This is a genomic window from Flavobacteriales bacterium (assembly GCA_016712535.1).
GTDB lineage: Bacteria > Bacteroidota > Bacteroidia > Flavobacteriales_F > PHOS-HE28 > PHOS-HE28.
Genome location: JADJQW010000003.1, coordinates 1 through 57,099, shown reverse-complemented (window position 1 = coordinate 57,099; position 57,099 = coordinate 1). Strand labels below are relative to the sequence as shown.

Annotated in this window: 56 protein-coding genes and 1 tRNA gene (1 of these 57 only partly in view); 25 read left to right on the top strand and 32 right to left on the bottom strand. The window is 61.8% G+C overall.

Annotated elements, in window-relative coordinates; genetic code table 11:
* The 6 genes from IPK70_10420 to IPK70_10395 all read left to right on the top strand — a co-directional run.
* On the top strand, positions 1-21 hold the final stretch of the coding sequence (locus tag IPK70_10420) for a sulfite exporter TauE/SafE family protein (GenBank protein MBK8227574.1). 780 nt of this gene lie to the left of the window's left edge; only the last 21 of its 801 coding nucleotides appear in the window; its start codon lies beyond the left edge, outside the window; its stop codon occupies positions 19-21.
* 45 nt (positions 22-66) lie between these two features.
* Entirely contained in the window at positions 67-1,479 is a 1,413-nt protein-coding gene (locus tag IPK70_10415) for an MBL fold metallo-hydrolase (protein MBK8227573.1), read from the top strand.
* A 218-nt stretch (positions 1,480-1,697) separates the two neighbouring features.
* The gene (locus tag IPK70_10410) at positions 1,698-2,261 is read left to right on the top strand and encodes a YeeE/YedE family protein (GenBank protein MBK8227572.1); all 564 of its coding nucleotides are present in this window, start codon (positions 1,698-1,700) and stop codon (positions 2,259-2,261) included.
* A gap of 4 nt (positions 2,262-2,265) precedes the next feature.
* A complete protein-coding gene (locus IPK70_10405; protein ID MBK8227571.1) occupies positions 2,266-2,772 on the top strand; it encodes a YeeE/YedE family protein in 507 nt (168 codons plus the stop codon).
* 12 nt (positions 2,773-2,784) lie between these two features.
* A complete protein-coding gene (locus IPK70_10400) occupies positions 2,785-3,894 on the top strand; it encodes a c-type cytochrome (GenBank protein MBK8227570.1) in 1,110 nt (369 codons plus the stop codon).
* Entirely contained in the window at positions 3,891-5,678 is a 1,788-nt protein-coding gene (locus IPK70_10395; GenBank protein MBK8227569.1) for a 5'-nucleotidase C-terminal domain-containing protein, read from the top strand. The genes IPK70_10400 and IPK70_10395 overlap by 4 nt, the downstream gene beginning before the upstream one ends.
* Positions 5,679-5,804: 126 nt before the next feature.
* On the opposite strand, the gene IPK70_10390 is transcribed toward IPK70_10395, so the two are convergent.
* From IPK70_10390 to IPK70_10335, 12 genes are all read right to left on the bottom strand, one after another.
* Positions 5,805-8,789 carry an N-6 DNA methylase gene (locus tag IPK70_10390; GenBank protein MBK8227568.1) on the bottom strand — a complete coding sequence of 995 codons (2,985 nt, stop codon included), beginning with the start codon at positions 8,787-8,789 and terminating at the stop codon, positions 5,805-5,807.
* 277 nt (positions 8,790-9,066) lie between these two features.
* Positions 9,067-9,390, bottom strand: a complete 324-nt coding sequence (locus tag IPK70_10385) for a hypothetical protein (GenBank protein ID MBK8227567.1) — start codon at positions 9,388-9,390, stop codon at positions 9,067-9,069.
* A gap of 28 nt (positions 9,391-9,418) precedes the next feature.
* Positions 9,419-11,566: a carbohydrate binding family 9 domain-containing protein gene (locus IPK70_10380; protein ID MBK8227566.1), complete on the bottom strand. Its 2,148-nt coding sequence runs from the start codon at positions 11,564-11,566 to the stop codon at positions 9,419-9,421.
* A 37-nt stretch (positions 11,567-11,603) separates the two neighbouring features.
* The gene (locus IPK70_10375) at positions 11,604-12,944 is read right to left on the bottom strand and encodes a DUF3526 domain-containing protein (protein ID MBK8227565.1); all 1,341 of its coding nucleotides are present in this window, start codon (positions 12,942-12,944) and stop codon (positions 11,604-11,606) included.
* On the bottom strand, positions 12,941-14,362 hold the full coding sequence (locus IPK70_10370) for a DUF3526 domain-containing protein (GenBank protein MBK8227564.1): 1,422 nt from the start codon (positions 14,360-14,362) through the stop codon (positions 12,941-12,943). The genes IPK70_10375 and IPK70_10370 overlap by 4 nt, the downstream gene beginning before the upstream one ends.
* Before the next feature lie 3 nt (positions 14,363-14,365).
* On the bottom strand, positions 14,366-15,067 hold the full coding sequence (locus IPK70_10365; protein ID MBK8227563.1) for an ATP-binding cassette domain-containing protein: 702 nt from the start codon (positions 15,065-15,067) through the stop codon (positions 14,366-14,368).
* Positions 15,068-15,090: 23 nt separating this feature from the next.
* On the bottom strand, positions 15,091-15,669 hold the full coding sequence (locus IPK70_10360; GenBank protein MBK8227562.1) for a type 1 periplasmic binding fold superfamily protein: 579 nt from the start codon (positions 15,667-15,669) through the stop codon (positions 15,091-15,093).
* Positions 15,666-16,079 (bottom strand): MerC domain-containing protein, encoded by a 414-nt coding sequence (locus IPK70_10355; GenBank protein ID MBK8227561.1) that lies wholly within the window; start codon positions 16,077-16,079, stop codon positions 15,666-15,668. Before IPK70_10355 ends, IPK70_10360 begins: the two co-directional genes overlap by 4 nt.
* Positions 16,080-16,104: 25 nt before the next feature.
* Positions 16,105-16,881 (bottom strand): hypothetical protein, encoded by a 777-nt coding sequence (locus tag IPK70_10350; GenBank protein ID MBK8227560.1) that lies wholly within the window; start codon positions 16,879-16,881, stop codon positions 16,105-16,107.
* 84 nt (positions 16,882-16,965) lie between these two features.
* Positions 16,966-17,172 (bottom strand): hypothetical protein, encoded by a 207-nt coding sequence (locus tag IPK70_10345; protein MBK8227559.1) that lies wholly within the window; start codon positions 17,170-17,172, stop codon positions 16,966-16,968.
* Complete coding sequence (locus tag IPK70_10340) at positions 17,169-17,822, bottom strand: DUF1826 domain-containing protein (GenBank protein ID MBK8227558.1); 654 nt, start codon at positions 17,820-17,822, stop codon at positions 17,169-17,171. Before IPK70_10340 ends, IPK70_10345 begins: the two co-directional genes overlap by 4 nt.
* Positions 17,823-17,833: 11 nt before the next feature.
* On the bottom strand, positions 17,834-19,063 hold the full coding sequence (locus tag IPK70_10335; GenBank protein MBK8227557.1) for a GTP-binding protein: 1,230 nt from the start codon (positions 19,061-19,063) through the stop codon (positions 17,834-17,836).
* Between the two features lie 197 nt (positions 19,064-19,260).
* Here IPK70_10335 and IPK70_10330 point away from each other — a divergent pair, with 197 nt between their 5' ends.
* The 8 genes from IPK70_10330 (at position 19,261) to IPK70_10295 (ending at position 23,782) form a co-directional block, all read left to right on the top strand.
* Positions 19,261-19,671 (top strand): transcriptional repressor, encoded by a 411-nt coding sequence (locus tag IPK70_10330; protein ID MBK8227556.1) that lies wholly within the window; start codon positions 19,261-19,263, stop codon positions 19,669-19,671.
* Complete coding sequence (locus IPK70_10325) at positions 19,653-20,339, top strand: hypothetical protein (protein MBK8227555.1); 687 nt, start codon at positions 19,653-19,655, stop codon at positions 20,337-20,339. The genes IPK70_10330 and IPK70_10325 overlap by 19 nt, the downstream gene beginning before the upstream one ends.
* Before the next feature lie 309 nt (positions 20,340-20,648).
* Positions 20,649-21,065, top strand: coding sequence for a DsrE family protein (locus IPK70_10320; protein MBK8227554.1), 417 nt, complete (start codon positions 20,649-20,651; stop codon positions 21,063-21,065).
* A gap of 16 nt (positions 21,066-21,081) precedes the next feature.
* On the top strand, positions 21,082-22,476 hold the full coding sequence (locus IPK70_10315) for a hypothetical protein (protein MBK8227553.1): 1,395 nt from the start codon (positions 21,082-21,084) through the stop codon (positions 22,474-22,476).
* A 75-nt stretch (positions 22,477-22,551) separates the two neighbouring features.
* A complete protein-coding gene (locus IPK70_10310; GenBank protein ID MBK8227552.1) occupies positions 22,552-22,854 on the top strand; it encodes a rhodanese-like domain-containing protein in 303 nt (100 codons plus the stop codon).
* On the top strand, positions 22,851-23,075 hold the full coding sequence (locus tag IPK70_10305) for a hypothetical protein (protein ID MBK8227551.1): 225 nt from the start codon (positions 22,851-22,853) through the stop codon (positions 23,073-23,075). The genes IPK70_10310 and IPK70_10305 overlap by 4 nt, the downstream gene beginning before the upstream one ends.
* Positions 23,072-23,386 (top strand): thioredoxin, encoded by a 315-nt coding sequence (gene trxA / locus IPK70_10300; protein ID MBK8227550.1) that lies wholly within the window; start codon positions 23,072-23,074, stop codon positions 23,384-23,386. The genes IPK70_10305 and trxA overlap by 4 nt, the downstream gene beginning before the upstream one ends.
* Positions 23,387-23,401: 15 nt before the next feature.
* Complete coding sequence (locus IPK70_10295; protein MBK8227549.1) at positions 23,402-23,782, top strand: rhodanese-like domain-containing protein; 381 nt, start codon at positions 23,402-23,404, stop codon at positions 23,780-23,782.
* A gap of 65 nt (positions 23,783-23,847) precedes the next feature.
* On the opposite strand, the gene IPK70_10290 is transcribed toward IPK70_10295, so the two are convergent.
* The 4 genes from IPK70_10290 to IPK70_10275 all read right to left on the bottom strand — a co-directional run bounded on the left by IPK70_10290 (position 23,848) and on the right by IPK70_10275 (position 27,630).
* A complete protein-coding gene (locus IPK70_10290; GenBank protein ID MBK8227548.1) occupies positions 23,848-24,405 on the bottom strand; it encodes an acetolactate decarboxylase in 558 nt (185 codons plus the stop codon).
* A complete protein-coding gene (fumC, locus tag IPK70_10285) occupies positions 24,389-25,918 on the bottom strand; it encodes a class II fumarate hydratase (GenBank protein MBK8227547.1) in 1,530 nt (509 codons plus the stop codon). Before fumC ends, IPK70_10290 begins: the two co-directional genes overlap by 17 nt.
* A 53-nt stretch (positions 25,919-25,971) precedes the next feature.
* Entirely contained in the window at positions 25,972-27,069 is a 1,098-nt protein-coding gene (prfB, locus tag IPK70_10280) for a peptide chain release factor 2 (protein MBK8227546.1), read from the bottom strand.
* Between the two features lie 111 nt (positions 27,070-27,180).
* Complete coding sequence (locus IPK70_10275) at positions 27,181-27,630, bottom strand: regulatory protein RecX (protein MBK8227545.1); 450 nt, start codon at positions 27,628-27,630, stop codon at positions 27,181-27,183.
* A gap of 80 nt (positions 27,631-27,710) precedes the next feature.
* Between IPK70_10275 and IPK70_10270 the strand changes: the two genes are divergently transcribed.
* Positions 27,711-28,001, top strand: a complete 291-nt coding sequence (locus IPK70_10270; protein ID MBK8227544.1) for a nucleotidyltransferase family protein — start codon at positions 27,711-27,713, stop codon at positions 27,999-28,001.
* Between the two features lie 28 nt (positions 28,002-28,029).
* Entirely contained in the window at positions 28,030-28,329 is a 300-nt protein-coding gene (locus IPK70_10265; protein ID MBK8227543.1) for a DUF86 domain-containing protein, read from the top strand.
* Between the two features lie 484 nt (positions 28,330-28,813).
* Here IPK70_10265 and IPK70_10260 read toward each other — a convergent pair whose 3' ends face one another.
* The 4 genes from IPK70_10260 to IPK70_10245 form a co-directional block, all read right to left on the bottom strand.
* Positions 28,814-29,194 carry a hypothetical protein gene (locus IPK70_10260; GenBank protein ID MBK8227542.1) on the bottom strand — a complete coding sequence of 127 codons (381 nt, stop codon included), beginning with the start codon at positions 29,192-29,194 and terminating at the stop codon, positions 28,814-28,816.
* Between the two features lie 108 nt (positions 29,195-29,302).
* Positions 29,303-30,853: an Rne/Rng family ribonuclease gene (locus tag IPK70_10255; GenBank protein MBK8227541.1), complete on the bottom strand. Its 1,551-nt coding sequence runs from the start codon at positions 30,851-30,853 to the stop codon at positions 29,303-29,305.
* Between the two features lie 206 nt (positions 30,854-31,059).
* A complete protein-coding gene (locus tag IPK70_10250; protein ID MBK8227540.1) occupies positions 31,060-31,488 on the bottom strand; it encodes a tetratricopeptide repeat protein in 429 nt (142 codons plus the stop codon).
* Positions 31,489-31,553: 65 nt separating this feature from the next.
* Positions 31,554-31,937, bottom strand: coding sequence for an HU family DNA-binding protein (locus IPK70_10245; GenBank protein ID MBK8227539.1), 384 nt, complete (start codon positions 31,935-31,937; stop codon positions 31,554-31,556).
* Between IPK70_10245 and mutY the strand changes: the two genes are divergently transcribed.
* The 4 genes from mutY to IPK70_10225 all read left to right on the top strand — a co-directional run bounded on the left by mutY (position 31,922) and on the right by IPK70_10225 (position 35,363).
* Entirely contained in the window at positions 31,922-32,965 is a 1,044-nt protein-coding gene (mutY, locus tag IPK70_10240; protein MBK8227538.1) for an A/G-specific adenine glycosylase, read from the top strand. The two genes, IPK70_10245 and mutY, sit on opposite strands and share 16 nt — an antisense overlap.
* Positions 32,966-33,001: 36 nt before the next feature.
* Positions 33,002-33,442 (top strand): single-stranded DNA-binding protein, encoded by a 441-nt coding sequence (locus tag IPK70_10235; GenBank protein MBK8227537.1) that lies wholly within the window; start codon positions 33,002-33,004, stop codon positions 33,440-33,442.
* 111 nt (positions 33,443-33,553) lie between these two features.
* Positions 33,554-34,804, top strand: a complete 1,251-nt coding sequence (gene gldE / locus IPK70_10230) for a gliding motility-associated protein GldE (GenBank protein MBK8227536.1) — start codon at positions 33,554-33,556, stop codon at positions 34,802-34,804.
* On the top strand, positions 34,788-35,363 hold the full coding sequence (locus IPK70_10225) for a hypothetical protein (protein ID MBK8227535.1): 576 nt from the start codon (positions 34,788-34,790) through the stop codon (positions 35,361-35,363). The genes gldE and IPK70_10225 overlap by 17 nt, the downstream gene beginning before the upstream one ends.
* Here IPK70_10225 and IPK70_10220 read toward each other — a convergent pair.
* Complete coding sequence (locus tag IPK70_10220) at positions 35,338-36,381, bottom strand: COX15/CtaA family protein (protein MBK8227534.1); 1,044 nt, start codon at positions 36,379-36,381, stop codon at positions 35,338-35,340. The two genes, IPK70_10225 and IPK70_10220, sit on opposite strands and share 26 nt — an antisense overlap.
* Positions 36,382-36,480: 99 nt before the next feature.
* Positions 36,481-36,996, bottom strand: a complete 516-nt coding sequence (locus IPK70_10215) for a heavy-metal-associated domain-containing protein (GenBank protein ID MBK8227533.1) — start codon at positions 36,994-36,996, stop codon at positions 36,481-36,483.
* Positions 36,997-37,088: 92 nt separating this feature from the next.
* Between IPK70_10215 and IPK70_10210 the strand changes: the two genes are divergently transcribed.
* The 5 genes from IPK70_10210 (at position 37,089) to IPK70_10190 (ending at position 43,566) form a co-directional block, all read left to right on the top strand.
* Positions 37,089-37,988, top strand: coding sequence for a DMT family transporter (locus tag IPK70_10210; protein MBK8227532.1), 900 nt, complete (start codon positions 37,089-37,091; stop codon positions 37,986-37,988).
* Between the two features lie 82 nt (positions 37,989-38,070).
* Positions 38,071-38,829, top strand: coding sequence for a glycosyltransferase family 2 protein (locus tag IPK70_10205; GenBank protein MBK8227531.1), 759 nt, complete (start codon positions 38,071-38,073; stop codon positions 38,827-38,829).
* Between the two features lie 25 nt (positions 38,830-38,854).
* Complete coding sequence (locus IPK70_10200; GenBank protein MBK8227530.1) at positions 38,855-40,498, top strand: glycosyltransferase family 39 protein; 1,644 nt, start codon at positions 38,855-38,857, stop codon at positions 40,496-40,498.
* Between the two features lie 47 nt (positions 40,499-40,545).
* Positions 40,546-42,342 carry a T9SS type A sorting domain-containing protein gene (locus tag IPK70_10195; protein MBK8227529.1) on the top strand — a complete coding sequence of 599 codons (1,797 nt, stop codon included), beginning with the start codon at positions 40,546-40,548 and terminating at the stop codon, positions 42,340-42,342.
* 66 nt (positions 42,343-42,408) lie between these two features.
* A complete protein-coding gene (locus IPK70_10190) occupies positions 42,409-43,566 on the top strand; it encodes an aminotransferase class I/II-fold pyridoxal phosphate-dependent enzyme (GenBank protein MBK8227528.1) in 1,158 nt (385 codons plus the stop codon).
* 26 nt (positions 43,567-43,592) lie between these two features.
* On the opposite strand, the gene IPK70_10185 is transcribed toward IPK70_10190, so the two are convergent.
* The 10 genes from IPK70_10185 to gldN (IPK70_10140) form a co-directional block, all read right to left on the bottom strand.
* Positions 43,593-46,043 (bottom strand): TonB-dependent receptor, encoded by a 2,451-nt coding sequence (locus tag IPK70_10185; protein MBK8227527.1) that lies wholly within the window; start codon positions 46,041-46,043, stop codon positions 43,593-43,595.
* 45 nt (positions 46,044-46,088) lie between these two features.
* Entirely contained in the window at positions 46,089-48,263 is a 2,175-nt protein-coding gene (locus IPK70_10180; protein MBK8227526.1) for a hypothetical protein, read from the bottom strand.
* Positions 48,264-48,300: 37 nt separating this feature from the next.
* The gene (gene der, locus IPK70_10175; protein MBK8227525.1) at positions 48,301-49,605 is read right to left on the bottom strand and encodes a ribosome biogenesis GTPase Der; all 1,305 of its coding nucleotides are present in this window, start codon (positions 49,603-49,605) and stop codon (positions 48,301-48,303) included.
* 105 nt (positions 49,606-49,710) lie between these two features.
* The gene (gene era, locus IPK70_10170) at positions 49,711-50,586 is read right to left on the bottom strand and encodes a GTPase Era (GenBank protein ID MBK8227524.1); all 876 of its coding nucleotides are present in this window, start codon (positions 50,584-50,586) and stop codon (positions 49,711-49,713) included.
* A gap of 81 nt (positions 50,587-50,667) precedes the next feature.
* Positions 50,668-50,740: transfer RNA gene (locus IPK70_10165), tRNA-Met, on the bottom strand.
* Between the two features lie 42 nt (positions 50,741-50,782).
* Positions 50,783-52,399, bottom strand: a complete 1,617-nt coding sequence (gene gldM / locus IPK70_10160) for a gliding motility protein GldM (protein MBK8227523.1) — start codon at positions 52,397-52,399, stop codon at positions 50,783-50,785.
* A 72-nt stretch (positions 52,400-52,471) separates the two neighbouring features.
* Positions 52,472-54,427: an ABC-F family ATP-binding cassette domain-containing protein gene (locus IPK70_10155; protein ID MBK8227522.1), complete on the bottom strand. Its 1,956-nt coding sequence runs from the start codon at positions 54,425-54,427 to the stop codon at positions 52,472-52,474.
* Positions 54,428-54,479: 52 nt separating this feature from the next.
* Complete coding sequence (gldN, locus tag IPK70_10150; protein ID MBK8227521.1) at positions 54,480-55,322, bottom strand: gliding motility protein GldN; 843 nt, start codon at positions 55,320-55,322, stop codon at positions 54,480-54,482.
* A 44-nt stretch (positions 55,323-55,366) separates the two neighbouring features.
* A complete protein-coding gene (gldN, locus tag IPK70_10145) occupies positions 55,367-56,143 on the bottom strand; it encodes a gliding motility protein GldN (protein ID MBK8227520.1) in 777 nt (258 codons plus the stop codon).
* 88 nt (positions 56,144-56,231) lie between these two features.
* The gene (gene gldN / locus IPK70_10140) at positions 56,232-57,065 is read right to left on the bottom strand and encodes a gliding motility protein GldN (protein MBK8227519.1); all 834 of its coding nucleotides are present in this window, start codon (positions 57,063-57,065) and stop codon (positions 56,232-56,234) included.
* Between the last annotated feature and the right edge of the window lie 34 nt (positions 57,066-57,099).

Genomic DNA, 57,099 nt, shown 5'->3' with positions numbered 1-57,099 from the left:
GAACTCTCTCAACTCAGCTAACCCGTAAGGGCAGCGAATTCGCTGCCCCAACAACTCCCCGAGACCATGAAAATCGAACAGATCTATACCGGCTGCCTGGCACAGGGCGCATACTACATCGAGAGCAACGGCGAGGCGGTGATCATTGACCCGCTGCGTGAAACGCAACCCTATCTCGAGCGCGCGAAGCAGAGCGGCTCCAAGATCAAGTACGTGCTGGAAACGCACTTTCACGCCGACTTCGTGAGCGGCCATCTCGACCTCAGCAAGAAGACCGGCGCGCCCATCGTGTACGGGCCCAATGCGAATCCGCAGTTCGAGGCGCACATCGCTTCCGACGGAGAGGTGCTGAACGTGGGCAAGGTGACCATCACCGTGCTGCACACGCCTGGCCATACCATGGAGAGCACCACCTACCTCCTGAAGGATGAGAACGGCAAGCCGCACGCGATCTTCAGCGGCGATACGCTCTTCATCGGCGATGTGGGCCGTCCGGACCTGGCGCAGAAGATGGGATCACTGACGCAGGAGGACCTCGCCGGTTTCCTCTACGACAGCCTGCACAACAAGATCATGCCCCTGCCCGATGACGTGATCGTGTACCCCGCGCATGGTGCCGGCAGCGCTTGCGGCAAGAACATGAGCAAAGAGACCTTCGACACGCTGGGCAATCAGAAACGGGACAACTACGCGCTGAAGGCGGCCACGAAGGAGCAGTTCATCAAGGAAGTGACCGATGGCCTGCTTCCTCCGCCTGCCTACTTCCCGCAGAACGTGGCCTTGAACAAAGGCGTGATCGAGAGCGTGGACAGCGTGAAGGAACGCGGCATGCGCGCCCTCACCCCCGACCAATTCGAGCTGGTTGCCGAGACCGAAGGCGCGCTGGTGCTCGACACACGAAACGCTGAGGACTTCAAGGACGGCTTCATCCCGCGCAGCATCAACATCGGCATCAAGGGTGATTTCGCGCCATGGGTGGGCAGCATGATCCCTGATGTTAAGCACCCGCTCCTGCTCGTGACCGATGAAGGCATGGAGGAGGAAGCGGTGACCCGCCTCGCCCGCGTGGGCTACGACAATGTGCTCGGCTTCCTGAATGGCGGCATGAGCGCGTGGAAGGCGGGCGGCAAGGAGGCGGACACCATCGAGCGCATCGATGCAGAGGAATTCGCCAAGCGCTTGAATGCCGGCAAACTGCGCGTGGTGGACGTGCGCAAGGATGGCGAGTATGAGGCTGAGCACGTTGATGGCGCATGGCATGCCTCGCTGCAGTACATCAACCAGAACCTCGCGGCGTTCAGCAAGGAGGAGACGAACTACGTGCATTGCGCCGGTGGCTATCGGAGCATGATCGCAGTGAGCCTGCTGAAAGCGCGCGGCTATCACAACCTCGTGGAAGTGCGCGGCGGATTCAATGCGATAAAAAGGACCGGCGTGAAGGTGACGGATTACGTGTGCCCGAGCACGCTGATCAAGTAATCAGATAATGAGATGATCAGAGGATCAGATGATGTTCGCCAACCAAGGAGGCATTCCAATATCTGATCATCTCATTATCTGATCAACAACACCTCCCCGAACAATGCAAACCCCGGATCAGAAATTGAGAGGATCAGAAGTTCAGATGATGTATAACCGCCAAGGAGGCATTCCATTTCCTGATCATCTCATCATCTGATCATCTGATCACCACCACCATGCTCGAAGCGATCAAACAACCCTGGCCCTGGTACATCGCCGGCGCCCTCATCGGCCTCACGGTGCCCTACCTGCTGCTCGTGGGCAACAAGACCTTCGGGATCAGCAGTTCGCTGCGCCATTTGTGCGCGGCCTGTTTGCCCGCGAACATCTCCTTCTTCAAGTACGATTGGAAGAAGGAAGCATGGAACCTCTTCTTCGTGGGCGGCATCGCGGTGGGAGCTTTCATCGCCGCGCGCTTCCTGAGCGACCCGAACCCGATCGTGCTGGCCGAGCCGACCGCCGAATACCTCACGAGCAAGGGCATCACGGACACGGGCCATCTGCTGCCTGCCGAGATCTTCAGCTGGGAGCAGCTCTTCACCGTGCGCGGCCTGATCTTCTTCGTGATCGGCGGTTTCCTCGTGGGCTTCGGCACGCGCTACGCTGGCGGCTGCACCAGTGGCCACGCCATCATGGGCCTCAGCAGCCTGCAGTGGCCCAGCTTGGTGGCCACCATCATGTTCATGGTCGGCGGCATCATCATGACCTGGTTCATCCTTCCCTTCCTCCTCACACTCTGAAGACATGAAGAACGACTTCCAACAGGCACCAGCCGCTGACCTGCAGAAGCGTGAGCTCGACGCGATCTGCGTGAATGAGAGCGAGCTGGTGCACCCGTGGTGGCACAACTTCAAGTACAGCGCCTGGGGCATCCTCTTCGGCATCGTCTTCGTCAAGGCCGAGATCATCAGCTGGTTCCGCATCCAGGAGATGTTCCGCTTCGAGAGCTTCCACATGTACGGCGTGATAGGCACGGCGGTGGTGGTCGGGCTCATCAGCGTGCAGCTCATCAAGCGCACGAAGGCAAGGACCATCCACGGCGAGGAGATCCACATCCCGAAGAAGGAGTTCAACAAGGGCCAGGTGATCGGTGGCCTGCTCTTCGGCCTCGGCTGGGCCATCACCGGCGCTTGCCCTGGTCCGCTGTTCGCTCAAATGGGGGCGGGCTTCAGCGTGGTGATCGTGACCTTCGTGAGCGCGGTCGCGGGCACCTGGGTGTACGGCCTTCTTCGCGAGAAACTGCCTCACTGATCACGCACGGCCATGCTCGTGCCTGCGATCGTCCTTCTCGCCACCATCCTTGTCCTGGTGGTGCTCTACGTGCTCGATGATGCGCTGGCCACCTTGCAGGAGCGCATCGGGCATCCGCGCAAAGGAGGCCTGAGCTGGAGCAAGCGCATCACCTGGATCCTGCTCGCGCTCGTGGTCGCTCAGTTCTTCCTTCCTCCCGACCTCCTCGACACGAAAGCACCAGCCCCTGAGCCGCTGCCGCAAGCTGCCTCTTATGATCCGGATGGCCTGTGGAGCGGTGCTGACACCACGAGATTGGCCTTCCTCGATGACGAACGCGAAGTCCTGGTCCGCTACGGCCGCGAGCTGATCGCGAACACCGCGCACTACATCGGCCCGAACGGAACGGTGATGCAGAACACGAACGCGCTGAATTGCCAGAACTGCCACCTCGATGCCGGCACCAAACCCTGGGGCAACAACTACGGCGCTGTCTGGAGCACCTATCCGAAGATCCGTGCGCGCAGCGGGAAGCTCGAGACCGTGGTGAAGCGCGTGAACGATTGCGTGGAACGCAGCCTGAACGGCACCCCGCTGGACAGCACCGGCCGTGAGATGCGCGCCATCGTGGCCTATTTGGAATGGTTGGGCACCGGGATCCCGCGTGACCAGAAGCCCAAGGGATCGGGCATCGTGGAACTGGCCTTCCTCGATCGCGCGGCAGACCACAAGCGCGGTGAGCAGGTCTTCGATCTCAAATGCGCTTCGTGCCACGGCAAGGACGGGCAAGGCATGCTGAAGGCCGATGGCGTCACGCGACTCTATCCGCCGCTGTGGGGGCCATTGAGCTACAACAATGGCGCAGGGCTCTATCGCCTAAGCCGCTTCGCCGGATACGTGAAAGCCAACATGCCGCAGGGCGTGACCCACAAGGCTCCGCAGCTCACTGATGAAGAAGCCTGGGACGTGGCCGCCTATGTGAACTCCCAGCCGCGTCCGGATCGGGATCTCACCGGTGACTGGCCTGACATCAGCAAGAAACCCGTCGATCATCCATTCGGGCCTTTCGCCGACGGCTTCACGGAGCAACAGCACAAATACGGTCCCTTCGGGCCTATCGTCGCCTACTACAAGAACCCATGAGCGAGATCATCCACCCGCCCGGCTGCACCTGCAGCGACCATGATGAGGCCGCGTACAGCGTGAGCCGGAGGCAAGCACTGAAATCGCTTGGTGCCTTGGGCGCGGGGCTGACGCTGGGCCCCACGGTGGCCATGGGCGCGCTTGGCGATGCGCAAAGCCGCGATGAGCTCGTTCGCAGCAACGCCCTTCAGAGCGGAAAAGCCGAGAAGTTCACCATCCTCTTCACGAGCGACATACACGCGCAACTGCACACGCACGACGAGTTCTTCATGGAGAACGGCAAGCCCGTGTACAAGAAACGCGGCGGCTACGGTGTGCTGAAGACGATGATCGATAAGCTGCGCGCGGAGGATCCGGCCAACACCCTCGTGATCGATGGTGGTGATTGTTTCCAAGGAGGCGGTGTTGCGGCCATGAGCGAGGGCCGCGCGATCGTGCCGTTGATGAACCGCATCGGCTACGACCTGATCCTGCCCGGCAACTGGGAAGTGGTGTACGGCAAGGAAATGATGCTGAAGGACCTCGGCGGCTACCGCGCGGCGAAGATCTGCGCGAACATGTGGCACGAGAAACTGGCGGACTACTGCGGTGACACGAAGGACCCCAACGCCGACCTCGTGGGCGAGATGATCTTCCAGCCCTACTGGACGCGCATGATCGCCGGGGTGAAGATCGGCTTCATCGGCTACAACGATCCGCTCACGCCCAAACGGCAGTCACCGGCGTACAGCTGTGGCATCAAGTTCACGAAGCCGGAGGTGAACGTGGCGAAGTACATCCGCATCCTGCGCGATTACGAGCAGTGCGCCATGGTCTTCCTGGTCACGCACATGGGCCTCGCGCAGCAAGTGGACCTGGCGAACAAGCCCGAGGTGGAAGGCGCGGACCTGATCCTCGGTGCCGATACGCACGAACGCGTGCGCAAACCCATCGCGGCGAAGTACAGCAAGGTGGTGGAGCCCGGCTCCTTCGGATCGTTCCTCGCTCGCTTGGATGTGGTCGTTGAGGACGGCAAGGTGAAGGACAGCCACTACGAGCTGCTGGATGTGGACCCGGAGAAGTACCCGGCGGACCAGGGCATGCTCCAACTCGTGGACGAGGTGAGCGCGCCGTACAAGGAGCAGCTGGGCAAGGTCGTCGGCAGCACGAAGAACACGCTGGTGCGCTACTACGTGATCGAGAACCCGATGGACAACCTGATCACCGACGCGCTGATGTGGAAGCTGAAGCCGGACATCGCGATCAGCAACGGCTTCCGCTTCTGTCCGCCGATCGTGGCCGATGGCAAGACCCCGACACCCATCACCAACGACCACCTGTGGAGCATGATCCCGGTGGACAGCGACGCCAAGTACGGCGAGGCGACCGGTCAGCAGGTGTGGGACTGGCTGGAGAAGGAACTGCATAACGTGTTCGCGAAGGATCCGGCGAAGCGCTTCGGCGGCTGGGTGGTGCGTTTCCAAGGCATGACGGCCAACTTCACCATGCACAACGACATGGGCAAACGCGTGAACTGGATCAAGGTGGGCAAGAAGCCGATCGACCTGTCGCGCAGCTACCTCATCGCCGCCTGCGAACGCGAAGGCGATCCCGATGACACGCTATGCCGCATGGAGAAGGTGAAGAACCCGCGCCGCGCGAACATCACCATGCACACCATCCTGCGTGAGTACTTCGGCAAGTTCTCCCCGGTGGCACCGAAGGTGGAAGGGCGGATCACCGCTACGGACGCGCCGCAGGACCTGTTGAGCCAGCTGGAGGGGTATGACTACGAGTTCAGGTAGGACGGCGCCGCCGTGCTTGGACTTTGGACTGAGCGAAGTCGAAGGCCTCCAAGTCCTCGCCGTTGCTTCGTCGTTCCACCTCGCAACGGCTCCGGGCTTTTCGGTACGATCCCCACCGCAAAACGATCACTTGGCTTGTGCCGATTCGATGAGTGCGATCTCTGTGGCATCCAATCCATACAGTTCGAAGATCGCCTCATTGATACGCTGCTCCAGGTGCGCAGCCTTGTCTTCTGCCATCTTATCCTTCAAGTGTCCGTGCTTGGCGAACTGGTCTTTTTTAAAAGTAACCAGCGACTTCGTCAATACGGAGACCCGCGCTTTGGACTCTTCCTCCGATTTGGTTTTCGCGACCTTGATGGGTATGGATAGGATCGCCTCCTTCTTGATCTTCGGGAAAGTCCTCTTCTGGTCGGAATGGACTTTACCCCAGAAGTAGCGATTCAAACGGCTGTTCATCACACCTAACACGAAGTACAGGTCTGGGGCGTTCGATGCCCGCCCATAGACGTTGTAGAGGGAGTTCATCGCGAACAGCCCGCCAGGAACAACTGTGGCGATAGGGTAGTGACCCACTTGGCGAATACAGATCCTGTCTTGTTGATGGATCGTTTCGTTTCCACCGCTCTTCACGCCCTCAGAGGTGAAAAGGACAAAGAGGGATTGTGACCGAAGACCGAAGGATTCGATATCGGCACCATCTACCACGGGCTGGTAGCTCTTGCTGAGTTTCTTATCGGCGACATGCTTCTTTCTGTCCCATGCCTGAATACCGAAGTAAGCACCGTGCGTATCACCCAGAGGGCGTGACTGTCCCTGTATCTTTTGAATGAGCCTCTTGTCGGAGGCGCTTACGTCCAAGATGAAGTCGGCTCTCGGGTTTGCTGCGAACGAAGCCTGTTCCACTAAGCCGATCGGGCGTGGCTCGAAAGCTTCGTCAGCCTTGATCACCTTCAACTTGCCCTTGGCTCTTGCGTCCGCCTTCGTTGTAATAAAGACGCAGGTGTCAACGCTGGCCTGGCTGAAGACGTTATAGTTGAGGAGCAGTATCTCGTCCAATTTCGTCCTATCGAGCAGCAATCTACGCAATGGTTCAGCGTGGATATTCTTCAAGAAGGTGTTCGGTGTGATGAATCCCAGCTTTCCATTTGGCGCGAGGAGATTGATCGCCCGTTCAACGAAAAGTTGATAGGTGTCGATCTTGTACCGAGCCGTGTTGTATTTGTTGGAGGCGTAGCTGAAGAATTCTTTCGTCTCCAGGTTCTGAAGTAGAACGTAGGGTGGGTTGCCGATAACAGCGTCGAATCCTCCTGCTGGCCGTGCGTACGGAGCGTACGGAGCCTGCGGTTCTTCCACCCCGCTGATCCCTTGCTTACGCAATAACGCAGCCGCTCTTTCTTGTTGCTCTTCAAAGTCCTGCTTCACCCGTCTTGCCTGAGCGAGCAGTTCTTGATCCATGTCGGGCTTCCTGATCTTGAAGACTTGTGGGAAGGACCGTTGCCAGTTGAACGGCCGGATCTTTCGGTCGCCGCCAAGGTCCAACTCAGCATCGTAGTAGTCGGTGTCGATCAGACTATTACCCCACAACACGTTCTCATCCAACGTCGGCAAGATGCGCTCGTGGGCGAAGTCCAAGCTGTGCTGGATGCTTGCTGTGGTCTCACCTTCCATGCACTTCAGTAGCAGGCTCAGTTTGGTGACCTCCACGGCATTGGGGTCCAGGTCCACACCATACAGGTTGTTGAGCAGGACCTCCTTCTTCACCGCGCTGGTCAACTCACCATCCGGGCGCAGCACTTCATCTCTCTTCTTTCCTTTCATCGGTGCATGCTCCCGGTAGTAGTTCTTGTGCCAGTCGAGGAGGTACTGATAGGCGCCCAAGAGAAAGCTCCCACTGCCGCAAGCCGGGTCCAGCACCTTCAATTCCTTCACTTCCTTGGGTGTTTTCCCTTTGATGAGTTCGCCGACGGTCCGCTGCACGATGTAGTCCACGATGTACTGCGGCGTGTAGTACACGCCACCGGCTTTCCGCACTTCCGGTTTTTGCTCGATGCTGGCGATATGGCCTTTGCCGATGACGATGCGCTTGCCGAGGAACTGCTCGTAGGCACTACCCAGGATCTCCACGCTCAGTACGCTGAATTCGTAAGGGCTTTTCGGGTAGTACAGATCCTCGATGATGGTGCGGATGATCTTGTTCTCGATCACCACGTTCGCGCTCACCTTGTCCTTGCGGAAGTCGAACAACCCGCTGTTGTACTTGGTGTCTGCGCGTCGGAAGAGCTTGAAGAGATTCGGATACAGGTCGCCGCCTTCCTTGGTGCAGGCCATCAACTCGCCGTAGGGTTCAACGCCGCGGTCCTCGGCAATGCGCAGGAAGATGATGCGGTCGATGGTCTGTTGCACAACGTGGTTCAACGACTCTTCGTCGAGGTCCCGGTTCTTCAAGCTGATGTTGGTGGCCAGGTAAGTACGCCAGCTATCCAAGCTCTCCAGGAATGCAGCATCAACGGAGGCCGTACCGCGCTTTCCACGATCGCTTTTGATGAACTGGTCAAAGCTTCCTTTGCGGACCTGCTCCTTGCTGAAGGTGTTCCACAGGAATTCGAACTCCTTGTCGTAGTCCTCGAAAGTGATGTACTTGATACGGGCTACAGCGGCCTTGTCCTCCTGCTTCGGTTGCTTGCTGCAATCGTAAACGCTGAACTCCTCAAAGTCAGTGAGGATGCTAATGGGAAGTTTGGCGCTCCAGGCATAACGACGAACCTGGTAGGCCGGCTCCACTTCGCTCTTCACCTTCACGAACGGCTTCTTGGCCTCCACGAAGAACAGCCGCTTCCCGCCTTCTAGTCTGAAGCTGTAGTCCGGTGCTTTCAACGCCTTCCCCACCTTCACGCGATCCTCATGGATCACCTCTCTATATGCCTCGGCATTGCCCGCGCTATTGTCCACATCCCAGCCCAGGGCTTTGAAGAAGGGGTCAATGAAATCGCGACGGACCTGGGTCTCGTTGTAATCGGAGCGCTTGTAACTCTGGTATTGCTCGCGGAATCGAGCGACCAGTTCGGCTACCGCAGTGCGTGCGGCCTCTTTGGTGGGTGAAGGTGGCATGACGGAAATTCCAGCAGCAATTCTTCGGCAACTTACCAACCCCAAGCCAACCGAACTGGGATCCGTGTTAGTGGGATATGAACTTCAGCCGCGTGATCGGCTTTTCGCGTTAGGGACAGCAGCGGGTAGCCCACAGCCGACCGAGGCACGAGGGCGGCGAGGACTGCGAGCGAATGGCCCGACGGCGAGTCTTCGAGCCGGAACGCCCAAACCACCTACACGCTCTCCTTCACTCCCACCGCCCCCTCAATCGCCTCCTTCGCCGCAGGTACGTTCTTCACATCCTGCACGCTGGCCCGCAGCGTCCCCGCCTTCTCATACACCTTGAACCGACGTGGTTGCGCCGACCGCCCGCAGCACGGCGTTGAAGCCATCGCCCTCGAAGAACGGATGCTTCAGGTCCGCGATTGGTGCCGATGAGCGTGCCCTTCTTCAGCACCATCTTCTCGAGGCCCATGCGTTGCCCCAGCCAGCGTAAGCGGATCGCTTCCAACAGTTCGTTCACCAGCGGCGGGATGGGGCCGAAACGATCGGTGACTTCCATCGTGAACTTCTGCCGCTCGGCTTCGTCCTTGATCTCGTCGAGGCGGTGGTAGAGCACTATGGGTTGCGAAACACCGGTTCCTTCCTCACAACTGCTTCAACCACGTCACCTTCCCGATCAGGCGCTGCTCGTTCCTGTTCTCACTAGCGATGAAGCCACCCTGGCCGAAGACGAGGTAGAGGAACGAGAGCGGGCGGTACTCCCACGCCAGGCGGGCATTCAGTACTTCGCTTTCGGTAACAGTGTTGTACTGGTAGCTGCCCGTGATCTGCAAGCGCGCGAACGGCGCGATGCGCACATTGCCGTTGAGCAGGTGCGCGCTGAAGGTCGTATCCGTTATGCCAATGCGCTCGAACCCATCCACGCTCCAGCCGGCGCCCAAGCGCACATGCGGGATCGGGGCATATCGCACGTTGGCCGAGAAGGTCCAGTAACCGCCATCGTAGAACCGACCGGTCTTCGCATTGCCGTCACCGCTGATCTTGCGCGAGCCATCGGTGCTGAGGTAGATCCACGTGCGGCCGAAGGAATAGTCGCCTGGGGCGATGGGCACGCCGAGCGGCGCGAACCCCTCCGGGATCCGCTGCCATTCCTGCTCGCGTCCGACGCCGATGTAGGTGCCGTTCTGGAACTTGATGCCCGTAAGGCTGATGTCGATATCGGCTTGCTGGAACTCCAGGTCGTCGGCATCATGGTAGATGTTCAGGTACATGAAGGGCACATAGCTCCTGATCTTCTTGGGCAGCCACTTGGGCCGCAGGTCCAGGTCGAAGGCGGGACTGCTGAGCAGGTAGTTGTTGCCCATGACGAAGCCTGATCCCGGGGTGTACCGCGCATCCACGTATTGCTGAACCCATCCGGCATAGCCCCAGTTCGCGTTATGGCCCAGCCAGAGGTGTGCCGCGCCACCAGTGCCTGCGGCATCATCGCTTGTTGCGCTGCCCATCGCCGCGATGGTCCAATCGCCGGTGGGACGCAGGAACACATCGGCAGTGGCGCTGTAGTTGCGGCTGTGCAACGGGGCTTCCGCTGCGGGGATCGCCGACCCGCGTTGGGCATCCTTCATGGTGACGAGCGCACCGAAGCGTGACTTGGCGGTGGGGTTGTAGGCGTAGCGCAACACGCCATAGTGCGCCGGACCGGTGAGTTCTCCCCCGCGTTCACGCACGGCGATGGCACCCAGGTTGTGCTTGGCGGTCTGCGTCACAACACGCAGCCCCGCATCCAAGGGTTGCGCGATGCCGTTGTCATCCAGCCCGATGCGGCGGCTGTAGAACGGTACGATCTGCGAGGTGCCCGTGGCATCGAACAGCGCCGCGTTCTCCAGGAAGAACTGGCGCTTCTCCGGGAAGAAGATGCTGAACCGCCCCAGGTTGTTCACTTGCTGATCCACATCGGTCTGCGCGAAATCAGTGTTCACGGTGGCGTCGATCACCGTGCTGGACGAAGGGGCCCACTTCAATTCACCGCCTACCTGCGCCGCCCACGGCGCCGTGCTGTTCACCGGACCGTTCACCAACGCATAGGGATTCAGCTGCAGCGAGAGCGAGGGGTTGGGCGGTGTGATGCCTGTGAGGCGTGCGGCATACTCCATGCGGAACAGGGTGTAGGCCCGCGGGATGGCCGGGAACGTGACGAACTCGTTGTTGCGCCGAATACCGCGTGCGAAGAGGATGCCCATCTCCGTGGCACCCTTGCGGTATCGAAGGCTCTTCCACGGAATGGCGAACTCGGCGCACCAGCCGCTATCGGTGCGGGTGGTGGCCACATGCCACAGCGCGTTCCAGTCCTCGTTGAAGTTGTCGCCATTGAGCACCTGCAGGTCGCGCTGGTTCCCGTAAGGGGTGGCCTGGAAGATCCACGCGTTGCGGTGGTCACCGATGCCATCGATGGCCACGCTGAAGAAGTCGTTCTCGAAGGGCTCGAAATCGCGCTGGAGGCTGATCACACGTGGTTTGCTCGTGGCCGCCGCGCTGTCGTAGCAGAACACGCCCACATAAATGGCGTGCGCGTCATGCAGCACGAAGACGTCCGTGCGTTGGCTGGGCGGGGCGCCTTGCTGCGGGTCCTTCTGGACGAAAGCGGCGTTCATCCTGCCGCTTGCCCAAGCGGTCTCCCGCAGATCACCATCCACCTTGATACCATCCGTCAAGAGGGCACAGGGCACCACATGCGGTGTTTCCGGCGGCGGGAAGGTGGTGGGTTGCTGGGCCCATGCAACGGCCGCGTTCATCCAACACCATGCGATCAGCACGCACCGTAGTGGCCGATCACAGAGCCCGCTCATTGGACGGAACAGGGTTCAGCGGAGCAGCATACTGTTTGAATCCCTCCGCATCCATCACCCGCTTGTTCCAGCTGTCATCGACGATCCGGTCGAGGATGCGCTTGCCGCCTTCCTGCACCTGCATGCGGAACGCCAGGTGGTGGGCTGCGCTGGTGCCCGCAGCTTCTTCCATCATCAGCGGGATCGCCATGCTGGGCAGCCACCAGGAAGCCAGCTCGATCGTCTTGTGCCGTTCCCGATCGGCTTGGGCCACCTCCTGCACGACGCTGTCCATCATCAGCGAGACCAGGGTGCTGGCCATCATCCAGTCGACGTTCTCATTGGGGACGGTGTCACGGCCGTAAGGCGTGTTCCGTAGATCGGGCCTTGCCGCATAGAAGCGTCGCTGGATGGTGTCCGCATCAAGCTCGTACACGGCCTGTGCACCCACGCGATCGGCGGTGATGTAATCCACCATCAAGCTCGGAGGATGCTGGAGCTTCGCGCCCCATTGCACTGCACCGGGTATCACCAGACAGACCGCGGCATAAGCAATGGCACCACGCAGGGCTTGGTCATTGCTGCCGCGCGACATCCATGCGGCCAGCCCAAGGACCGCTGCCCAGAAGAGCAGATAGGCTGTTGCCAGCAATGCGATGACCAGCAATGCCCAAGGCTGCTCCGCGAGCGCGCCCGCCCGTGCACCCGCAGCCAGCATGGGCAGTATCGTGACCAGCCAGACCACGATCGCAGGTGGCACGAAACGCCGGGCCAGCCATGACCGCAGGCCATCGCTGTGCAACCGGATGAGGACCAGCGCTCCTCGATCGCGTTCCGCACCGCCGATGTCGAACACCAGGGCCAGCAAGAAGAGCGGCATCAGGTAGATGAGCACGAAGGCCCAGTCGAAGGTCCCGAGCTGCCGGTGCTCGGGATCGGCGATCTCGGTCTGCAAGCGCGTGTTGTAGGCGTTGCTGTAGTAGGCGAGATCGGCGAACCACGGGTGGTCTGCGCTGCGGCCGGGCACGATGGCCAACATAGGGGAGGGCGTTATGTACGCTTTGGGTCGTGCGTACCAAGAGCACCAGAAGGGATCGGTGATGTCCACCCAAGGCATGTCCTCAGGGCCTTTGCGGCCTTCGGCGAACCACGCACGCACCTTCTCATGCTCTTTGCTTCGGTCAGCCTCGATGGTGGCGATCCGCTCCTTGCGCGCTTCCAGCTCCTGCATGCCTCCTCGCAAGGCGATCACGCAGCAGCCCAGCAACAGGACAAGGGCGATGAGCTTGCCAGGCGAACGCAGCAGTTGAAGCGCGCTGATGCGCAGGATGGCCATCGTCCTCATGAGCGCAGCAGTTCAGGGCCGGGTCGGCGGGCGAAGAGGATGAGCAGCAGCACGAGGAGGAAACCCGTCCAGATCAGCAGTGCGCGCAGGTCGACCCCCCAACCGCTGCGCATGGAGCGCCAATCGGGGTGGGCATAGGTGAAGTCCGGGATGGCGCGGAAGAAATCGCCGTCGGCTTTCCATGACCAATCGCCGGTGCGCGACCCGCCATGGGCGTGCTCGTGGTTGAGGCGTTCCACCAGGTCGCGGCGGTAGTGTTCGGCGGCCCGTTGGAAGTGGATGTGGTGCGGCATATCGGTGCCTGCAGCGGACATGCTGAGCCCGCGCAGCGCGAGGTAGGGACTGAGCAGGGCGCTCCGCTGCACGCTGCGTTTCCGATCGGCCATGCGTTCCTGCAAGGCTCCGAAATGCTTGTCCCAGACCGCGTTGCCGTATTCCTCATCGGCCTGCATCACGAGGCCATCGAAGTTGATGGGCAGCTGCGAAAGGCTGTCCACGCCGTATTCCGCCAAGGCCTTGCGCTCAAGCTCCGCACGCCGCGTGTCCTCGGGGTTATGGCCGTCCACGCCCTGCTCGCGATCGGTCTGCATGGCCTTGTTGAAGCTGCGGCGATCGGGCAACGGATGGCGCGCATCGGCCCACGCGGCGGCCAGGTGGGGTGCGGCCACGGTCCAGGCCAGCCAGATGCCCAGCAGCACGGTGAACACGGACTCCATGCGCCGCACACGGGCACTGACGATCACGGTGAGCAAGGCGATGATGGCATAGTAAAGCAGATGGGCGACGGAGAAGCCCGCAAGGCGGACGGCTTGTCCGCTTTCCGGCCCATCGCCCAGCAGGACCTGCAGCATTACGATGACCAGCAGGAACAGGGCCCCCACAAGCGTAAGGGCGATCGCCTTGCCCAGCAGCAGCTGTCGTGCGCCCAGGCCCTGCACGGCCATCAGGCGCAGGCGTCCGCTGCGGCGTTCATCGGTGACCGAGGCGAAGCCCAGCACGATGAGCAACAGTGGCACCAGCACCTGCAGGATCAGCGCGGGGTGCGGTTCGCCGAAGCGGGCCAGCTGGGGCAGTTGCGCCGCACTGCTCCAGGCGAGGTCGTTCTGCACATGGCCTTCCAGGCGGAGCGCATTGCCGGTCACGGGGTTGGTGCCCGGATCCAGCGCGGCCAGAACCCCGGCGGGCTTGAAGGCGTAGGTGCCGAAGTGCGCCGCGCCATGCGGGTTGCTCGGCCCCATGTTGTCCCACTGTCGGCGCACTTCACGGGCGGCTTCCGTGCGTTGCTGCCGATCGCGCCGGTGCTCCACATGGCCGATCGTACCGGTCACCACGAGGAGTACGGCCATGCCCAGCAGCAACAGACGCCAACGCGGGCTGCGTACAAGGCCGATCCATTCAGTCCGCGCGATGCGCCACATGGTTCAGCCGTTGATGTGTTCCAGGTAGGCCTGTTCCAGGGCCGCGGCATCGATGTGCGCGGCGCCCATCTCGCGCACGATGCGGCCGTGCTGGAGGATACCCACGCGGTCGCAGGTCTCGCGCACCCGGAAGAGATCGTGCGAGGCCATGAGCACGGTGGTGCCGCCCCTGGCCAGTTCGCGCAGCAGCACACCCAGATCACGGCTGGCGGCAGGGTCCAGTCCACTGGCGGGTTCATCCAGCAACAGCACATCGGCCTTGCGCGCCACGGCGATGGCGATGCCCACCTTCTGCCGCATGCCCTTGCTGTAGGAGGAAAGGCGCCTCCCGTGGTGATCGGCCTCAAGCCCGCAGCGCAGCAACGCCTCTCGCAGGTCCGCCTTGGCCAGGGCCGATCCGCCCAAGCGCGTGAAATGGTCCAGGTTCTCCAGGCCGCTGAGGAAGGGGTAGAGTTCCACGTTCTCCGGGATGTAGCCGGTCCGGGAGCGGGCCTCATCGGCGTGGGTGCGCATGTCATGCCCCGCTACAAGCACGGTTCCGCTCTCGAACGGCTCGAAGCCCAGCAGGATGCGGATGGTGGTGCTCTTCCCAGCGCCGTTTGGGCCGAGCAGTCCGTATACCTCGCCGCGTTGCAACGAAAGCGACAAGCCCTTCACGGCCTCATGCGCGCCGTAGCGTTTATGCAGTGCTTCGATGTGTATCATGTCTTTTGGCTACAGAACCATGGTCACTCGATCACCACGGGGAAGGTGACCTCGATGTCGGTCTCTCCGCCCGCATTGGTGATGTCGCCACTGCTCACACCGGCCGCACCCTTGTCTGGTTCATGTCGCAAGGTGACGATCACACTGCCGTTGCTCGCTGCACCGATGGTCCACGTCGTGGCCAGGCCCACCGGGTTGCCGTCCGCATCCGCGTCATTGTAAGCCATGGTGGCGTTGACGCCGCTCACTTGGAAGAAGAACTGGTGGTCTTCATCCTCAGCCAGGATCTCGGCGGTGATGTCCTCGGCCGGGCTCTCGCTCTCGTTGAGCACTTCGATGGTCACGGTATAGATGCTGTCCGCACTGAGCGTATCCGCTTCGATCACGGGCACGTTCCCGCCATCGCCGTCGAGGTCCGTGAACTCGAAGTGGAAGTGCTCGACATCATTGGCGGAGTGGAAGTGAAGGCGCAGGGTGGTGATGAGCTCCTCCTCGTTGGGCGGGGGAGCGGGTGTAGCGGGGTCATCATCATCCTTCTTACAGCCGGTGATGGCGGCAGCAGTTAAAAGAGCCATGGCCATGTACTTCAGGTTCGTCTTCATGGGTTCGAGGTTTTCGGAGTTTGGGTGTTGTTCAGTTCGTTGGGTAGAGGCATCACGGCGCGGAAGTCCATCCAGTTGAGCACGTGCCCGAGGATGAGCAGTCCGCTGCCGATGTATGTGAGGTTCTCTAAAGCGGGGTGAACGCCTTCCAGCGCCATGCCCACGGCGAAGACGCCCCAGCCTATGCCGAGCACCATGGCCACAGTGGCGTTGTTGCGGCTGCGTATTGCACTGCGCATGGCAAGGAATGCCAGAGCGATGAAGCCCCAGGTGACGGACGGATGCTGCATGAAGCTGGCACCCACGGCGATGAACACCGGCATGGCCAGGCAATGCACCAGGCAGAGGGCTGAGTTGAGGATGCCGAGACCGTCGGCAAGGCGAGGGCGGGAAATGGTTGAATGGCTCATGTTGCGATGTTCCTGCCTGCCTTCGTCATTTTCCGAAATTCAACCGCGGATACTCAGCTTCGAACAGGCGCTTTCGGCCGTTGTGGAAACCATCCTCGTTCACGTCGTACCAGTTGGCCTTCGTGTCCTGCTTGTATGCCGGGGTGAACACGTCCACCATTTGGGTAAAGGCATTCGGCATGATGGAATGGATGTTGCCCTTGTCCACACCGAGCATGCTCACAGACCCCGCCTCCACGTTCTCGCTTGCTGTTTCCCGCAGAATGCATTTCTTCAGCACATGTGTTCTTCCGTTCACCACCACCTCTCTTTCTGAGGTGAGGTGCTCGACGAGGTCGTAGTTCTTCGTCAGGATGCTCCCGGAGACGACGTTCAGAACGCCCGTCATATTCGGGTGATCGTGATGCGGTATGTACTCACCCGGCTCGAACTGGAAGAGCGATACCTGGAAGTCCACTTCATGGTGCAATCTGTCGGACTCGAACCAGTTCTGCCTTTTGTTCTCGTACGCCTGCATGGCCTGTTTGACGTTCTCGAACTCCGGGAAGTCGCACTGTAGAAGGAGCCGCTTCACCTGTTTGATGTAGCGCTCATCGTTCCAATGCGGTTCGTGCTGGCTGCGGGCCAGCAGGGTGAGCCGCTCGATGAACGCGTCCCAGTTCAGCGGCGTGTCCGCGTTCCACCTGCCCATGTGCCCATTCGCCTGCTGCGCGTAGGTGGAAATGGAACGCAACTGCAGCACAACGCCGGCAAAGCCCAGTGCGCTCAACCTGATGAAGTCCCGGCGCTTGAAGTCGTCCATGGTCGTTGTGCTTGATCGGTGGTCGTTGAGCTAAGGGTCACACGCCGGTCATTGGGGCAAGGGTGTGGGGTGGTGATACTGGGGTCAGGAAACCTGAGGAAGTACGCGTTCATACCAAGCCACCACCCCAAGCCGGTGGGGATCGCCATAGAGCTGAATGAACCGCTGTGTTTCGGGATGGTCGTCATCGGACAGGATGGCGAGGCGCTCCAGCACGAAGGGCCGGGTGAGCGTGATGCCGCAGTCCACCGTGATGCACCGGTGCCAGTCCTCGTAGGTGTGCGGGATCATAGGTCGAGCAGGGGTCCGTTGGTGTCGATCCGCAGCAGCAGCCGTTGCTCTCCGGTCTCCTCGATGGTGGGGCTGCGATGCACGCAGGCCGCCACGCCATCGCCCGGATACAAGGCCCCCTTGATGATGGCCACGTGCCCGGTGGCCACCTGCTGCACATCCTCCGGCGAGCGCTCGATGGGCAGGTGAGGGTCGCGGCTTCGAATGGCCTTTTCATTCACCGCATCGTTGGGCAGCCAAAGCGTGCCCGGCCCCACATACGTGCAAAGCAGGCGCAGGTCGTTCACATCGGTATGGAAGCGGCGGCACATGTTGGTGTTCACGGCGCTGAGCGAGAGGCGCAGGTCCTTCACCATGCTGGTGTTGGCAAAGCCTTCGAGGAGCAGCGCGATGTCGTGGAGCAGGTGCTCCGCATCGAGCTCCTTGGTGGTGAACACCTCGCGCAGGTGCTCCATGATGGCGGTGACACAGCCGTGCGTGCGGATCTCGCCGGTCAGTCGGCCAAGGACCGCATTGATCTCTGCGATGGGCACAGGCTGGCTGCGTTCCCAAACGGCGATGTTCACCTCCGGTTCGTGGATGCGTTCCAACACACGGGACTCCTGTCCGGCGGCGAGGTTGGCAATAGCGGGAGAGAAGGTGGTGCTCATGGTCGTAGGGTTCATGCCGCTTCGGGTTCCATGGCCGGTATGGGCCATTCATCGGTCTTCGGGAAGCGTCCGGCGCGCCATGCCGCGATCTCGGCCTCATTGCACAGGCATTGCTCCAGCGCGGTGCGGATCGCTGCCTCGTCCATCTCCTGTCCGATGAAGACCAGTTCGTTCTGGCGATCACCGAACACGGGGTCCCAGCGTGCTTCGATGGCGTCCTTATGATCGACGAACGTGGCGTAGCGGATGCGCTGGCCGAACGGCATGCTGCACCACCACACACCGGCACCGTCGGCGCGAAGACTTCCGCCGGCCTGGCTCCAGTTGAGCGCCTGGTCAGGGCGCGATGCGAGCCAGAACATGCCTTTGCTACGGATGATGGTGGTGGGGAAATGCTGGTCGATCCACGTCCAGAAGCGTTCCGGATGGAAGGGCCTGCGCTCGCGGTAGACAAATGAGCTGATCCCGTACTCCTCGGTTTCCGGCGTGTGTATGCCGCCTTCCAATTCCTTCTTCCAACCGGCGCTGCTTTCGGCTTTCTCCATGTTGAAGAGGCCGGTGTTGAGGATCGCTTTGGGCTCCACCTTGCCGAACGCGCTGTGTACGATCACCGCTCCGGGGTTCAGCTTGCGCAGGGTGGCTTCCAGTGTTCCGAGCATTTCGGGCGTGGCCTGATCGGTCTTGTTCAACACGATCACGTTCGCGAATTCGATCTGGTCCGTGAGCAGGTTCACGATGGTGCGGTGGTCGCCCTCCATGTTGGTGAGCGCACGGTCCACCAAGCGTTCGGTGCTGCAGAAGTCGCGGAAGAAATTGTAGCTGTCCACCACGGTGACCATGGTGTCGATGTAGGCGAAGCGGCCCAAATCGATGCCGCTCTCCTCGCTCACGAAGCTGAAGGTCTGCGCCACGGGCACGGGTTCGCTGATGCCGGTACTTTCGATGAGCAGGTGGTCGAAGCGGCCCTCCTTGGCAAGTCGCTCCACTTCCACCATCAGGTCCTCGCGCAGGGTGCAGCAGATGCAGCCGTTGCTCATCTCCACCAGCTTCTCCTCGGTGCGGCTCAAGGCGCCGCTGTTCTCCACGAGCCGCGCATCGATGTTCACTTCGCTCATGTCGTTCACGATCACCGCTACACGCAGCCCCTGCTTGTTGTGGAGCACGTGGTTGAGCAAGGTGGTCTTGCCCGCGCCGAGGAAGCCGGAGAGGACGGTGACCGGAAGTTTCTTCTGTTCGTTCATCACGATCATCTCGTTCGTTGGTGGAACACGGGAAGAGAGCCACTACCCTCGTTGCCGGGCCAAGCGGTTCGTTCAACCCTTGACCTGCTCTCTCCCGCGTGCTCCATTTTCTTCGGGCCTACGCACATAATGCAACTGAGTGGCAAATATGGGGTAAGATCCGCAAACGCAACCGTGTTGCATTAGATTTGTTCGCGATGACCGACGAAGACATCCTCCGCCATCACGGCCTGCGCGTAACCGCCCTTCGCCTGGACCTGCTGGCCCTGCTGCGCAAAAGCGATCGCGCACTGACGCATCTGGAGCTGGAAGGCCGCTTGACCGCTACGGCCGACCGCGTCAGCATCTTTCGTTCACTGAACGCCTTCGAGGAAGCAGGCCTCGTGCATCGGGTCCTGGATTCACGGGGCACGAGCTGTTTCGCGCCATGCGCCGATCAATGCGGCCATGGCCACCACAACGATGCACACGCACACTTCCGCTGCACCGACTGCGGCCACGTGTTCTGTTTGGAGGCGGTGGAACTCCCGAAGGTGAAGCTGCCCAAGGGTTTCGCTTTGAAGCAGGGGCACCTGGACCTGGAAGGCACGTGCAAGAGCTGCAAGTGATGCACGGAGCACGTCCGTTCTCCTGGTTCCTGTGGCTGTGCATCTGCACGCTCCCACCGGGCTGCAGGCACGATGATCACTCCGCCCATGCGGACGAGAAGACATTGGTGGAGTCCAGTGGTTCCGTCCTTCGCCCCGGCGACGTCCTCTTCCAGGACTTGGACTGCGGCCCTTTGTGCGATGCGATCGAGGAGGTGACCGAGGGCATCGGCGGCCACGACTTCAGCCATGCTGGCATGATCGTGCGCTTGGGCGATTCGCTCGCAGTGATCGAGGCCATTGGTAAGGATGTTCACCTCACCAGCTTGCGCGACTTCCACGCGCGCAGCACCAAGGTGTGGCACGGAAGCGTGCAGCCCATCCACCGAACGTTGGCAGGACGCGCCGCCGATACAGCACTGGCCATGCTAGGCGTTCCGTACGATGATGCTTTTCTCCCGGACAATGGCAAGCTGTATTGCACGGAGCTGATAGCCCTGGCCTTCGATCGGGCCAATGGGAGCCGTGTCTTCGAGCAGCGGCCCATGACATTCAAGGATCCAGGCACCGGCGCTTTCTTCCCCGCATGGGAAGCGTACTACACCGCGTTGGGAATGCCCATTCCCGAAGGCGTGGAGGGCTGCAACCCCGGCGGGCTCAGTACGAGCGCGCTGTTCGCCGCAGAATGATGGTGCGACCCCTCTTCGACTTGCGCCGCCCGTCGCCGCCTGCGAACGCGAAGGCGATCCCGACGACACGCTCTGCCGCATGGAGAAGGTGTAGAACCCGCGCCGGGCGAACATCACCATGCACACCATCCTGCGCGAGTACTTCGGCAAGTTCAGTCCGGTGGCACCCAAGGTCGAAGGCCGCATCACGGCTACGGATGCACCCCAGGACCTGCTGAGCCAGCTGGAAGGGTACGACTACGAATTCCGCTGAACAGCGTGAGCCATATCACAGAACCGCGACCAGCCAGCGGCACACCTTTGCATGCCATGAAGAAGCTCCTCCTGCTGATCCCACTGCTCCTCGCAACCGTGACGGTGACCGCCCAGGTCGGTGCTCGCCAGCATCGCATCGTCATGCAGCTTACCAGCGGCGATACGCTCGTGCACAAGAACCTGATGAAGCAATTCAAGAACATGAAGGAAGCCGCTCCCTCCCTTCAGCTCGAGGTGGTGTGCCATGGCCCCGGCATGGACATGCTCATGAGCGATCGCAGCATCGTTCAGGGAAAGGTGAAGGAGTTCGCCGCTCAAGGCATCGTCTTCCTCGCTTGCGACAATACCATCCGGGAGCGCAACCTGGACCCTGCCAAGGTGCTGCCCGAAGCGGGACATGTAAAGGCCGGCATCATCCACATCGTGGAGCGGCAGGAGGACGGCTGGAGCTACATCAAGGCGGGCTTCTAGTCCGTAACGGAGCACCGTGTTCCGTCAGCTCGGTATTCTGCTGTTCCTGCTGGCCGCGACCAGCTCAAGGGCACAGCAATCGGATCAGGACCTGCCCCCCAGCGATACGCTGAAGCAAGGCGCGCCCCTGCCCGAGGTGATCCGCAAGGGCACCCTCGAAGGCCGTTTCCGCATCTTCCTCATGGGCACCCTCAACGATGGTGCGACCGCCGATTACCATGCACAGGCCTTCGGCGGTTCGCTGGGATTCTCATCGCTTCGGTGGCACGGCCTCCAATTGCGCATGACCGGAGGCTACGCCTTCGACCTGTGGAGCGCGGACCTCACCAAGCCCGACCCTTCCACCGCGATCCCGAACCGGTACGAGATCGGCCTCTTCGACGTGACGAATCCGCGCCGCGACAACCAGCTCGCCTTCGTTCAGCTATTCCAGCTCAATCACCATGCGCGCGACGATCGAACGATCGTCGTCCTGGGTCGCCAAGAGCTCATCACGCCATTCATGAACCCTCAGGATGGCCGCATGCACCCGGGACTGGTTGAAGGCCTATGGGCGTCGCATAGGAGCACGAAGGGCGTGCGCTTCGAGGGCGGCGTGATCTACCGGGTGGCGCCGCGATCAACCGCCAACTGGTCCACTGTGGAGCAGAGCATCGGTCTCTATCCGGTGGGCATCGGCATCGATGGGAAGCCGAGCCGGTACGCGGGCCGCACTGTTTCGCCGGGCATAGCCATGGCGGGCATCACGGCACCCTGGAAGCACAAGTTCACGATCACCGGCTGGAACATGCTCGTGGCCAATGCCTTCAACACGGCCATGCTGCAATTAGAACGGGGCACGCGCGACGACCGCTGGATGGTGGGCGCGATGGCGATCCGACAAGACCGCGTGATGAACGGCGGCAACGCCAACGACAGCCTCGCCTACTTCCAATCCGATGCGTCGATGGTCTTCAGCGGGCGCGTCCGGATGAAGATGGGGCGATTCCGCTGGCAGGCCAACTGCACGCGCATCACCGGTGATGGGCGCTACCTGATGCCCCGCGAGTGGGGCCGCGACCCTTTCTACACCTTCCTGCCAAGGGAACGCAACGAAGGCGTTGGCGATGCGCATGCCGCAACGCTCAACCTCATCTGGCGATCGGAGAACGGATGGCGCCTGCAAGCCGATGCCGGACAGTATTGGCTTCCCGAGGTGAGCAACACGCGCTTGAACAAATACGCCTTCCCGGCTTACCAGCAGTTCGACGTGAACGCCCAGTACCAGTTCAGCGGCACCTGGAAAGGCCTTGCAGCCCAGTTCATCTACTTGGTGAAGCTGCCGATGCGCGGCACCGCCTACACCACCCGGCAAGCCGTGAACAAGGTGGACATGCACCACGCGGAGATCATCGTGAACTACGCGTTCTGAGCCTGGTCGGTGATACGCATCACGCACCCCGCCTCGCGCATACCGGACCTTTGCACCATAAACAAACCAGTTCCCATGTTCGGAAAGCTCTTCGGCCTCGGACCCAAGGTGGACCTCGGCCAGAAAATCAAGGAAGGCGCGCAGATCATTGATGTGCGCACGCCCGACGAATACCGCTCCGGCCATCCCAAGGGCGCGGTGAACATCCCGCTCGACCGCCTGCAGGGACAATTGGGCAAGCTCAGCAAGGAGAAACCGGTGATCACCTGCTGCCGCAGCGGCGCCCGCAGCGGCATGGCGGCCGATACGCTGAAGAGCGCGGGCTTCGAGGTGTACAACGGAGGGCCTTGGCAGAACGTGCAAGCCTTGCTATCATGATCGCCTTGCGCAATTGGCATTGGTCACGCTGGATGCGGCTGGGGATCGGGCTCGCCTTCATCGGGCAAGGCATCGCCAGCGGCGAAGCCTTCGCCTTCGGGGCAGGCGCTTTCTTCAGCATCCAGGCCATCCTGAACACCGGTTGCTGCTTCGCCGGAAGCTGCGCGCCAGGGCGAAAGACGATGACCGAGAACGAACTCACCTACCACGAAGTCAAATGACCGACACGCAAAGAGCAACGAGCTTCAAGGACCTGATCGCCGGCGACAAGCCGGTGCTGGTGGACTTCTCCGCTGAATGGTGCGGCCCCTGCCGTGTGATGGGGCCCATCCTCGAGGACCTCAAGCGCCGCGTTGGTGATCAAGCCACCGTGATCAAGATCGATGTGGACCGCAATCCAGCGGCCGCGCAAGCGTATCAGGTGCAGGGCGTGCCCACGCTCATCGTCTTCAAGAACGGCCAACCCGTGTGGCGCCGCAGCGGCGTGATGAGCGCCGAGCAATTGCAGCAGGTGATCGCACCGCATCTCTAAGCCAGAACAAGCCTCATGCGGACACTCAGCCTCGTCGCCTTATCGGGCATTGCCATGCTCAGCGCCTGCGGACCGTCAACGAAGCCCGGTGCATTGCCACCCGATGCCTTTGAGATGGCCATCACCCCCCAGGTCCAGCTAGTTGATGTCCGCACATCGAGTGAATTCTCCAGTGGGCATTTGAAAGGCGCCCTCAACCTCGATTGGACAAGCGGAGAGCTGGAGGCCCAGATGGGGTCACTCGACAAAGACACGCCCGTACTCGTGTACTGCGCTTCGGGCCGCAGGAGCGCTGCTGCGCGGGAAGCACTGCTCAAGGCCGGATTCAAGGACGTCACTGATCTGGATGGAGGTGTGCAAGCATGGACCGCCAATGGCAAGCCCATCGTGAGGTAGGCACACGAGGCTTGCCCAAGGAGGGGGCCCGGGGCGCATGCTCCGGGCCTCTCTGCTTCCGGTCATCAGGGCTTCGCGACCACGAGCACAACGCTCCCTGGCCGGATCCTCAATGCATCCACATGGCCCATCACACGGCCATCGCTGCTCAGGAAATGCAGGTGGATGAACGAATCGTGGTGCGTGAACACCGTGCGGTGATGCCGGGAGAACACGCCGATGACCTCTCCTTCCGGTTCCTTCAAGCTGTAGTGCCGCTTGTATCGCGCGCCCTCCGCAGGTCCGGTGAAGGCGGAGTCGGCAGGCAGGTCCCACGCATGCACATCCATCTCTTCGAAGCGGCCCTTCAGGCGGAAGAAGAAAGGCTGGTCTTCACCTCGCTTATCGAGGAATGCATCCAATCGCTCCGCATCCGACACATCGCCCGGAAACACGACCTCTTCCCAATGCGATACGCGTGCATGAACGAAGAAGGGCGCCTTGGCCGTCGGATCGACCCGCACGCTCAGGCTATCACCCATGACGCGCGCGACGTGGCAGCGACCATCAACCAGCGTGATCTCACCGCGCATATGCTCCAGCGGTCCCATGCCATAGAAGCCACGCTCACTCAACGAATCCATGGCGATCAGGCCGCTCCGCTGGCCTTCCCACATGGTGCGCTTGAGGGCGCCCGTGGCGATGACTTGGGCATGCACTGAGCAGGTGAGCAGGCTCAAGGCCGTGAGATGGGCCAAGCGCCTCATCCCTCGCTGCACATCTTGCTCGCGTCAACCCACTTGTCAAAGTCCTCGGGGTGACGTGACCGAGCGCGACAGCAGCCTCTTTCAAGGTGGTGCCTTCCTTGTGCGCCTTCTTCGCGATCTCGGCGGCCTTGTAGTAGCCGATGTGCGGATTGAGGCTGGTGACGAGCATGAGCGAGTTCTCCAAGTGGCGCTTGATCACGGCGTGATTGGGCTCGATGCCGATGGCGCACTTGTCGTTGAAGGAGACGCATGCATCACCTAGCAGCCGGGCGCTCTCCAGCACGTTGGCGGCGATCAGCGGCTTGAATACGTTCAGCTCGAAATGGCCCTGCATGCCGCCCACGCTCACGGCCACATCGTTCCCGATGACCTGCGCGCAGACCATCGACAGCGCTTCGGGCTGCGTGGGATTCACCTTGCCGGGCATGATGGATGAGCCGGGCTCGTTGTCGGGGATGATGAGCTCGCCGATGCCGCTGCGCGGGCCGCTGCTGAGGATGCGGATGTCGTTGGCGATCTTCATCAGGGAAACGGCGAGACGCTTCATCGCGCCGCTCAGCTCCACCATGGCATCGTGCGCGGCCAGCGCCTCGAACTTGTTCGGCGCGCTGGTGAACGGAAGCCCGGTCAGCTTTCCGATCTGCTCAGCCACCTTCACCGCATAGCCCTTGGGCGCATTGAGGCCCGTGCCGACGGCGGTGCCGCCCAAGGCAAGCTCGCCCACCATGTGCAGCGCGTTGTCGATGGCGCGCAGGCCGTTGTCGAGCTGCTGAACATAGCCGCTGAACTCCTGGCCCAAGGTGAGCGGCGTGGCGTCCATGAAGTGCGTGCGGCCGGTCTTCACGATCGCATTGAACGACTTGGCCTTCTGCGCGAGCGTTTCCCGCAGCTTCTTCACGCCGGGGATGGTCACCTCCACCGTGAGCTTGTAGGCCGCGACGTGCATGGCCGTCGGGAAGGTGTCGTTGCTGCTCTGGCTCTTGTTGACGTCGTCGTTCGGATTGAGGACCTTCTGCTCATCGCTGAGGCTGCCGCCGTTGAGCACATGCGCACGGTAGGCGATCACCTCGTTCACGTTCATGTTGCTCTGCGTGCCGCTGCCGGTCTGCCAGATCACCAGCGGGAACTGTTCATCGAGCTTGCCGGCGATGATCTCGTCGCATACACGGCCGATGAGCTCGCACTTCTCCTTCGGCAATTTGCCCAGCTCCAGGTTGGTGAGGGCCGCAGCCTTCTTCAGGTAGCCGAAGGCATGCACGATCTCGCGCGGCATGCTGCCCGGCGGGCCGATCCTGAAATTGTTGCGGCTGCGCTCGGTCTGCGCGCCCCAATACTTGTCGGCGGGCACCTTCACCTCGCCCATGGTGTCCTTCTCGATGCGGTATTCCATGTCGTTGCGTCGTTTCGTGTCGACCCAAAGGGTCGGCGCTACCGGTCGTTGGCCTAGACTTTCTGCGACTGCCCGTGCATCATCAAGTACGCTTTCAGGAATTCGCCGATGTCGCCGTTCAGCACATCATCCACGTTGCTCGTCTCATGCTCGGTGCGGACGTCCTTCACAAGCTTGTAAGGCTGCAGCACGTAGTTGCGGATCTGGCTGCCCCACTCGATCTTCTTCTTGCCCGCCTCGATCTCGCTACGCTTGCTGCGGCGCCGCTCCAGCTCAGCCTCGTACATCTGCGACTTCAGCAGTTGCAGCGCCTTGTTCTTGTTCTCGAGCTGGCTGCGCGTCTCGGTGTTCTCGATGATGATGCCCGTGGGTCCGTGGCGCAGTCGAACGCCGGTCTCAACCTTGTTCACGTTCTGGCCGCCGGCGCCACCGCTGCGGAAGGTGTCCCAAGTGATGTCGGCGGGGTTGATGTCGATCTCGATGCTCTCATCCACCAGCGGGTACACATACACGCTCACGAAGCTGGTGTGCCTGCGCGCGTTGCTATCGAACGGACTGATGCGCACCAGGCGATGCACGCCGTTCTCGCCCTTCAGCATGCCGAAGGCGAACTCCCCGTCCACTTCCAAGGTGGCCTGCTTGATGCCCGCGGCCTCGCCATCCTGGTAATCGAGCACCTTCACGCTGTAGCCCTCCTTATCGGCCCACATGCGGTACATGCGCAGCAGCATCAGCGCCCAATCGTTGCTCTCCGTTCCGCCCGCGCCACTGGTGATCTGCACCACCGCGCTCAGGGGATCCTCCTCTGCGCTGAGCATGTTCTTGAACTCGAGCTCCTCCAGTGCATCGGACGCTTTCTTGAACTGCGCCTCCAATTCCTCCTCGCTCACTTCCTTCGCCTTCCAGAACTCGAACATCACGCCCACATCGTCGATCTCGCGCTTCACCTCTTCCCATAAGGCCACCCAACGCTTCAGCTCGCGGATCTTGTGCATCACCGCCTTCGCCTTCTTGGCATCGTTCCAGAAATCGGGGTCGTGGGTGTACTTCTCCTCTTCGAGGATGCGGCCGCGCTTGTCCTCGATGTCGAGGTAGCCTTTGAGGGCTTCGAGCCGCTCGATCAGCCCGGTGACCTTGTCTATCGTGATCATTGAGGCCGCGAAAGTACGGGCGCGCGGTTGAGGGTTGAAGGTTGAAGGGAATGATGGTCGGGAGTTGAAGGTTGGCGCAGCAGCAGGCTGGGGGTTGAAAAGAAGCGAAGGCTATCCAAGGTCCCGGAGAGCCTTTTCCACCTCGTCCACCGCAAAGCCTCGCCGAAGGAAGTACGCCATCACCTTCTGCCGTTTCCGGAACGTATCCGGATCCTTCTCCTTCGTCCAGCGCTTGGCCACCAGCTCGCGCAATCGACCAGCCTGCTCATCTTGGTCGATGGCCTTCAACGCTGCGCGGATGCACGGTTCGCTCACGCGCTTCTGCTTCAGCGCCGCCTCGATCCTGCGCAGGCCCCAGCCCTTCTGCCTCAGCTTGCTCACGGCGAAGTGCTCCGCGAAGCGCGCCTCGTTCAAGAAGCCCTCGCCGATGAGCTGGGAGATGATCGGCTCGATCTCGCGCGCAGGCACCTCCCAGGCGTAGAGCTTGTCGCGCACTTCCTGCTGACAGCGCTCCTGGCGTGCGCAATAGGCGCGGGCTTTGGTGAGAGCTGAAGAGGACAATGAGCTATTGATCATGAGGGCCGGCGCCAACCTAAGCACCTGAGGTGAAGGACTGAAGGGTTGTCGATATTTGCAGCGCTATGGGTTCGCTTCAGGACATCCTCAACGCGCTCCGCAGCGAGCGGGAACGGCTCTTCGCCAAGTACGCGTTGACCTCCATGGCTGTTTTCGGTTCCGCCGCTCGTGGTGAGCAGAACCCCGACAGCGATGTGGACATCATGGTGGAGTTCGACACCAGCAAGGATTACGACTTCCTTGAACTGGCTGAAGACCTGCAGCATCTGCTCAAGCGGAAGGTGGATCTCGTCGTGCGCAAGGGTGTTCGGCCCTGGTACATGGAGACCATCGAACGGGACCTGCGCTATGTCTGAATCGAAGGACCGCGCGTACCTGCTTGACATGCGCGAGTTCGCCGGCCAGGTCCTCGCGTATCTGCACAACAAGTCGCACGATGATTTCATGACCGATCGCTTGCTGCGGGATGCCGTGGCTTACAACCTGCAGGTGGTGGGCGAGGCTGCGTACCAAGTGAGCGACGGCTTCAAGGAGGCGCATCCGCAAATAGACTGGTTCAAGATCGCGGGGCTGCGCCACCGGATCGTGCATGACTACCGCCGCGTGGATGATGAGACGCTCTGGCGCATCACGCAGAAGTACGTGCCGCCGTTGGTGGCAGAATTGGACAAGCAGCTGAAATAGGCCGCAGGATCGTCCGCTCAAAAGCAGCGGACAGACCGCTGCGGGAATTTCGGTGAAGGAAGCCCGTGACCGGTCGTAAAAGCTAGGGTAGGTGGCAATCAGCTGTGACCATCCGCGGAAGGGGAAGCCTCACGCAATTGTTGTGGGTAGCACTCTACCAGTGCAGGCCACATGGCATCAACAGGATAATTCTCGCCACCCTCAATTAGACCGAAATGCGTAACACCTACTCTTTCCGCAATGTGCATGGGCTTCCCGTCCTCACCGCGCTTCCCCCACGAAACGAAGTAATGCTTGATAGGAACCATCGTTCGCTCGAGTTGAAGGATGGCCGGCGTTCCGTGATCGAGGCGCACTAGCACAAGTATTCCCTTTCGGTGTCCATGGAGCAGGACATTCTCCCGCTCCAAACGGATCAGGCGAACGACCGCTTGATGTCCATTCGCGTCAGTAAGACAAACGGTGCTCATCACCGCAAACGTAGCTAAGGAATCAGTCGACGGGCCTTGATGGTCGTCCCCTTGGGACAAACCACGTTTAATAACGTTCCGCTCGCGAAGACAAAAGGTGGCGTTGCCCAAATGGCCGTCAAGGTCGCCTTGCATGAGGTTTGCCCAGTATAGTCACCGCACGCTCCGGAAATTCTGTACCAACCCTCGATTGGTTCAATGAGGAATCTACTTCCGTCGTCGTCGATAAAAATTCGGGTTCCTACATCCATGTGATCAACCAACCACATTTCATCGGCCACTCTGACCTCCAGCGTTACATCCTCTGAACCTTCCGAGAAATAAAACTGTTCGTAGGTCTGGGCGGCTATTACTTGCCCCAAGAGCAAGAATGAAGAGAGCAGTACTGAGCGCATGGATGGTACTGGTATGAGAATGACAAACCTAGAACGAAAAGCATGTTCGTTTGCGATGGTTCCTATAGGGCCGAGGCACGCTGAATCGCCCGCTAATCCCAACAATTCTCACACCGGCACCTCATTCCCGTTCCCATCCTGGAAGCTGTAGGCGAGGTATTGCAGGGCGCCCTCGGGCTTCACCTTCACCCACTTCTTCCAGCGCCAGTACCACTTGCGCTGGATGCTGAAGAGGCCCTTGGTGAGGTAGGCGTGGATGAAGGGATGCACGCAGAGCGTGAGGCCGCTCATGTCTTTCTCGGTGAGCAGGTAGTTGAGCGTGTTCTCGATCTCGTCGATGAGCAGCACGGGGGCCTGCACTTCGCCGGTGCCCTTGCAGGTGGGGCAGTTCTCGCTCGTGTCGATCTCGGTCTCGGGGCGCACGCGCTGGCGGGTCATCTCGATGACGCCGAAGCGTGAGGGCGGCAGCACGTTGTGCTTGGCCTTGTCGTCCTCCATGGCATCCTTCAGCGCCTTGTGGAGGAGGCGGCGGTTCTCCGCTTCGTAGAGATCGATGAAATCGACGCAGATGATGCCGCCCATGTCGCGCAGCCGCAATAGTCGGGCGATCTCCTGGGCCGCTTCGATGTTGATGTCGAGCGCGTTCTTCTCCTGGGCCTGGTTGCCGCCCTTGCGGCTGCCGCTGTTCACGTCGATGACGTGCATGGCCTCGGTCTTCTCGATGATCAGGTAGGCGCCGCTGCTCAGCATCACCTGCTTGCCGAAAGCCTGCTTGATCTGCTTGTTGATCCCGAAGTTGTCGAAGATGTCGATCTTCCCCTTGTAGTGCTTGACGATGCCGGCCTTCTCCGGAGCGATGCTCTCAAGGGTGGTACGGATGTCGTCGGCGAGGAGCTCATCATCGACATGGATGCCGGTGAAGGTCTTGTTGAGCACATCGCGGAGCACGGCGTTGGTGCGGTCCACCTCGCCGAGCACCTTCTTGGGCGGGATGGCGTTGCGCAGGTTGCGGAACATGGTGTCCCACCGCTCCAGCAGGTTCTTGAGGTCGGCCTCGAGGTCGGCGCTGGCCTTGTCGGCGGCGTTGGTGCGGATGATCACGCCGAAGCCCTTCGGCTTGATGGCCATCATCAGCTCCTTCAAGCGCTTGCGCTCCACCTCGTCGGTGAGGCGGCTGCTGATGCTGATCTTGTTGATGAAGGGCACCAGCACCATGTAGCGCCCGGCGAGGGTCACTTCGGCGGTGAGGCGCGGACCCTTGGTGCTGATGGGCTCCTTGGCGATCTGCACCAGGATGCTCTGGCTGGCGCTCACCACATCGCCGAGCTTGCCCTCTTTGGGGATGTCGGCATCGAGCTTCCAGTCGGCGAGCAGGCTGCTGGTGACGGCACCGCTCACCGCGCCCTTGGTGAACTTGTAGCTGTTCTTGAATTGCGGCCCCAGGTCGAAGTAGTGAAGGAAGGCGTCCTTCTCGTGCCCCACATCCACGAAGGCAGCGTTGAGGCCGGGCGCCACCTTGCGCACCTTGGCCAGATAAACGTCGCCCACGGCGAAGCCGCGCTCGGTACGCTCACGATGGAGCTCGCTCAGCACCTTGTCCTTCAACAAGGCGATGGAGACCTCTCCACCGGCTGACCGGATGACCAGATCGACGCTCACGCGATGATGCAGTTGGTGTGCATGGAAGCAGGCACGCAGGCGCGCGCCGAACAGCGGCAGGCGAAGGCGATGCGCCTTCAGCCTGTCCCGTTGCTAGGAGATCCTACCGGATCTTCTTCTTGTGGCGGTTCTTCCGCAGGCGCTTCTTGCGCTTGTGGGTGGCCATCTTGTGGCGCTTCCGCTTCTTTCCGCAGGGCATGTGCTCTTCAGTGTTCGTGTTCGTGTCCTTCCAATTCCTCCAAGAAGCCATCCACCTGTCGGGTGATGGCCGTGTCTTCAACCAATGTCCTGTACTTCCGCAGGCAGCTGATCGCTTGATCGATGCTGTCCATGGTGGCATAGGTGCGCCCCAAGTAGAACCAGACGTCGGGGAATCCCTCAGCGTCCAGGTCGCGCACCTTCTTGAAGCGGTCGAGGGCCTTGTCCATCTGGCCGCTCTGAACCGAGAAGAGGCCCAGGTGCCAATGCGCTTCGGCATTGCCTGGCTCCTCCTCCACGATCTGCCGCAGCATCTGGATGCCGCGCATGGGCTCTGAGCCATTCACCAAGGTCACAGCCTCCATCATCCGGGCTTTCGCCGGCGTGACCGAAGCGGCTTCCTCCGCTTGCTTCCCCGAAGGTGTCCGGGGCACCATCATCAAAAGAACGCCTGCCACCGCCGCGCCAGCCAAGGCCAGCAACTGCGGTTTCCCAAATCCCATCATTGACCTTCCGGCTTCTGCGACCGGTTCTTCACCTGATCCACGAAGACATCGGCGGGCTTGAAGGCCGGGATGTCATGCGCGGGAATGATGATGGTCGTGTTCTGAGCGAGCAGGCGGCCGGTCTTCTGGGCCCGATGCTTCACGATGAAGCTGCCGAAGCCGCGCAGGTGCACTGCCTCGCCTTCAGCCAACTGGTGCTTCACCTCGTCCATGAACGCTTCAACCGTGGCCAGCACGATCATTCGCTCGATGCCCGTCTTCTTCGAGATGATGCCCACAAGTTCCGCCTTCGTCATAGCCCGATTGATTTGGGGGCGCAAATATAGACGGGCATACCGTACCCGCAACCCATCTTTGTGCCTGTATGTCAAGCCGTTCATGGTTCAGCCACGCCTTGCTCCCGTGGTACCGCGAAAACCAGCGCCCGCTGCCATGGCGCACCAGCCCCGACCCCTACCGCATCTGGCTCAGTGAGGTAATCCTCCAGCAGACGCGCGTGGACCAAGGCACGGCTTACTGGCATCGCTTCGTGGAGCGCTACCCCACCGTGGCGCAATTGGCCAAGGCCTCTGAGGACCAGGTGCTTCGGCTTTGGCAAGGGCTGGGCTATTACAGCCGCGCTCGCAATCTGCGCAAGGCCGCGCGACAGGTGCTGCAGGAGCATGGTGGACAATTCCCAGCCGTCCACACCGCCCTGCTCAAGCTCAAGGGGGTAGGCGACTACACGGCCTCGGCCATCGCCAGCATCTGCTTCGGCCTGCCTGAGCCTGTATTGGATGGCAATGTCTTTCGAGTGCTCAGCCGGGTCTTCGGCATCGCCACGCCTATTGACAGCACCACTGGAAAGAAAGAGTTCCGGGCCCTCGCCGCGGAATTGATCTCGCGCGAGCACCCCGGAGACCACAACCAGGCGGTGATGGAACTGGGCGCCACGGTATGCACGCCGAAGAACCCACGCTGCGACGAATGCCCCTTAGCACGCAAGTGCATCGCCAAAGCCGAAGGTCGCATGGCCGAACTGCCCGTGAAGAGCGGGAAGACCCGAACGCGCACACGGCACTTCAACTACCTGCTCATCGAGGCGAAGGGCGGCATCTATCTGCGGAAGCGCACCGGGAAGGACATCTGGCAGGGGCTCTGGGAATTGCCGATGGTGGAGACCGAGAAACCAGCGACGGCTTCTGTGCTGAAGAAGCAAGGCCCTTATGCCATCGTGAAGCGGATCGAGGGTCCAGTGAAGCACGTGCTCAGCCATCAGGTGATCCAAGCCGTATTCTGGGATGTTCATGTTCCGAAGCGAATCAGGAAGCCTGAAGGGTGGGTGCTGATGAACGAGAAACTGGTGGAACGACACGCGAAACCACGGCTGGTCGAGCGGTTCCTATCCACACGGAGCGCGGTGAAGTGAACCGCTACCTTCGTCTCCCCTATTCCCCATACCATCATGTCCGGCGTGAACAAAGTGATCCTGATCGGCAACCTCGGCGCCGATCCCGAAGTGCGGCACCTGCAGAACGGCGCCGCCGTGGCCAACTTCCGCATCGCCACCAGCGAGACGTATAAAGACAAGCAGACCGGCGAGAAGCGCGAGCAGACCGAATGGCATGCGATCGTGGCATGGCGCGGCCTGGCCGAGATCGTGGAGAAGTACCTGCGCAAGGGAAGCAAGGTGTACGTGGAGGGCAAGCTCCGCACCCGCCAATGGCAGGACAAGGACGGCATCACGCGCTACACCACTGAGGTGCATGTCGATGAGATGACCATGCTCGACCGCGCGAATGCCGGCGGTGCGGCTCCGCAGGCGCAGCAGCAGCCTTCCACCTCTGCGCAAGCCACCGCGCCCGCTGGGAACTTCGCCGACGAGGTGGACGATCTGCCATTCTAGTCCGTCCGCACGGTTGAACCGAAACCCTTCCGCTTGGAGCCTCCCTCCTTCCTCCCGCTGATCGCCCTCTATTGGCGCCCGCTCGATTCGGCTACCGCCCTCATCCTGGCGATGATCGCCGTGCTGCTGGCATGCAGCGCCGCCTTCAGCGCGAGCGAGGTGGCGCTCTTCTCGCTCTCGCCCACGCAACTGCGCGACCTGAAGGAGCGCGGCGGTGGTAGCGGCCAGCGCGTGCTCGACCTGCTGAGCAAGCCGCGCCGCCTGCTGGCCACCATCCTCATCGCCAACAATTTCGTGAACGTGGGCATCGTGATCCTCAGCACGGTGGCGGTGTCGTCGCTGCTTGAGGTGGAGCGCATGCCCGATTATCTGGTCTTCATCATCCAAGTGCTGGCCGTAACGGCGATACTCCTGCTCCTCGGCGAGGTGATGCCCAAGGTGTACGCCACCGCCAACAACATGCGCGTGGCCCAGCTCATGGCCGGACCGTTGCTCGCGCTGCGCCTGATCTTCAAGCCGGTGAGCGAAGCGCTCGTGCGAAGCACCACCTTCATCGAGCGGCGCTACCAGAAGCGAGCCGCCCAGCCCATCAGCATGGATGCGCTTGGCCATGCGCTTGAGCTCACCAAGGATGCCAGCACCACCGCCGAGGAGCAGCGCATCCTGCGCGGCATCGTCAAGTTCGGCAACATCGAGGTGAAGCAGGTGATGCGGCCGCGCACGGAAGTGGTGGCCTTCGACCGTGACCTCAGCTTCAAGCAATTGCTCGCGGCGATCGTGGACAGCGGATTCTCGCGCGTGCCCGTGTATGAGGAGACCATGGACCGTGTGGTGGGCATGCTCTACATCAAGGACGTGCTGCCTCACATCCATTCAGCGGACTTCGACTGGCACACGTTGCTGCGCGAGCCCTACTTCGTGCCCGAGAACAAGAAGCTCGACGACCTGCTGAAGGAATTCCAGCAGGAAAAGGTGCACCAGGCGGTGGTGGTTGATGAGCACGGCGGCACCAGCGGCATCATCACCCTGGAGGATGTGATCGAGGAGATCGTCGGGGACATCACCGACGAGTTCGACGAGGAGGACCTGATCTACAGCAAGCTCGACGACCGCACCTGGGTCTTTGAGGGCCGCGCACCCTTGCCCGATCTGTACCGCGTGCTCGGCATCGATGGGCAAGTGTTCGAGGAGCACAAGGGTGAGAGCGGGACCTTGGGCGGCTTCGTGCTCGAGCTCACCGGCCGCATCCCCAAGAAGGGCGAGCAGGTGGCGCTGCAGAACTTCACCTTCGTGGTGGAGGCCTCGGACAACAAGCGCATCCGGCGCGTCAAGCTCATCATGCACGATGAAGCGAAGAATTGAGCTCCTGCTGGCGGCTGTCTTGCTGCTGGCCAGCTGCGAAGACGATACCGTGCCGCGCCCCAAAGGCTGGCCGCGCCTCGATCTGCCTTCTGAGGCGCACGAGCGGTGGCGGCAGGATGGCGCGCCATTCAGCACCGAGCTTCCTTCTTACGCGCGAATCGCGGAGCGCAGGGCCGAAGGCGAAGCGCGCTGGTACGACCTGCGATTCGCCGGGCAGCGAGCCACCGTGCATCTCACCTACAGCGCGGTGCAGGCCAACCTCCCCGAACTGATCGAGGACGCGCACGAGTTCAAGCGGAAGCATGAGGCCAAGGCCGCACGGATCCGCAGTGAGCGCATGCTGCGTGATAGCGCCCGCGTGTTCGGGACCCTTTTCGATGTGGAGGGCGATGTGGCCAGCCCCTGCGTCTTCTACCTCACCGACAGCACCGATCACTTCCTCTACGGCGCGCTCTACTTCGATTCGCCTCCCAACTCCGATTCGCTGGCACCCGTGACGGCGCGTTTGCGCGCTGATATCCGGCACATGGCCGCTACGCTGGAGTGGGGCGCCCGGTGACGTGCATGGCCTTCAGCAGTGCCGCCAGAAGGAGCAGCGCGCCGAATTGATGCAGGATGCCCAGCGCGAGGTGGACCTGCGTGAGGATCGTGATCACGCCCAGGGTGAATTGCACGAGCACCGCAACGATGAGCAGCCTCCATGGCAAGCGCTCCACGCCACGGAACCGCCATGCGAAAACGATGAAGCCTGCCGCCACCAGCCAAGCCAGGTTGCGGTGGATGAACTGGACTCCATCCTTGCGCGCGGTGAAATTCAGCCAGTGCGAATCGAGGGCCGTGGCATTCTCCGGGAGGAAAGCGCCATCCATCAACGGCCACGTGTTGTAGCCGTGGCCGGCATCGAGGCCTGCGGTGAAGGCGCCCCAGATGACCTGCACCGCAAGCAGCATCAGCAGCGCGCGCGACCACAGGCCCGCCGTTGATCCGTTGGACCGAAAACCACGCCGGCCGCTGCGGATATCGAAGACCGTCCACAGCACCATGCAGAACACCGTGAATGCCGCGCACAGGTGGATGGCCAACCGGTAATGGCTCACGCTCACGAGCAATTGGCCGTTGGCATCGCGCTCGTCCACCAGTCCGCTGAGCACCATGAACCAGCCGAGGCTCGCCACCACGCCGCCGCCGAGCATGATCCACAGCGTGCGCTTCATCAGCCATCCATGCAATAACCGCTTGCGCCAGAAGAGCAGGAAAGGCACGATGAACACGATGCCCATCAATCGCCCCCAATTGCGATGGGCCCACTCCCAGAAGAAGATCTCCTTGAAATCGGCCAGCTGCATGTGGCTGTTCACCAACTGGTATTCAGGAATCTGCTTGTACTTGTCGAAGGCCGCCAGCCAGGCCGCTTCATCCATCGGCGGCATGGCGCCCATGATGGGATCCCATTCCGTGATGCTGAGGCCGCTCCCCGTGAGCCGCGTGATGCCGCCGATCACCACCATGAGCGCGATCATGGCGCAGCCGGTGAGCAGCCAGATCACCACGGGCCTCAGGTGCACAGAAGAGTTCATCGGGCGACGAAGGTACCGGCGAGCGCACGGGCCATGCCCTGATCCACGAAAGGAGAAGGGGGCATCAGCCCCCCTCGTTCACAAGCATGGCAGCGATTCTCAGATCCGCAGCAGGCGTCCGATCAGCGCAACGATGCTGGGCAGCACCAAGTCCTTCGGGGCCACAACGCTGCGCGCGTCGTCCTCACCCTTCGCCGTGGCGCTCTCACCATTGCCGGTTCCGCCTTTCACCTGCTTGGTAATGTCGATGGCGAGCACCTTGTACTGTCCGTCGTGCAGGGCCTGGATGGCTTCGATGATCTGCGCATCGCTCAGCGTGCCGCCATCGTAGGTCACGATCGCATGGTTGGGGCTGTCGTCCTCGCTCATGCGGATCTCGGTGCCTTGCACCCCGAGCTTGGCCAGCGCCTTCTTGATGGCGCCTCCGCACATCTGCTCGCAGCTCATGCCTTCGATGCTCAGGTCCGCGATGGTGACCGGCTCACCGCTGGTGATGGCCACTTCGTTGACGGTGCGTGCCACCGTGCTCACGGCCTGCTCCACAGGCGCATTGCCACTGCATGCGGCGATGAGGGCGGTGATCAAAAGACCCGTGGGAAGGCGGTTGATGCGCATGGCTCTGGTGGTTCGGCGATCATGGGACGGCTTGCCCCCCGATTCGGTTACAAATGTACCCGCAACGTCCCCGGATACATTCGCGCCTTGTTATGAAATCTGAACGCCCCGGCGGCACCTGGCTGCTCCTTGCCTTGCTGGCGCTGATCTGGGGCAGCAGCTTCATCCTGATGAAGCGAGGCCTGTACCACGATGAGCTGCCGGTCCTTACTCCCTGGCAGATGGCCACGGCGCGGTTGGCCATTGCCTGGCTGGTGCTCTCGCCCCTGCTGTTCCGCTACGCCGCCCTATTCCCCCGCCATTGGAAACCCCTCCTCGGTACGGGCCTTTTGGGCAATGGCATCCCGGCCCTCCTCTTCGCCACGGCCCAGACCCGCATCCCCAGCGCACTGAGCGGCATGCTCAACAGCCTCACGCCGCTGATGACCTTGCTCACCGGTGCCCTCTTCTTCGCAACGCCCGTGCGCATGGTGCATGTGCTCGGTATAGGCATCGGGCTGCTCGGGGCCATGGGCCTGGTGCTCTTCGGTGAGGCGGATGGGGTCGGCGGCTGGTCGTGGTACGCGCTCTTCCCGGTGCTGGGCACTTTGGGCTATGGATTCAGCGGGAACATCGTGAAGCGCCATCTGCATGCCCTTCCGCCCATGGCCACGGCGGCGCTTGCGCTCACGTGGATGGGCCCAATGGCCATCGGCCTGGCCATTGGCAGCGGCCTGCCTGAGAAGCTGCGCGCCGACCCGAACGCCTGGAACGCGCTCGGCCATGTGGCGGTGCTGGCGGTGATGAGCTCGGCCTTCGCGCTGGTTCTGTGGAACATGCTCCTTCAACGCACCACCGCCATTCGCGCCAGCATGGTCACGTACCTGATGCCAGTGGTGGCCATCGCTTGGGGGCTGCTCGATGGCGAATCGATAGGACCGGCCCAACTCTGCTTGGTCGCGCTGGTACTGGGCGCGGTGTGGCTGGTGAGCGCGGCGGAACGGGGCCGTTAGGCGTCATTTTCAACCCGCGGGCATGGATTAAGCGGAACTGATCGCCGGTGCCGCCCGTATGAGCCGCCTCAACTTCGCCCGCATGTACCTCGGACAGAAAGTCGTCATCGTGCTTCCCGCCTACCGCGCGGCACTCACACTCGAACAGACCTACCGCGAGATCCCCTTTGACATCGTGGACGACGTGGTGCTCGTGGATGACCGGAGCCCCGACAACACCGTGGAGGTGGCCAAGCAGCTCGGCATCAAGCACGTGGTGGTGCACGAGCAGAACAAGGGCTATGGCGGCAATCAGAAGACCTGCTACGACACCGCCAAGAAGCTTGGCGCCGACATCGTGGTGATGCTGCATCCCGATTACCAGTACACGCCGAAGCTGCTCACGAGCATGATCGCGCTCATCGGCAACGATGTGTATCCCGTGGTCTTCGGCTCGCGCATCCTTGGCAAAGGCGCACTGAAAGGCGGCATGCCCATGTACAAGTACATCGCCAACCGCGCGCTCACCTTCACGCAGAACATGCTCTGCGGGCAGAAGCTCAGCGAGTACCACACCGGTTACCGCGCCTTCCACCGCAAGGTGCTCGATGCCTGCCCTTACCATCTCTGCAGCGATGACTTCGTGTTCGACAACCAGATGATCGGCCAGATCTTCTGGCACGGCTTCGATGTGGCCGAGATCACCTGCCCCACCAAGTACTTCGACGAGGCCAGCTCCATCAATTTCAGCCGAAGCATGACCTACGGCTTCGGCGTGCTGAACGTGAGCTGGCGCTATTTCCTGGCGCGCACCGGCATCATGGGCTGGAAGCTGCTGGGCGATCGCAAGGCCACTGCCTGATCGCCGCGATCCTACCTTCGGCGCCATGCCTTCACATGGCCGCTTGCAGCTGCTGATCATCGCGATCGCAGCGCTGCTGTTCATCCCCGGCCTGGGCTCCGTCCATCTCTTCGATTGGGACGAGGTCAACTTCGCGGAGATCGCGCGCGAAATGGTGGTGAGCGGCGATTGGCTGCGCCCTCAGATGCATTTCGAGGCCTTCCACGAGAAGCCGCCACTCTTCATCTGGATGCAGGCGCTCGGGATGAAGGCCTTCGGCGTGGGCGAATTCGCGGCGCGCTTCCCCAACGCCATCTGCGGCATCGTCACGCTATGGATGCTCTACCGAATCGGCGAGCAACTGCGCGGCCGGATCTTCGGCATGTGGTGGGCGCTCGCGTACATCGGCTCCATCCTTCCGCACCTCTACTTCCGCAGCGGCATCATCGACCCTTGGTTCAACCTCTTCATCTTCCTCGGGCTGCACGCCATCATCACGTTGGTGGCCCTGGACCCCAAACGCGACCCGCGCGCCATCAATGCTCGCAGCGACCGTTACGCCTGGATCGCGGGCCTCTTCCTCGGCCTTGCGGTGCTCACCAAAGGCCCTGTGGGCGTGCTGGTACCCGCGCTCGTGATGCTCTTGTATTGGGCCGGGAAGCGCTTCCGCTTCGTGCTGAGCCTCCGCAGGACCGGCCTCATCGCACTCGCCACCTTGCTGACGGTATCCGCTTGGGCACTGATCGACCTCGCGCGCAACGGACCGGTTTTCATGATCGCCTTCTTCTGGCGGCAGGTGGCCATGCTCACCACCGAAGATGCCGGCCACGGCGGCTTCTTCGGCTATCACTTCGTTGTGCTGCTCATCGGCTGCTTCCCGGCATCGGTGTTCGCGCTCCAGGAGCTGCTGAAGCCCACGCGCACCACCGATGCGCATGAGAGCGACCACCGCCGATGGATGGTGATCCTATTCTGGGTAGTGCTCATCCTCTTCAGCATCGTGAAGACCAAGATCGTGCACTACAGCAGCCTGTGCTACTTCCCGCTCACCTACCTCGCTGCATTGCAACTCGAGCGCATCTGGAAGAAGGATGAAGGCTTCGGATGGAGCCGATTCGCCCTGGGCGCTTTGGGTGCGCTCATCGCGCTGGTGGTGATCGCGGTGCCCTTCGCGGGAATGAGCATCGATGCGATCAAGCCGCTCTTCGCGCAGGATCCTTTCGCGCTGGCGAACCTCGAAGCCGATGTGAACTGGACGGGCATCGAATCATTGGCAGGGCTCATGCTGCTCGGCGCGCTCATCGCCGGTCATCTATTGCATAGCAGGCACCAGTACCGCGCGAGCATGCTCGTGGTCTTCGGCGGTGGCGCGCTGTTCGTTGCCTCTGCCTTGTTCTTCTTCATCAAGAACATCGAAGGTTATTCGCAGCGGGCGGCAGTGGAGTTCTTCGAGAGCAAGGCCGATGAGCGCTGCTGGCTGCTCACCAAGGGCTACAAGAGCTACGTGCCCGAGTTCTATGGAAGGGTGATGGAGGCGCAGCCCGATGAAGCCACGCTCTGGCGCGGACCGATAGACAGGCCTGTCTACCTGGCGTGCAAACTGACGCATGCCGAGGAGGTTGAACAGTTGGGGACCTTCAGCGAGGTTCTCCGCAGGAACGGGTTCGTCTTCTTCGAGCGAAGGCCGTAGCGGCAATGCTGCATCCGCATACCTTGGCTCACCAAACCACCCGTCACATGAGCCTTCGCTGCACCTTGAAGCTCTTCTCGCTCCTGATCATCGGAGCAATCCCATTCCGCGGCCTGGCCCAGGGCGATACATGCACGACGGCACTCATCGTCGGCAACGGACTGCATCTGGCCAATGGCCCAACATCGGGCTACGGAGGCAATGGTTGCGGAGGCGGCCAGGACGGTGACTGGTACAGCTACACACCGAACTTCACAGGAACGGTGATCGTCACGAGCTGTCATCCGCTCAACAACAACATGGACGATGACACCTACCTGAAAGTGTACATGGGCAGTTGCGCGAACCTTGCCTGCATCGGATTCAATGATGACGCAGGCGACGCCGCCTGCCCGGGATATGGCTTCGCTTCATACATGGAGTTCAATGTCGTCGCGGGAGCCACGTACTACATCGTCTGGACGGACGTGTTCGACAGCGATGCGTTCTGGTGGGAGCTGCGCGAATGCGCCGGAAGCGTGGTCGGAGTGACCTATCGGGACCTGAATGCGAATGGGTCCCGCGATTCCGGGGAGCCGCAAGTCGATGCCATGCTCACCATCAATCCCGGTGGGATGAACGCGTACTCCGGCGGCGACCCATACTCCTTCTGCAGCGCCCTTGGCGACTACACCATCACCGCCACCCCTCCGCTGTACCACACCGTAACGCCCGCTTCGCAGAGCTATTCAGTGCCCGTGCAAGGCACGCAGGTGATCGGCATGGACTTCGGCTTCGTTCCCACGCCGGGCATCTACGACGGCGGAGTAAGCCTCTGGGGCCAGAATGCCTGGATCGGCAACAACACGCAGCTGAACATCGGCTACCAGAATCTCGGCGGCGAGACCATCACGCCCACCATCACGCTCACGCTCGACCCCTTGCTCACCTTCGTGAGCGCCAGCGTGGCGCCCACCAACGTGAGCGGCCCAACGGTCACTTGGGCGTTGCCCGCCCTCGCCGGATTCGCGCAAGGCGTGATCAACGTCACGGTGAACACCAGCACCTCTGCGGCACCCGGTGCGCCGGTGCTGAGCTATGTGGTGCTCAGCATCACCGAGACGGACATCAACCCCACGAACAACACGGCAGACAAGCACGCGACCGCCGTGACCGCGATCGACCCGAACGACAAGCACGTGAGCATGGTGAGCATCACGCCGGATGAAGTGCTCGCGCAGGAGAAGCTCGCGTACACGATCAACTTCCAGAATACCGGCACCGCCCCGGCCGTGAACATCGTGATCAAGGACAGCCTCGACGCCGATTGGGACCTGAGCACCTTCGAGATGATCGGCGCCACGCACCCTTACACGCTCACGATGAACGAAGAGGTCGCCATCTGGACCTTCGCCGAGATCATGCTGCCGGACAGCAGCACCAACGAGCCCGCAAGCCACGGCAGCATCCACTACCGCATGGCGCCTAAGAACAGCCTCGTGCTGGGCGACCAGCTCTCCAACCGCGCCGATATCTACTTCGACTACAATGCGCCAGTTCTCACCAACACCACGGTGACCACGGTGGAACTGAGCACGGGCATGGCGGACAGCGGGATGGGCAATGGCCTGCTCATCGCACCCTCGCCCAGCACAGGCATGGTGAACATGCACTGGAGCGATGTCCATGCGGGCAATGCGCAGCTGAATGTGCACGATGCCTTGGGCCGCGTTGTGTTCTCGATGAGCATCGCGAGCGGCAGCAATTCGCGCAGCGTCGACCTCAGCTTCCTGCCTGCAGGCAGCTATGTGGCACAGCTCAGCGGCGCCACCGAGGCCTGGGCGCGCTTCATGATCCAGCGCTGATCACGCATTCAGAAATCCTTGAAGGGCGCCTTACGGGCGCCCTTCTTCTTTCCGCACATTCGCTGCATGGACCTGAGCGACATCCTCACCCACCTCGGCGAAGACCGCGAGCGCGGATTCGATGCCGTGGTGCCGCCCATCGTGCAGAGCGGCAACTTCACCTACTCGACCGTAGCCGCCATGCGCTCCGTAGTGCAGCATGAATTCGACCGCCCCCTTTACACGCGAGGCTACAATCCCACTGTGGCCATGCTGCGGAAGAAGATCGCCGCGCTGGAGCATGCGGAGGATGCGCTCGTCTTCAGCAGCGGCAGCGCGGCCATCGCGGCGGCGGTGATCGCCTTCACCAAGGCGGGCGACCACATCGTGTGCGTGCGGAAGCCCTACAGCTGGACGAAGAAGCTGCTGGCAGACCTGCTCGTTCGCTTCGGCGTGGAGCACACCTTCGTCGATGGCACCGACGCAGAGAACTACCGCCGAGCCATCAAGCCGAACACCAGCTTCTTTATCCTGGAGAGCCCAAACTCGCTCACCTTCGAGCTGCAGGATATCGCGGAGGTGTGCGCCATCGCTAAGGAGCATGGCATCGCCACGCTATGCGATAACAGCTTCAACAGCCCGCTCTTCCAAAGCCCGATCAGCCTAGGCTGCGACATGGTCGCGCACAGCGCCACGAAATACCTCAACGGCCACAGCGATGTGGTGGCCGGCGTGCTCGCTGGCAGCCACGAGCGCATGCGGCAGGTGATGGGCAAGGAGTTCATGACGCTTGGCGCCTGTCCTTCACCGCATGACGCGTGGCTGTTGACGCGCGGCCTGCGTACCCTGCCCCTGCGCATGGACCGCAGTGCCGACAACGCGGAGAAGGTGGCGCGCTTCCTTGAGTCGCACCCGAAGGTGAAGGAGGTGCATTGGCCCGGGCTGGAGTCGCATCCGCAGCATGCGCTTGCGCAGAGGCAGATGAAGCGGGTGGCGGGATTGATGAGCATTGAACTGGATGCGCCGGACGTGGCTGCGGTGGAGCGTTTCTGCGACAGCTTGAAGCGATTCCTCATCGCCGTGAGCTGGGGCGGTTATGAGAGCCTGCAATGGCCGGTGTGCGCCTTGCAGGGCCCCAGCGGCTACTACACCGACCTGCCCTTCACGATGGTGCGGCTGTACATCGGCCTGGAAGAGCCGCAATCGCTCATCGCCGACCTGGAGCAAGGTCTCGCGCGCATATGAGGCTCAATTCCAGCGGACCTCTCCGCTCAGAACCTCGCCCGCAGCGCGATGATGAAGTTCCTGCCCGGCGCCGAGATGCCCGATGAATAAGGACGATAGCGCTGGTCCGTGATGTTCTCCACGCCTCCGGAAACCAGCACCACCCTGCTGACCTGGTACGATGCGCGCAAATTCAGCGTGTGCCAAGACGGCGCATGGGGGCGCATTTCCGCATCAAGCGCGTAGACCGGCAGCTTGGCCTGCTCGCTCGGTGGAAGCTCATCGAAGGTGAAGCCGCTGCTGAACTGCACGAATGCCTGCACGCGCACCTTCTTCCGCTCCCAAGTGATGCCCGCTTGACCGAACGGCGGCGGTGCGTGACGCAGGGGCACATCGGTCGTGCTCGCATCGTCCTGCTCCACGCCATCCTGCCAGTTGTAGCGCGCATCGAGCGCCAGGTTCTTCGTGATGCGCGCATCGATGCCGAGCGTGAAGCCGATCACACGGGCCTGCGCAGCGTTCTGGATGGCGTCCACACGGCTGGGCTCACCGTCGTACGAGATGCTGTCCGCCCCATTGAGCGTGAAGGGCCGGCGCACCATGGCGTTGTCCAGCAGCACGTAGAACGCGTTGCCGCGCAGGCGGATCTTCTCGCTCATGGTCTTCTCGATGCCTGCTTCCGCGCTGTAGGCGTACTCCGCCTTCAGGTCCGGGTTAGGCACGATCACCGCGCCCGGCTCACTATCGAAGACCTTCCCGATGTCGTCGATGTTGGGCGCGCGGAAACCTGTGCTCAGATCGATTGAGAGCTTCCAGCCGGTACCCGGTCGGAACGCCGCGCCCAGGTTGCCCGTGATCGCACTGTTGCTCAGGCTTGTGCTTGTGGCCGGGTACGCGAAGAGCGATGTATCGAATCGCGCTTCCAACGCCGACCAGTTGCAGCGGGCACCAGCAGACAGCGTGAGGCGGTCGGTAGCGTCATGCATGGCGCCGATGTACGCAGAGCCCGTGCTCCATTCCGCGCCATTCGGATACCGCGAGTTGATGATGGTCTCCTCGCTCGTGGTCTGGTTCACACGGACACCGGATGATGCCACCGTATTGGTGACATGCTCAGCTCCATACAGCAACTGGGTCCGCGCGCTAATCCGTTTCTCGAAATCGAGATTGGTCCAGATGCCGCCGATCTGCTCTGCTTGTGTCCGCTTGCTCGCGTTGCGGTAGTTCCGGTCATTGCGGCTCTCGGTGTAATCCTGGTTTGCGATGGAGAGGCGTGCAGTGCTCCAAGGGCCGCGCTTCGCCCAATGCTTCGCCGTGAAACTGCCCATCATCCACTCCTGCGGACCATAGTACCACTCCGCAGAGCGCGGCATGCCGTTGGGCCGTAGCTCGATCAAGCGGTCGTAGCGGGGCACATCCGTGGTGGTGCTGTAGTACACGTTCACACCCAGCTCGAGCGTCTCAACAGGCTTGAAGGCCAGCTTGCCGAAGAGGTTGATGTTGTCGTATGCGCTGCCCACCTGCAAGTTGGGGTCATCGTTCACCACCATGGAATCGATGTCGTTGATGCGCTCCACGTACCATGGACGCTGGTAGTCCATGGGGCCAACGCTGCCGGCCCGGAGATCGCCGAATCGGGTGAAGGAGGCATTGCCCACGAAGGCGAGCTTCCGGCCTCCGAGCCCGAAATGGAGGTTGCCGCCCATCTCGTTGGCCGCCGATCCATAGCGGGCCATCGCGCCGCCGTGGAGCAACAAGCTGCTGTCCATGCTGAATCGCGCACGCAGCAGGTGGAAATCCATCACGCCGCCGATGGCATCGCTGCCATAGGTCATGGCGCCTGGCCCGTGGATCACCTCCGCGCGATCGATCGCGTTGGCATCCACGCTGATCACGTTCTGCAAATTGCCCGCCCGGTAGATGGCGTTGTTCATGCGCACGCCATCGACCACGATGAGCACGCGGTTGGCCGCGAAGCCGCGCAGCATGGGGCTGCCGCCGCCCAGCTGGCTCTTCTGCATGAAGACCTCCCCGCTCTGCTGCAGCATGTCGGCAGCCGTGCCGGGGTTGTTCAGCGCTACCTCACGCGGGTTGATCACGGTGATCTGGTCAGGCACGCGCTCGCGCTCCTGCTCCCAGCGGTTGGCGCTCACCACGAAGGCATCGAGCCTGAAGGGCAGCGCCGACATGCCGACCCGATTGCCCATGCCGAGCACTTGCTGATAGCTGAGCACGCGGGGCTCGTAGCCGATCATGCGGAAGCTGATGGAATCGGCGCCGGTGAAAGCGCTGAGTTCGGCACGACCGCGCGCATCCGTGATGGCCGAGGCGCCCGTGCCGGGATGATGCACCGTTGCAGCCTCCAGCGGCTTCAAGGTGGCGGCATCAACCACGGTGACCTGTTGGCCAAAGGCATTCAGCGGAATCAGGAACGCCGCAAGGCCCGTCGACAATCCGCTCCTCCGAAGCAAATGTTCCGCGACTCCAAGGATGGACATGGCGCGCAAAGTAGCAGCGCGCGCGAAGCCGCATGATCCAGCAACCTACTGCTCCGGCGCCTTGCTCACCCGCACCCGAAGCAGCCGCGACGGTGCGAGCACTTCGCGGAGCAGCGTCTCCAACGCCAAGGCGTCCTCGGGGCGCTCCGCTTCTTCGAGCACCTGCAATAGGCTCTCGATGCGCAGGTGCCTGGCATCGATCCGGGTGGCGCGCAAGGTGTAGCGCGCGCTCGGGCAATTCCATTCGCCCTGCAATTGCGTGAGGTCCATCACTTCAACCGCCTGCGTGAACTCGAGGTCGATGATGAAGCGATCGCTCTGCCGGAAGTCCCAGTGGAAAGGCAGGTCCCGGCCCTCGGCCCGAAAGCCCTCCGGCACCGCATGGGCGAAGAAGGGGCGCAGTTCCATGGCGAAGAGGCCGTCTGCTTCGGGCGTCACCCACTGCGCAAAGGCCAGCTCTTGCCGCTCGTGGAAGCGGAAAGGCGGATCGGATTGCAGTCCTCGAAGGCTGGTGCCGGTCAACGCGGCATGGGGCAGGCGCGCAGGGGAATGGCCATAGTTCGGATGCACCGTGCTGTCGATGCGGTCGCCGAGGAATGCCGCTCTTCCCAGGGTGCTGAACTGGCCGCTGAGCAATATGCGCGCGTCGCCGGCCGCATCAGCCTTGTCCAGGTCGATGCGCAAGCGGTGCTCCATGGCACGCAGGTTCGCAGCTGGGTCAGCCGACGGCAGTTCCACGAAGAGCGGCGGTCGAGGGTCATCGGCGATGAGGCGCGGCAGGTCGATGAGCAGCGCGCTGGTGCCTTCCCAATAGAAGGGCAGCTCGTTGGCGAACCATCCGTGGCGTTGGCGCTTGGGGTGCATCCACAGCATGCCTGCGCCATCACCGATGCCGAAGAGCCATTCGTTGTCGCGCATGGGCGTGGTGAAGCGGTCGTCGAGGCGGCCATTGCGCTTGTCGAGCAGGTATGCGGTGACATGATCGCTGCCCTCGGCGTTGAGGAGCTTGCTGTAGAGATCGTACCGGCTGATGTCGCGCAAGCGCTCATCGCGCACCTGATCGCCCATGCGCGCAAGGCTGCGGTCCAGATCGAAGTACCAATCGCGGTCGGCATCGTAGGCAAAGTCGCTGGCGATGCGCTCGTGCAGGGCCTCCATGCGGCGCGCCTTCAGCGTATCCGGGATCCCAGCGCAGGTCTCGCGGATGAAGGCCTTGATCTGCCGATTCTGCCGGTCGGGCAGCTTCTTCTGTGCCACGCGCCTCCACCACATGGCCTTGGCCTCGCGCTGCCGGATGGCTTGGAGCCAGGGCTGTTGCGTGATCGGGAGATTGCTCAGTCGCTCACGCCTCAAGTTGCGCAGGTCGTCGGGAGCAAAGGCGACGATGATGCAAGGGAGCTCATTGGCCGGCCGACCGCCCACCTCATCCATCACGCCGGGCAGGTCGCGTTGTTCCCACACGGCACGACGATCGTTCCCGTCGTGTTCCCGGAGCGTGGGGGCAGCGCCAGCCAGTTCCAGCCCGTGCTTCGCATGATAAACCAATTCGACGCGTTGCTCGCGGATGGGCAGGCCGTGGTGGAAGAAGATGCGCCAATTGGTGAGCCGCGCCCAGTTGTCCATCCAGATGCTGCCGCGCCAGCCCAGGGTGTGCGGAGCATTCGTGTCCCAGGGCAGCATGTATTTCCAGCGGTACTCCACCACATCGCCCGGCATGATGCCTTGCGGGTAGCGCGTCTCGGACATGGTGGCCTGGAAGTTCACCGGATGGCCCAAGTAGCCGCGAGCGCTTCGCGTGGTCACGGGCAACTCGGTCCAGCTGCCATCGGGCCTGATCACGCGCGCCGCGAAATGATCGACGCGCATGTTGAAGAGCAGCGGATAGGGGCGCGTCTCCAAGCGCTCGTAGGGCTTGCCATGCTCGTCGTAGGGCGGGTCGAGGCTCTCGGGCAGCACAACAGGGCCGTAGCGTTTGATGTCGTCGCGCTCCATGAAGCGCACCACCCTGCGCCGCTCGTAGAAGAAAGCGATGTACTCGGGCTTCACGTTGCGGATCCGCAGCGAGAGCTCATCGGTGAGCACCTCGGAGTCGATGCTGCGGCCTACTTCCCAAGAGGCATCCCAGACCGGCGCATCGCCCCATGCGAAGGGCACCGTTTGCGCGTGCAAGGAGGCTGAACCGACGAGCGCCGCGAGCAGGAAGGCGGTTCGGAAACGCACGGCGATGGGTGTTGGCCCATCGAAGCTAAGCAATGACCTACTTCTTCCTGAAGTACAACCGGATCGGCACGCCCGTGAAGCGCCAGTGCTCGCGCAGGCGGTTCTCGAGGAACCGCTCGTAGCTGGGCTTGATGTACTGCGGCAGGTTGCAGTGGAAGACGAAGCTGGGCACGTGCAAGGGCAGTTGCTGGATGAACTTGATGGTGACCTGCTTGCTCTTGTACATGGGCGGCGGCTGCCGCTCGATCTCGGGCAGCAGCACATCGTTGAGCTTGCGCGTGGGGATCCGGCGCCTGCGGTCCTCATGGACCTGCATCACCATCTCCATCACCTTGAGCAAGCGCTGCTTCTCCACCACGCTGGTGAAGACCACGGGCACATCGGTGAAGGGCTCCATGCGGCGCTTCACTTCGGCCTCGAAGCCTTTCATGGTGTTGGTCTCCTTCTCGATCAGGTCCCACTTGTTCACCACCACCACCAGGCCCTTGCCGTTCTTCTGGATGATGGAGAGGATGTGCAGGTCCTGCTGCTGCATGGCCTCGCGCGCATCGAGCATCAGGATGCAGATGTCGCTATCCTCGATGGCGCGGATGGAGCGCATCACGCTGTAGAATTCGATGTCCTCATCGACCTTGGCCTTCTTGCGGATGCCGGCGGTATCGAGCAGGATTAGGTCGTGGCCGAAGACGCTCCAGCGCGTGTTGGCGGTATCGCGCGTGGTGCCCGCCACCGGTGTCACTATGCTCTGCTCGCGGCCCAGCATGGCATTCACCAGGGAGCTCTTGCCCACGTTGGGCCGGCCCACGATGGCGATCTTGGGGATGTCCGGCTCCGGATCCTCGGTGGGCTTGCGGAAGGTCTTGATCAGCTCGTCGAGCAGGTCGCCGGTGCCTGCGCCGCTGGCCGCTGCGATGGCATGCACCTCGCCGAGGCCGAGGGCATAGAAATCGGCGGTCAGGTATTGCCGGTCGTGGGTATCCACCTTGTTCGCCGCGAGCAGCACGGGCTTCTTGCTCCTGCGCAGCAGCTCCGCAATGGTCTCATCGGCGCTGGTCACGCCGCCGTTCACATCCACCATGAAGAGGATCGTGTCTGCCTCGTCGATGGCGAGCCTCACCTGCTTGCGGATCTCGGCCTCGAACACATCGTCGGTGCCGCTGATGTAGCCGCCGGTGTCGATGACGCTGTAGAGGATGCCGTTCCATTCGCTCTTGCCGTAGTGGCGGTCGCGCGTGGTGCCGGCGGTCGGGTCAGTGATGGCCTCGCGCCGCTCGATCAAGCGGTTGAAGAGGGTGCTCTTGCCCACGTTGGGGCGGCCTACGATAGCGACGATGTTTCCCATGATTCAGCTCAGGTGAATGGCGAATGGTCATTGGTGAATGGGCACGAGCAGTCCTTGAGACGGATTCCCCATTCGCCAATCGCCATGGACCATTCGCCCTGCATTTCAGTATCCGTATCGCTTCAGCTTCTTCTCATCCTCGCGCCAATCGGGATCCACCTTCACCTTCAGGTCCAGGAAGACCTTCTGATCAATGAACTTGGAGATGGCGATGCGCGCTTGGGTCCCGAGCCTGCGCAGCGCGTTTCCGCCTTCGCCGATCACGATGCCCTTCTGGCTCTCACGCATCACGATCACATCGGCCTGGATCCGCACGATCTCCGGGGCCTCCTCGTAGCTGTTCACAACCACCTGCGTGCTGTAGGGGATCTCCTGCTTATAGTTCGCGAGCACCTTTTCACGGATGATCTCGCTGATGAAGAAGCGCATGTTGCGGTCGCTCAGCTCATCCTTCGGGAAATACGGCGGATGCTCGGGCAGGTGCTCGATCAGGTAAGCTTTCAGCTCCTGCACATTCAGGCCATGCAGGGCGCTCAAAGGCACGACCTTGGCGTCGGGCAGCGCGGTTTGCCAGGCCTCCAGCGCGGGGAGGATCGCCGTTTCCGGAGCCGCGTCCACTTTGTTCACCAGCAGCACCTTGCGGCCCTTGAAGCGACGGGCGCGCTTGAGCACGTTCTCTGCCTTCTCGGGCTTCTGTCCGATCTCCACCAGCACGATGAGGATGTCGGCGTCGATGATGGCCTCGTCCACGGCACTCATCATGCGCTCGTGCATCTTGTATTGCGGATCGAGGATGCCGGGCGTGTCGCTGAGCACCATCTGGTGGTCGTCGCCGTTTAGGATGCCCAGGATCCGGTGACGCGTGGTCTGCGCCTTCGGATTAGCGATCACCAGCTGTTCGCCAAGCAAGGCATTGAGCAAGGTGCTCTTCCCCACGTTGGGCTCACCGATGATGTTGGCGTATCCGGCCTTGTGCGGCATGGTTGCGCGAAGATCGCCGCCTGGCCTATGGCCGAAGCGGCGGGAAAAGCGAAGGCCCGGCTTTCACCGGGCCTTCCTTCGTAGCGGGGGTAGGACTCGAACCTACGGCCTTCGGGTTATGAGCCCGACGAGCTACCATCTGCTCCACCCCGCAATGGGGCGCAAATATAGCCGGACACCCGACTGGGCCAACTTCCTATCGGACTTTAAGTGCAATGGCGCCGAGCTTCACCACGGGCCCTTGGCCGTTGCTCAACTGAGCCGCGATGTTCTCGATCACGATCTTATCCCCCGGCCTCACCTTTGCGATCACCTGCTTGATATCCGAGCTGAACGCCGCCCCTTGGCACACATGATCGATGGGATTGCTGCTGCCGCGCTGAAAGCTGAACGTGTAGCTCTTCGCCGTCCACACATCCCCGAATTCCGTGTTCGTCTTCACCGTCACTCCAGGGGCGTGCTTCAAGTCATTGAGCGCGATCCAGGTGTCGGCAGAGCCCTTGTCCTTCACGTAAGCTGAGGGCGGAGGAAGGTTCTTCACCCGGAACATCACTGGCCCGATCCTTCGCGTGCTGCCATCAGCCAAGGTGGCGGTGGCAAAAACCTCGGCCTTGGAGTCGGTCATTCCCGTCGCCACCCAGCCGTTGCCGCTGCGGCTGATGCGGCCTGTGCTGATGCTGGCCTGGATCCGCTCCGCCGCTATTCCGGGCACCGATAGCTCGATGGGGTTCTCGACCCCGCGATAGAGCACATTCATCTTGGTTGGACTAGCCACCAGTAGCGGCGCCATCACCTGGTATGAAGTCGCGTATGGGATCTCCTCGATGCCCTTGGGGCCATCGAACCGGATCGAGCCCTCCACGCGCTGCTCACCGATGGCATTGCCCCGCACGCGGAGCTTGGCCTTGCCATCGGTGCCGATGGGCAGCTCTTGCCCGTCCTTCAGCTTGACCTGGGCCGGATTGCGCGGATCATAAGCGGCCAGGAAGACATCCGCGCGGAAGGAATCACCGAGCATGATGAGGCTGCTCTGCGGCACCACGGCGGTGGTGAGGGTTCCGAAGCGGTAATCCTCAAGCTCTGCGCTGCGGTAGAGCCACTTCACCATGTCGTTCTCCGCCGCGCGCACATCCGCCTGGAGCTTGCTGAGCGTAGCGATGCCCGCCGCCAAGGGCACATCATAGAAGTTGATGCTCTCCCAGTTGTTGAGCGTGCCGCTGGCATCACGCCGGTCGCTGAAGTCGAAGAGGGCATCGAGCGAAGCCGATAGCGCCTGCCCCTTCTCACCGGCCAATCCCTTCAGGCTGTCGCGGAACGCCGTGATGCGCATGCGGATGCCGTGCGCGGATCCATCGCCCGTGCGCGGCGATCCGGGCTCGCTGCCCACGAGCGCATGCGTGAGCACATCGCGGTCGTCCTTCTTCTCGAGCATGAGCAGTGCGCGAAGCGTGTCGCGTCCATCGGCATCGGTGCCGCGCAGGAGCCGGGGCTCCAGGCCATCGGCCTTGGCGATGGTGGCGGTCTTGATCCCTTCGAGATGGCTTACGATCGAATCGGCCATGGCCTTCACGCGCTTCGCTTCTTCATGCTTCGCCGCGAATTTGTCGGGGAAGCGCTTGGCCATATCGGCGAAGACGGCATACTCCACCTGTGAGCGCTGCTCGTGCGCACGCTCGCTGCGCACGAGCTCGGCATCCATGATGGCGAAGGCATCGAGCACCTCCTTGCTCACGTTCAGCGCGAGGATCGCGGTGAGCACGAGGTACATCATGTTGATCATCTTCTGGCGGGGAGGGAGCTTCGCGGAGGCCATGGCGCTGGGGATTGATGAGGGTGCGGCATGCACCATCGATCAACCAATGCCATCAACGAACGCGGGTAACGCTCAGGCCGGATTCCCTTCCCCAAGCTCCTCCATCCGCAGCGAAGCCTCCTCCCACTCCTTCATGGTGGCGGCGATGCGCTCGGCCACTTCGCCCATGCGCGCGTAGCCCTTCTCCACCTCGGCTGCGGGCACGCCGCTGCGCATCACGTCGGCCTGCAAGCGCTTCTCTTCCGCTTCCAGGTCGGCGAGCTGCTTCTCGAGCCGCGCCACCAGGCCCTGCATGCGCTTGCGCTCCTTGTCGCGGTCGCGGCGCTCTGCATGGTCGCTCTTGTCGGCCTTCTCCACCTTGGTCTTCGGCTGCGCTGCGCTGCTCTTGCCGATATCGGCGCCCTGCAGGGCCTTGCGCTTCTCGATCAGCTCCAGGATGTCCATGTGCTGGTCGCGGATGCGGTGGTCGTCGAGCTCGAGCAAGCGGTTGGTGAGGCCGGTGAGGAAATCGCGGTCGTGGCTCACGAGCAGGAAGGTGCCCTCGTAGTTCTTCAGCGCATTCTTCAGCACATCCTTGCTCTGGATGTCGAGATGGTGGGTGGGCTCATCGAGGATGAGGAAGTTGAGGGGCTTCAGCAGCATGCAGCAGAGCGCCAACCGGGCGCGCTCGCCACCGCTGAGCACCTTCACTTTCTTGTCCACATCATCGCCGCTGAACATGAATGCGCCGAGCATGGCCCGAACGCGCACGCGGTTCTCTTCGCTTGCGGCGTACTCAGCGGTCTCCATCACGGTGCCCGCCGGATTCATGCGCTCAGGCATGTCCTGCGCATAGTAGCCCACGATCACGTTGTGCCCGAGCTTGATCTCGCCATCGAAGGGCTCTTCGCCCATGATCATGCGCACCAGGGTTGACTTGCCCGTTCCATTGGCGCCCACCAGCGCCAGGTGCTCGCCCTTGGCGATGGTGAGCTCCGCCTTGCGGAAGATCTCCTTGGTCTGTTCCGGATGCTTCCGGTCAGGATAGGACTTGCTCACGCCCTTCACCTCGCAGACGATCTTGCCGCTCTGCGGAGCGGGCGGGAATTTCACCAGCATCTTCCGCAGGTCCTCGTCCTCCACCTCGATGCGCTCGAGCTTGTCGAGCTTGGTGATCAGGCTCTGCGCGAATGCCGCCTTGCTGGCTTTCGCCCGGAACTTGTTGATCAGGTCGGTGGTCTCCTTGATGTAGCGCTGCTGGTCCTTGGCTTGTGCGGCCTGCTGCTCGCGCTCCACCTTGCGCAGCTCCACATATTGGCTCCAGGGCACCTTGCGGTCGATGAGCTTGCCGCCCACGACCTCGAGCGTGCGCTTGGTGAGCCGGTCGAGGAAGGTCTTATCGTGGCTGATGAGCACGAGGGCCGCTGGGTAGGTGCGAAGGAGATCCTCGAGCCACTGGATCGCCGGGAGATCCAGGTGATTCGTGGGCTCATCGAGCAGCAGCAGGTCCGGCTGGATCAGCAGCAGCCGCGCGAGCTCCGCGCGCATGCGCCAGCCACCGCTCATCTCGCTCATCAGCCGGTGCATGTCCTTTTCCACGAAGCCGATGCCCTTGAGCATGCGCTCGATCTGCATGTCGTGGTCCGCAGCGCCGATGGTGTTCAAGCGCTCGTGTGCATGCGCCAGCATCGTGGCCAGCTCCATCGCCTCTTCATCGGTGGTGGCCTTCTCAAGCGCCTTTTCGATCCGCTCCAGCGAAGCGTTCAGGGCTATGGCCTCTTCGAAGGCCTTCTCCGCCACCTGCCATGGCGTGAGCTCCAGGTTGTGCGCCATTTCCTGGGGCAGGTAGCCCAGGGTGAGCTCATTGGGCTTACCGATGGTGCCGCCATCGAAAGGCTGCTGTCCGGCCATGATCTTCAGCAAGGTGCTCTTGCCAGCTCCGTTACGGCCTACAAGGCCGATGCGGTCGTCGCTCCCAATGAAGAAGGAGACGCCATCGAACATGGGACGCTGGCCGAAATGGAGGGTGAGGCCCTGTACGGTGATCATTACTTGCGAAAGGGCCGCGAAAGTAGCCGATCGGCCCCGGGCAGAGCTTCCTTCAATGATTCCATAGGTCGTGCTCGAAGCGGAACAAGCGCTCCTTCACCGCATCGCCTTCGACCAGCGCGTCAATTCCTCTGGCATGCTCCAAGATGCGCCTATCGGGAGCGTTGCTCTCCTTCACCACATAACTGCTGAAGCGCCTTGACTCGAGCAATTGATCGAAGGTGATCCGCCCTCCGTCGTTCCAGGGATTGAAGGCCTCGGCATTGGCCAGCACATGCCGGAGTTCGGCGTAATAGAGCCAGAAGAGCGGTGCATGGCCGCGCAGTTCGCCGTCCTCACCACGCACTTCCTTCATGGGGGCGATGCCGATGATGCGAGCATCCATCACGCCGCGCTGTTTGTCGAAGTACCAATCCTCCTTGATCTGGTAGCGCGTGACCTGTGCTGCCGTGATGGGATCGGGCTGGGTGACCTCGATGGGAGTATCCGGGTCATCGAGGCTCGGTGTCCACACCGTCACCATGGGGTTCAGCACCGAATCGACTTCACCGCGGAGCATCGGATGGCTGAAGGAGTCATCGTTGGCCAGCACGCCCGGCGCATACGCCGTGAGCGTCCCGTCCTTCAACAGGGCTTGGCGGACCACATCGAAGAGGCTGCGACGGCCCTGGGCCGGTTCCAATGGGAAGATGAACGGGTGGTTCAGCTTCTCCCGGAGATCGAGCACGCGCCAGACCCGCTTGCAGAAGAGCACATCGGCTTCGCGCAGATGCGCAGCAGGCACGGCCCTTCGCGTGGGAGCATGCTCACGGATGTATGCGCCATCGAGCAGGTACTGCCCGGATGCAGCGTGACTGATGAAACAGCAGGCGAAGAGAAGGAATCGAGCGCGCATCGGATCCGTTTCCTATTGATGCGCTCAGGTCGGAAAGGTGACCCTCAATAATGCCATAGATCGAAGCCGATGGCATCGAGCTGGCGGCGAACAGCATCGCTCTCCAGCAGCGCATCGATGCTCGTGCTCGTGGCGCTGATCGCCCGGTCTTGCATGCTGCTCACTTTCGAGATGGTTCCACGGAACAAGCGGCCATCGAGGATGTTCTCGTAGGTGATCGGCGATCCTTCAGGTCCCGTTCCCGCGACCCACCAAGCGAACAACCGCCGGCATTCCGGGTAATACAGCCAGAACACGGGACGATAGCCGCGCAATTCGCCCAGTTCGCCACGAACTTCAACCATGGGCGCCAGTCCGATGATGCGCACTTCCATCACCGAACGCGCTTTGTCGAAGATCCAATCCTCCTTGATCATGTAACGCCGGACGGCAAGTGCGCGCATGGTATCCATTGCCGCCAGCTCCTGCATTAGCTGAGTTCTGCCGAGGACGGTGCGGAAGCCATCATCCAAGCCATCCTTGCCTGCAATGAAGGCTCTGATCCCGCCCTCATCACGCAAACCGTGACGGATCACATCAATCAGGCTGCGGCAATGCGCGGCGTCGGCAGCCGGTTCCGCGAGCAGCTTGTTCGAAGGCTCGTTCAGGTCGAGCACGCGCCATGCTCGCCGCGACCAAATGGCATCGGCTTCCCGCAACGGGGCATAGGTCCGCACCATGCCATCGCCCCGACAGGGACCATCGGGTCCCAGCGCATCCTGACCATGCAGCGACAGGGAGGCGATCGCGGATATCAGCAAAGCCTCGTATCGCGGTGCCATGCAGCATAAACGCCCGATTCCCGTGTTAACGTGCATGAACGACGAGGCCCCGGTGTTCCCGGGGCCTCGCATCAATAGTTGGGCGCGATCAGAAGTTCCAGAGGTCGTGCTCGAACTCGAACAGCGCCTGTTTGATCTCCTCACCCTCGAGCAAGGCATCGAGGCCGGTCTTGTAATCGCTTACCTGACGGTCGTACACGTTGCTCCACTTGGTGATGTAGCTGCTGAACTGGCGCTTCCAGAAGATGTCCTCGAAGCTGCGTCGCTCCGAATCATTCTCGCGGTTGAAGGCATCCCAGTTCGCGAACACGTAACGGCACTCAGGGTAGTAGAGCCAGAATAGCGGTCGGTAGCCGCGCACCTCTCCATCCTCGCCGCGAACCTCCTTCATGGGGGCCAAGCCGATGATGCGGATATCGAGCGTGCTCCGCTGCTTATCGAAGATCCAATCCTCTTTGAGCTTGTACATCTTGATGTCCCGGCTCTCGAGGTCAATGGTTTGCACAACCATCTCCATGTCGCCAGTTACGAGCGACTCGGTGTACTGGGTATCGAGGCGGCTGAAAAGATCCTTCAACTCCGTTGGAAGGAAAGCCTTCTTGAACTCGTCATCATCGGCCAATGCGCCTGGGTCGTAAGCGGTTATCGAGCCATCGACCATCAATCCCTGGCGAATCACATCGAAAAGGCTCCTTCGGTCATTGAGCGGGCTGGTCGGGAAATACAACGGGTGGTTGATCTTCTCCCGGAGATCGATCGTCCGCCATACACGGCGCGCCCACATCACATCGGCTTCACGGATGTGGGTGTACGGAACAACGCGCTTGGTCTTCGTGTGCTCCTTGATGAAGGCGCCATCGAGCACCGTCTGCGCCATCGCCGAAGGCGCGGCCCAAGCACCGCAGAGCAGGGCCAGTGCCATTGTCAGGTTCTTCAGGTTCCTCATCGCCGCTGTG

Bases quoted from the DNA above. Each gene is read 5' to 3' on its own strand.
- IPK70_10415 (MBK8227573.1), top strand. From the start codon at position 67: ATGAAAATCGAACAGATCTATACCGGCTGCCTGGCACAGGGCGCATAC.
- IPK70_10410 (MBK8227572.1), top strand. From the start codon at position 1,698: ATGCTCGAAGCGATCAAACAACCCTGGCCCTGGTACATCGCCGGCGCC.
- IPK70_10405 (MBK8227571.1), top strand. From the start codon at position 2,266: ATGAAGAACGACTTCCAACAGGCACCAGCCGCTGACCTGCAGAAGCGT.
- IPK70_10400 (MBK8227570.1), top strand. From the start codon at position 2,785: ATGCTCGTGCCTGCGATCGTCCTTCTCGCCACCATCCTTGTCCTGGTG.
- IPK70_10395 (MBK8227569.1), top strand. From the start codon at position 3,891: ATGAGCGAGATCATCCACCCGCCCGGCTGCACCTGCAGCGACCATGAT.
- IPK70_10390 (MBK8227568.1), bottom strand. From the start codon at position 8,789: ATGCCACCTTCACCCACCAAAGAGGCCGCACGCACTGCGGTAGCCGAA.
- IPK70_10380 (MBK8227566.1), bottom strand. From the start codon at position 11,566: ATGAACGCGGCCGTTGCATGGGCCCAGCAACCCACCACCTTCCCGCCG.
- IPK70_10375 (MBK8227565.1), bottom strand. From the start codon at position 12,944: ATGAGGACGATGGCCATCCTGCGCATCAGCGCGCTTCAACTGCTGCGT.
- IPK70_10370 (MBK8227564.1), bottom strand. From the start codon at position 14,362: ATGTGGCGCATCGCGCGGACTGAATGGATCGGCCTTGTACGCAGCCCG.
- IPK70_10365 (MBK8227563.1), bottom strand. From the start codon at position 15,067: ATGATACACATCGAAGCACTGCATAAACGCTACGGCGCGCATGAGGCC.
- IPK70_10360 (MBK8227562.1), bottom strand. From the start codon at position 15,669: ATGAAGACGAACCTGAAGTACATGGCCATGGCTCTTTTAACTGCTGCC.
- IPK70_10355 (MBK8227561.1), bottom strand. From the start codon at position 16,079: ATGAGCCATTCAACCATTTCCCGCCCTCGCCTTGCCGACGGTCTCGGC.
- IPK70_10350 (MBK8227560.1), bottom strand. From the start codon at position 16,881: ATGGACGACTTCAAGCGCCGGGACTTCATCAGGTTGAGCGCACTGGGC.
- IPK70_10345 (MBK8227559.1), bottom strand. From the start codon at position 17,172: ATGATCCCGCACACCTACGAGGACTGGCACCGGTGCATCACGGTGGAC.
- IPK70_10340 (MBK8227558.1), bottom strand. From the start codon at position 17,822: ATGAGCACCACCTTCTCTCCCGCTATTGCCAACCTCGCCGCCGGACAG.
- IPK70_10335 (MBK8227557.1), bottom strand. From the start codon at position 19,063: ATGAACGAACAGAAGAAACTTCCGGTCACCGTCCTCTCCGGCTTCCTC.
- IPK70_10330 (MBK8227556.1), top strand. From the start codon at position 19,261: ATGACCGACGAAGACATCCTCCGCCATCACGGCCTGCGCGTAACCGCC.
- IPK70_10320 (MBK8227554.1), top strand. From the start codon at position 20,649: ATGAAGAAGCTCCTCCTGCTGATCCCACTGCTCCTCGCAACCGTGACG.
- IPK70_10310 (MBK8227552.1), top strand. From the start codon at position 22,552: ATGTTCGGAAAGCTCTTCGGCCTCGGACCCAAGGTGGACCTCGGCCAG.
- IPK70_10305 (MBK8227551.1), top strand. From the start codon at position 22,851: ATGATCGCCTTGCGCAATTGGCATTGGTCACGCTGGATGCGGCTGGGG.
- trxA (MBK8227550.1), top strand. From the start codon at position 23,072: ATGACCGACACGCAAAGAGCAACGAGCTTCAAGGACCTGATCGCCGGC.
- IPK70_10295 (MBK8227549.1), top strand. From the start codon at position 23,402: ATGCGGACACTCAGCCTCGTCGCCTTATCGGGCATTGCCATGCTCAGC.
- IPK70_10290 (MBK8227548.1), bottom strand. From the start codon at position 24,405: ATGGATTCGTTGAGTGAGCGTGGCTTCTATGGCATGGGACCGCTGGAG.
- fumC (MBK8227547.1), bottom strand. From the start codon at position 25,918: ATGGAATACCGCATCGAGAAGGACACCATGGGCGAGGTGAAGGTGCCC.
- prfB (MBK8227546.1), bottom strand. From the start codon at position 27,069: ATGATCACGATAGACAAGGTCACCGGGCTGATCGAGCGGCTCGAAGCC.
- IPK70_10270 (MBK8227544.1), top strand. From the start codon at position 27,711: ATGGGTTCGCTTCAGGACATCCTCAACGCGCTCCGCAGCGAGCGGGAA.
- IPK70_10265 (MBK8227543.1), top strand. From the start codon at position 28,030: ATGCGCGAGTTCGCCGGCCAGGTCCTCGCGTATCTGCACAACAAGTCG.
- IPK70_10260 (MBK8227542.1), bottom strand. From the start codon at position 29,194: ATGCGCTCAGTACTGCTCTCTTCATTCTTGCTCTTGGGGCAAGTAATA.
- IPK70_10250 (MBK8227540.1), bottom strand. From the start codon at position 31,488: ATGGTGCCCCGGACACCTTCGGGGAAGCAAGCGGAGGAAGCCGCTTCG.
- mutY (MBK8227538.1), top strand. From the start codon at position 31,922: ATGTCAAGCCGTTCATGGTTCAGCCACGCCTTGCTCCCGTGGTACCGC.
- IPK70_10245 (MBK8227539.1), bottom strand. From the start codon at position 31,937: ATGAACGGCTTGACATACAGGCACAAAGATGGGTTGCGGGTACGGTAT.
- IPK70_10235 (MBK8227537.1), top strand. From the start codon at position 33,002: ATGTCCGGCGTGAACAAAGTGATCCTGATCGGCAACCTCGGCGCCGAT.
- gldE (MBK8227536.1), top strand. From the start codon at position 33,554: ATGATCGCCGTGCTGCTGGCATGCAGCGCCGCCTTCAGCGCGAGCGAG.
- IPK70_10225 (MBK8227535.1), top strand. From the start codon at position 34,788: ATGAAGCGAAGAATTGAGCTCCTGCTGGCGGCTGTCTTGCTGCTGGCC.
- IPK70_10220 (MBK8227534.1), bottom strand. From the start codon at position 36,381: ATGAACTCTTCTGTGCACCTGAGGCCCGTGGTGATCTGGCTGCTCACC.
- IPK70_10215 (MBK8227533.1), bottom strand. From the start codon at position 36,996: ATGCGCATCAACCGCCTTCCCACGGGTCTTTTGATCACCGCCCTCATC.
- IPK70_10210 (MBK8227532.1), top strand. From the start codon at position 37,089: ATGAAATCTGAACGCCCCGGCGGCACCTGGCTGCTCCTTGCCTTGCTG.
- IPK70_10205 (MBK8227531.1), top strand. From the start codon at position 38,071: ATGTACCTCGGACAGAAAGTCGTCATCGTGCTTCCCGCCTACCGCGCG.
- IPK70_10200 (MBK8227530.1), top strand. From the start codon at position 38,855: ATGCCTTCACATGGCCGCTTGCAGCTGCTGATCATCGCGATCGCAGCG.
- IPK70_10195 (MBK8227529.1), top strand. From the start codon at position 40,546: ATGAGCCTTCGCTGCACCTTGAAGCTCTTCTCGCTCCTGATCATCGGA.
- IPK70_10190 (MBK8227528.1), top strand. From the start codon at position 42,409: ATGGACCTGAGCGACATCCTCACCCACCTCGGCGAAGACCGCGAGCGC.
- IPK70_10185 (MBK8227527.1), bottom strand. From the start codon at position 46,043: ATGTCCATCCTTGGAGTCGCGGAACATTTGCTTCGGAGGAGCGGATTG.
- der (MBK8227525.1), bottom strand. From the start codon at position 49,605: ATGGGAAACATCGTCGCTATCGTAGGCCGCCCCAACGTGGGCAAGAGC.
- era (MBK8227524.1), bottom strand. From the start codon at position 50,586: ATGCCGCACAAGGCCGGATACGCCAACATCATCGGTGAGCCCAACGTG.
- gldM (MBK8227523.1), bottom strand. From the start codon at position 52,399: ATGGCCTCCGCGAAGCTCCCTCCCCGCCAGAAGATGATCAACATGATG.
- IPK70_10155 (MBK8227522.1), bottom strand. From the start codon at position 54,427: ATGATCACCGTACAGGGCCTCACCCTCCATTTCGGCCAGCGTCCCATG.
- gldN (MBK8227521.1), bottom strand. From the start codon at position 55,322: ATGCGCGCTCGATTCCTTCTCTTCGCCTGCTGTTTCATCAGTCACGCT.
- gldN (MBK8227520.1), bottom strand. From the start codon at position 56,143: ATGGCACCGCGATACGAGGCTTTGCTGATATCCGCGATCGCCTCCCTG.
- gldN (MBK8227519.1), bottom strand. From the start codon at position 57,065: ATGGCACTGGCCCTGCTCTGCGGTGCTTGGGCCGCGCCTTCGGCGATG.